Below are 54,030 nucleotides of genomic sequence, written 5' to 3'. Positions count from 1 at the left end.
GCGCGGTTGGCGGCGGTGTCCGTGGCGGCTCTTCGATCACCACCACGTCGTCCGGGTGGCCGTCGCGGTCGGCATCGGGGTGGTCGTCCTTGGGCTCGATGGGGCCGGTCTTCATGTAGTGGAAGAAGCTGCCGACCACCGCGCCGATCATGGCCACCATCGCGAGCGGCTTGGCCACGCCCTTCCACAGCGACACCAGCGGGCTGATGTGCGGGTCTTTCGGCAGGTCGGCGTACAGGCCGGGGCGGTCGGCGTGCTGCAGCACGTACATCACGTGCGTGCCGCCCACGCCGGCCGGGTCGTACACGCCGGCGTTGGCGAAGCCGCGCTCCTTCAGGTCGACGATGCGCTCCGAGGCGTATTCGTGCATGTCTTCCTTGGCGCCGAAATGCAGCGCGCCGGTGGGGCAGGCCTTCACGCAGGCGGGCTCCAGGCCCACGCCCACGCGGTCGGAGCACAGCGAGCACTTGTAGGCCTTGTTGTCGACCTTGCTGATGCGCGGCACGTCGAACGGGCAACCGGTGACGCAGTTGCCGCAGCCCACGCAATGCTCGCTGATGAAGTCGACGATGCCGTTGGCGTACTTGACGATGGCGCCCGGCGAGGGACACGACTTCAGGCAGCCGGGGTCGTCGCAGTGCATGCAGCCGTCCTTGCGGATCAGCCATTCGAGCTTGCCGGCCTCGGGCTCGACCTCGGAGAACTTCATCACCGTCCAGGAAGACGGGGTGAGGTCGACCGGGTTGTCGTAGGTGCCGTGGTTGGTGCCGACCTCGTCGCGCAGATCGTTCCACTGCATGCACGCGACCTGGCAGGCCTTGCAGCCGATGCAGGTCGACACGTCGATCAGCTTCGCCACCTGCTGCACCTGCGGGCGGCTGCGGATCTCGGGCGAAGGCGTGGTCGTGGCCGAGCGGGCGGCGATGTCCAGGGTTTGAAGGGAGGACATCAGTGGCTCCGGTCTTCTGTATTGCTCCTTCCCCTTCCGGGGGAAGGCTGGGATGGGGGCAGGCCTTCGGACAGGCGCCGCGCATGAGATGAGGCCGCTGTGCCCCCACCCCTGCGCTCCCCCGGAAGGGCAGGGAGAAAGTCGTCGAGTACGTGCTTCTTCATGTCACGCCTTCTCGATGTTCACGGTGAACGACTTGTACTCCGGCGTCTGCGTGTTCGCATCGCCGACGAAAGGCGTGAGCGTGTTCACCAGATACCCCGGCTTGGCCACGCCGACGAAGCCCCAGTGGTTCGGCAGCCCCACCGTGTGCACCGTGCGGCCATCGACCTGCAGCCCGACGATGCGCTTGGTCACCACGGCCACCGCCTTGATGAAGCCGCGCTTGCTCGACACCTTCACCATGTCGCCGTGGCCGATGCCCTTTTCCTTTGCCAGCTCTTCGCCGATCTCGACGAACTGCTGCGGCTGGATGATGGCCGAGGTGCGCACGTTCTTGGTCCAGTAGTGGAAGTGCTCGGTGAGCCGGTAGCTGGTTGCCACGTACGGGAAGTCCTTCGGCACGCCGAGCCGCTCGAGGTCGCCCTTGAAGATGCGTGCCGCGGGGTTGGCGCGCGCCTTCTCGTTGTTCGGGTGCATCAGGTTGTTGACCAGCGGCGACTCGAAGGGCTCGTAGTGCTCCGGCAGCGGCCCTTCGGCCATGCCCGTGGGCGCGAACAGCCGCGCCACGCCCTCGGCCGTCATGATGAACGGGCGCACCGCGTCGGCTTCCATCGGGTTGGCGTCGGGCCGGATGTCGGGAATGTCCGAGCCGGTCCACTGCTTGCCGTTCCACGCGATGAGGCTGCGTTTGGCGATCCACGGCTTGCCGGTGGTGGGATCGGTGGAGGCGCCGTTGTAGAGGATGCGCCGGTTCGCGGGCCAGGCCCACGCCCAGTTCTGCACCATGCCGATGCCGTACGGGTCGGCGTTGTCGCGCCTCGCCATCTGGTTGCCGGCCTGCGTCCAGGCGCCGCTGTAGATCCAGCAGCCGCTGGCGGTGGTGCCGTCGTCGCGCAAGAGGCCGAAGCCGGAGAGCTGTTCGCCCGCCTTGGCTGTCGGCGGCTTGCTCGGGTCCTTCGGATCGACCAGGTCGACCAGCGCGCGGCCGTTGTATTCCATCGCCAGTTCCTGCGCGGAAGGCGAGTGCGGAATCTTGTAGGGCCAGGTCAGCTTGACGATCGGGTCGGGGAAGGCGCCGCCGTCCTTGATGTAGGCCTGGCGCATGCGGTTGAAGATGCCCGCCACGATCTCGATGTCGCCCTTGGCCTCGCCCGGCGGCTCCGCGCCCTTCCAGTGCCACTGCAGCCAGCGGCTGGAGTTGGTGAGCGAGCCGTCTTCCTCCGCGAAGCAGGTGGAAGGCAGGCGGAACACCGTGGTCTGGATGTCGGTGGTCTTGACGTCGTTGAACTCGCCGAAGTTGCGCCAGAACTCGCTGGTCTCCGTCACCAGCGGATCGATGGTGACGAGGAACTTGAGCTTGGAGAGCCCGTCGACGATCTTCTTCTTGTCCGGGAACGAGCCCACCGGGTTGAAGCCCTGGCAGATGTAGCCGTTGAGCTTGCCCTGGTTCATGAGCTCGAAGGCCTGCAGCACGTCGTAGAGCTTGTCGATCTTGGGCAGGTAGTGGAAGCCCCACTCGTTGTCGGCCGTGGCCGCGTCGCCCCACCACGACTTCTGCATGCTGACGAAGAACTTCGGGTAGTTCTGCCAGTAGCTCATCTGGTTGGGCCGCAGCGGCTTCAGCGCGCGGGTCTTGTAGTAGTCCTCCAGCGTCTGCTCGCTGTCACGCGCGAGCGACATGTAGCCCGGCAGCGAGTTCGACAGCAGCCCCAGGTCGGTCAGGCCCTGGATGTTGCTGTGTCCGCGCAGCGCGTTCATGCCACCGCCCGCCACGCCGATGTTGCCCAGCAGCAGCTGCACGATGGCGCCGGTGCGGATCATCTGCGAGCCCTGGCTGTGCTGCGTCCAGCCCAGCGCATACATGATGGTCATGGTGCGCGTGGACGTGCTGGTGCTCGCGATGTACTCGCACACCTTCAGGAACTTGTCCTGCGGCGTGCCGGTGATGCGGCTCACCATCTCCGGCGTGTAGCGCGAATAGTGCCGCTTCATGACCTGCAGCACGCACTGCGGGTCCTGCATGGTCATGTCGACCCTGGCCATGCCCTGATCGTCGAGCGCGTAGTTCCACGACTTGGGGTCGTAGTTGCGCTTCTCGGCGTTGTAGCCGCTGAAGATGCCGTCCTCGAACTTGTAGTCGGGCCCGACGATGAACGGCGCGTTGGTGTAGTTGCGCACGTACTCCGTCTGGATCTTCTCGTTGCTCAGCAGGTAGTTGATGACCCCCGAGAGGAACGCGATGTCCGAGCCCGCGCGCACCGGGGCGTAGTAGTCGGCCATGGCGGCCGAGCGCGTGAAGCGCGGGTCGACCACGACCAGGCGCGCCTTGTTCTGCTTCTTGGCCTCGATGACCCATTTGAAGCCGCACGGATGCGCCTCCGCCGCGTTGCCGCCCATGATCAGCACGACATCCGCGTTCTGGATGTCCTGCCAGTGGTTGGTCATCGCGCCTCTGCCGAACGTCGGGGCCAGACTGGCCACCGTGGGTCCGTGTCAGACGCGTGCCTGGTTGTCGAACACCAGCATTCCGGTCGAGCGGAATGCCTTGTGCGTGATGTACCCGGTTTCGTTGGACGATGCCGAAGCGCAGAGCATGCCGCTGCTGGTCCAGCGGTTCACGGTCTTGCCGTCGGCGTTGGTGGTCTGGAAGTTGGCGTCGCGGTCGGCCTTCAGCAGCCTGGCGATGCGGTCGAGCGCGTCGTCCCAGCCGATGCGCTTCCACTCGGTGCTGCCGGCCTCGCGCACCTCGGGGTACTTCAGGCGGTTGGGGCTGTGCACGAAGTCGAGCAGGCCAGCGCCCTTGGGGCAGAGCGTGCCGCGGTTCACGGGGTGGTCGGCATCGCCCTCGATGTGGAGGATGTCGGACACCACGTTCTTCGCCTTGTCGCCCAGGCTGTACATGATGAGCCCGCATCCCACCGAGCAGTACGGGCAGGTGTTGCGGGTCTCGGTGGTGCGCGCGAGCTTGAAGTTGCGGGCCTCGGCCAGCGCGGCGGTCGGCGAGAAGCCGAGCGCCACGATGCTGGAGCCGACCAGCCCCGCGCTGCTCACGCGGAAGAATTGGCGGCGGTTCATGTCCATGACACGACCTCCTGCCTCGCTGAAGTGGGGTGTTTCATCGTGGGCTCTTCTTCTTTGCTTTGCGTGGGAAATCTGTTTCGGGCCGGCCGCGCTACTTGGGCGCGGAGCCGTCGCCGCCGCTCGGCGCGGGTGCCGCGCCGCCGGAAGTGCCGCCGCCGTTCGGGCCGCTCATGCCGCCGATGGCCGAGCCGCCTTCGGACGGTCCCTTGTGGGCGGCGGACTCTTCGACCTTGTCGCCGGAATCGGCGGGCTTGATGCCGCTCGGGCTCGCGCCGGAAGTACCCGAGGCACCGGCAGACGGCGCGGCGGGGGTGGCCGAAGGCTTGGGATCGCAGGCACTCAACAGCATGCCGAGGGCCAGGCACAGGCCCAGGGTTTGCAGGCGCTGACATTGCAGCATTGACACTCCTTCGGGGGAAAGGACGGCCAGATAGTGGAATGTTTTTATTTCACCCGCCGCGACCCGCAATAAATGCCTGATCGGCGCGGTGGGGTGTTTGTCACATCATGCGACAGCGCAAAGACGCGGGCAAGTAGGCCGAAACCGGCAATAACCCTTGAATCCGGCCGTGCGGGGGCCTCTGGGCTATCGTCGCGGCCATGAATGCCTCCCTCCGCCTGGGTTGGCGCACGCTCTGGCGCGACCTGCGCGCCGGCGAGCTGCGCCTGTTGATCGTCGCCGTGCTGCTGGCCGTGGCCGCGCTCACGGCCGTCGGCTTCTTCGCCGACCGCCTGCAGGGCGGGCTGCAGCGCGATGCGCGCCAGCTGCTGGGCGGCGACGCCGTGGTGGTCAGCGACAACCCGACGCCCGAGGCCTTCGTGGCGCAGGCCAGGTCGCTGGGCCTGGAGGGCACCGGCACCTACGGCTTCCCCACCATGGCCCGGGCCGAAGACGCACAGGGCGGCGCCAGCAAGCTGGTGGCGCTGAAGGCGGTGACGGCGGGCTACCCGCTGCGCGGCAGCCTGCAGACATCGGCCACGCTGGACGGCCCGGGCGCCGCCACCCGCGACATCCCGCCGCCGGGCGAAGTCTGGGTCGATGCCTCGCTGCTCGACTCGCTGGGCCTGAAGATCGGCGACACCCTGCTGCTGGGCGACGCCGGCCTTCGCGTGGGCCGCGTCATCACGCTGGAGCCCGACCGCGGCGCCGGCTTCATGAGCTTTTCTCCGCGCGTCATGCTCAACCAGGCCGACGTGGCGCGCACCGCGCTCGTGCAGCCGGCCAGCCGCGTGGGCTATCGCTATGCCGTGGCGGGCGACGACGCGGCCGTCAAGCGCTTCACCGACTGGGCCGACGCCACGCTGAAGAAGGGCGAACTGCGCGGCGTGCGGCTCGATTCCTTCGAGAGCGGCCGGCCCGAAATGCGCCAGACACTCGACCGCGCTGAGAAATTCCTGAGCCTGGTCGCGCTGCTCGCGGCGCTGCTGTCGGCCGTGGCCGTGGCGCTGGCCGCGCGCGGATTCGCCGCCAGCCACCTCGACGACTGCGCCATGCTGCGGGTGCTGGGCCAGAGCCAGCGCACCATCGCCGCGGCCTATACCTTCGAGTTCGCGGTGATCGGCGTGGTTGCCAGCGGACTGGGCGTGGCCATCGGCTTCGCGGTGCACTACGTGTTCGTGCTGCTGCTGTCGGGCCTGGTCGAGACCGCGCTGCCGGCCGCCACGCTGTGGCCCGTGGCCTTCGGCCTGGGCATGGGGCTCACGCTGCTGTTCGCCTTCGGCCTGCCGCCGGTGCTGCAGCTGGCCCGCGTGCCGCCGCTGCGCGTGATCCGGCGCGACGTGGGCGGGCTCAAGCCGGCCTCGCTGGCGGTGCTGGGCGTGGGCGTGGCCGGCTTCGCGGCGCTGCTCATGGCGGCCAGCAGCGATATCAAGCTGGGCCTGATCGCCGTCGGCGGCTTCGCGGGCGCGGTGGCGGTGTTCGCGCTGCTGAGCTGGCTCGCGGTGAAGGTGCTGCGCCGCAGCGTGAATGAAACCACCGCGCCGCGCTGGCTGGTGCTGGCCACGCGGCAGATTTCGGCGCGGCCGGCCTATGCGGTGGTGCAGGTCAGCGCGCTGGCCGTGGGCCTGCTGGCACTGGTGCTGCTGGTGCTGCTGCGCACCGACCTGGTGGCGAGCTGGCGCCAGGCCACGCCGCCGGACGCGCCCAACCGCTTCGTCATCAACGTCATGCCCGACCAGAGCGAGGCCTTCCAGAAGTCGCTGCGCGACGCGGGCGTGAGCAAGTTCGACTGGTACCCGATGATCCGCGGCCGCCTCGTGGCCATCAACGACAAGCCGGTCACGCCCGACGACTACGCCGAAGACCGCGCCAAGCGCCTCGTCGACCGCGAGTTCAACCTCAGCAACAGCGCGGAGGCGCCCGCGCACAACAGCATCACCGCCGGCAAGTGGACGCCCGGCGCGAAGAACGAGGTGAGCGTGGAAGAGGGCCTGGCCGAGACGCTCGGCCTGAAGCTGGGCGACACGCTGCGCTTCGACATCGGCGGCATGCAGAACGACGCGCGCATCACCTCGCTGCGCAAGGTCGACTGGGGCTCGCTGCATGCCAACTTCTTCGTGATGTACACGGTGGCCTCGCTGGCCGACGTGCCCACCACCTACATGGGCGCCTTCCGCGCGCCCGAGACGCGCGGCTTCGACAACGCGCTGGTGCGCAGCTACCCCAACGTGACCAACGTCGACATGAGCGCCACCATCAACCAGGTGCAGCGCGTGCTCGACCAGGTGATCCGCGCGGTCGAGTTCCTGTTTGGCTTCACGCTGGCGGCCGGGCTGGTGGTGCTGTTCGCGGCCGTGACGGCCACGCGCGAGGAGCGTGCGCGCGAGTTCGCGGTGATGCGCGCGGTGGGCGCGCGCGCCAGCCTGCTGCGCCAGGTGCAGCGCGCCGAGCTGGCGGGCGTCGGGCTGCTCGCGGGTTTTCTCGCGAGCATCGTGGCCTCGGTGATCGGCTGGGCGCTGGCGCGCTACGTGTTCGAGTTCAGCTGGACCGCCTCGCCGGTGGTTCCGCTCGCGGGCGCGCTGGCGGGCGCGGTGCTGGCGCTGGGCGCGGGATGGTGGGGCCTGCGCGACGTGCTGCGCCGCCCGGTGGTGGACACCCTGCGCCGCGCGGCCGAGTAGCAATCTTTTTCTTCGGCAGGGGGCCGGACGGGGCCGGGGAATGCAATACATTCCCCGGCCCCGTATTCAATTCCGAAGTGAACCCCCTTACATGCGCTTGGCGTCATTCCAGATCACCAACTTTCGCTCGATCAACGACAGCGGTTCCATCGACTCCACGCAGATCACGGCGATCCTCGGTCGAAATGACAGCGGCAAATCGAATCTGCTGCGTGCGCTCCACAGCCTGAACCCGGCCGACGGCCTGGTCGAACTCAGCCCCATCAAGGACTTTCCGCGGCATCGCCGCTTGGAGGAGTGCAGCGGCGACACACCCGTGGTCTCCACCCGCTGGGCGCTCGACGAGAGCGAGCAGGCCGCCCTGGCCGAAATCCTGCCGCGCGCCGCGGGCGTGCGCCACGTCACCGCCGGCCGCGGCTATGCCGCCGTGCGCTGGGCCGGGCTCGAAGGCCTGAACGCGCTGTCGCTCGATGTCGGCGACATCAAGGCCAAGGTCCGCAAGATCGTGCCGGCGGTCAAGGCCGCCGCCGAGAAGGTGTCCGAAGAACAGCGCGCCCTGCTCGAGCAGGAGTCCGACACCTTCGACGCCGCGATGATCATGAACCCCGACTACGTCAAGTGGTCGGAAGGCGCGGTGAAGGCCATGCAGGCGCTGCGCAAGGCACTGGCCGCGGCCGACGCCGAGCTCAGCGACAAGCAGGACCAGATGCTCGCCGAGCTGGAAGACATGGCACGCGCCATTGCCAACGACGAGCCCGCGCTGGCCCGCGCCCGCGCCTGGGTGCTGGAGAAGCTGCCGCGCTTCGTGTACGTGGACGAATACCCGGCGCTGCCGGGCCGCCAGAACATCGCCGAATACCTGGGCCGCGAGGGCTGGGGCCAGCTCACGCCGGAGCAGCAGAGCTTCGGCAAGCTGTGCAAGGTGGCGGGGCTCGATCCGCGCAAGCTGCAGGAACTGCTCGACAGGAACGACCAGGCCACGCGCAACCAGCTCGCCAACCGCGCCGGCTCGGTGGTGACGGCCGAGATCCGCCGGCTCTGGAAAGACCGCCCGCTGAAGGTGCGCTTCAACCTCGACGGCCAGTACCTCGACACGCTGGTGTCCGACCCGAACGGCGCCTACGAGGTCGAGGTGAACCTGGAGGAGCGCAGCCGCGGCTTCCAGTGGTTCTTCTCGTTCTACATCGCCTTCTTCGCCGACACCCAGGGCGGCCGCGCGCAAGACGCCATCCTGCTGCTGGACGAACCCGGCCTGCACCTGCACGCCCATTCGCAGGCCGACCTGCTGGCGCACTTCGAGAAAGACTTCGGCAACCAGATCATCTACACCACGCATTCACCGTTCATGGTGCCCGTGCACCGGCTCGACGCCGTGCGCACGGCCAGCCTGGACGAGACCAGCGGCACCACGGTGAGCAACGCCGCCGAGGGCGACGAGCGCACGCTGTTCCCGCTGAAGGCCGCGCTGGCGCTGAGCCGCATGGCGAGCGAACCGGTGAAGGTGGAGGCTGTGAAGCTGGTGGCTGCGAAGGCTGCGACCGGGGAGGTGACCAAGCCTGCCAAGGTGGCCAAGCCCGTGGATGCGGTGGTGGCTGTTGCGGCGGCACCTGCAGTTGCAGCCGAGGCCGCCGTGGAGCCGGCACCTGTCGGCGCTGTCGCCGAACCGGCGGACAGCGAACTGACTCAAGCCGCCTGAGACCCGCGCCGGCGAACCACCCGGCTCATGCGGCACCGACCATGCGCCGCATGAGCAGGCCTTTGAGGTCTCTGCGCGTGTCGCAGACGAGGTGGATGTAGGCGGTGTCCGCCCGTACTTCGTAGATGACCCGATTCATGCCCGAAATGAGCTGGCGGTACTGGGCCGTGTTCAGGTTCTCGAGCTCATCGGGAACCCGTCCTGAATGAGGGTGTGCTTCGATCATCGCCACGGTTTCCTTGATCTTTCCGTAGCTGCCGGCCCAGGCCGCGGGGCCGAAGTTCTTGATGATGTAGCGGCGCAGGTCCTTCAGGTCGGCTTCTGCAGACCGCAGGAACACGACATTCATTGACCGTCTTCTTTGTCCAGGTCGGCGAACACATCCGTGGCGGAGCGGAAGTGGCCCTGTTCGATTTCACGATTGCCGAGCGCAAGAACCTTGAGCAGCGCGAGCGTGGCTTCGTGTTCCTCGTAAGACTGGACGTCCATCACCACGAGCTTGGCTTCGCCGTTCTGCGTGATGACCAGCGGTTCACGGGTCTCTGCAAGCGTCTTCACGATGTCTGCGGCGTGGCTCTTGAGATAGCTGATGGGCTTGACCTGCGTGGAGAAATTCATGCGTTCACCCTGGGGGAATCGGTTGTCGGACTGATTATGGTCTGAATTCGGTCTGAAACATCCGCGCGCTCGCGAAGTCCACGAACGCCCGCACCTTCGGCGACAGCTGCCGGCTCGACGGCCACAGCGCCGAGAACTGGCCCTGCCGCGCGACGTGTCCGGCCAGCACGCAGCGCAGCTCGCCGCGCCCCAGCGAGTCGCGCGCGAGGAAGTCAGGCATGTAGGCCACGCCCAGCCCGGCGACGGCCGCGCCGAGCATGGCTTCCATGTTGTTGCACAGCAGGGCGGCGGGCAGTTGCTCGGGCAGGCCGGGCAGGTCCCATTCCTCGATCTTTCCGCCGGTGACGAACTTGTAGCGCAGGCATGCATGCTGCGCGAGCTCGGCCGGCACGCGCGGCTCGCCGTGACGCGCCAGGTACGCGGGTGAGGCGACCAGCACGAACTGGAACGGCCCCAGACGCCGCGCCACCAGCTGCGAATCGACCAGTTCGCCGCTGCGGATGGCGACGTCGACGTCCTCGGCGATCACGTCGACCAGCCGGTCGTTGAAGTCGAGGTCGAGTTCGATCTCGGGGTAGGTGGCCTTGAACTCCGGCAGGATCGGCAGCAGGAAGCGATAGCCGATGGTCGGCAGGCTCACGCGCAGCCGGCCGCGCGGCGCGGCGACGGCGTCCTGCATCATGGCCCGCGCGTCGTCCAGTTCGTCGAGGATGCGCCGGCAGCGCTCGTGGAACAGCACGCCTTCCTGGGTGAGCCGCGTGTGGCGCGTGGTGCGGTTGAAGAGCCGCACGCCGAGCTGCTGTTCGAGCCGCGCCACGTTCTTGCCCACCGCCGAGGCCGAAATGCCGAGCAGGCGGCCGGCCTTGGCAAAGCTGAGCTGGTCCGCCGCCCGCACGAAAGATTCGAGCCCGCTGAAACTGTCCATCGATTGGCAACCTGTGGTTGGGAGTGTTAGGACCAATGGTGCCATTTCCATTCCATTGGTTCCTTTCTATCTTCTCTTCATCGTCTTCTTTCGTGCGAAAGCACCTTTTTCCGATGTCTTCTTCGTCATCCTCCAGGAACTGGCTGCTGGCTGCCGTGTGCCTCGCGGCGCTGGGCATGCCGCTGAGCTTCACCGGCCCGGCGGTGGTGCTGCCCGCGATCCGCGACGCGCTCGGCGGCAGCCCGGTGCAGCTCAACTGGGTGACCAACGCCTTCATGCTGAGCTTCGGCGCGACGCTGATGGCGGCCGGTGCGCTGGCCGACGCGTATGGCCGCAAGCGCGTGTTCCTGCTGGGGCTTGCCGTCGTGGCGTCGAGCAGTTCGCTGCTCACGCTGGCGCCCGGCATCGTTTCGTTCGATCTGGCGCGTGCCCTGCAGGGGCTCGGCTCCGCCGCGGCCTTCGCGGCGGGCACGGCGGCGCTGGCCCAGGTGTTCGACGGCACCGCGCGCACGCGGGCCTTCAGCCTGATCGGCACTTCCTTCGGCGTGGGCCTGTCGTGCGGCTCGATTCTCTCGGGCTGGCTCGCGCAAGGCTTCGGCTGGCAGGCGGTGATGCTGAGCCCGGGCGCGGTGAGCCTGCTGGCGCTGTGCATCGCGTCGGTGAGCATGCGCGAGTCGCGCAACCCGAACGCGATGGGCCTGGACATGCCGGGCACGCTCAGCTTCACCGCCGCGCTGAGCCTGCTCACGCTGGGTGTGCTGCAGGCGCCCGACAGCGGCTGGGGCAGCCCCTGGGTCATCGGTGCGCTGGCCGGCGCGGCGCTGATGGGCGCGGCCTTCGTCGCCATCGAGCGGCGCGTGGCGCACCCGATGCTCGACCTGTCGCTGTTCCGCTTTCCGCGTTTCGTCGGCGTGCAACTGCTGGCCGCGGCGCCGGCCTATGGGTTCGTGGTGCTGCTGGTGCTGCTGCCGATCCGCTTCGTGGGGCTCGAGGGGCGCGGCGCGATCGAGGCGGGGGCCTTCATGTTCGCGCTTTCGGGGCCGATCCTTGTCGTGCCGACGCTGGCGGCATCGCTCTCGCACCGGTTCTCGGCGGGTGCAATCTCGGCCGTGGGGCTGCTGGTGTGCGCCGCGGGGCTTTTCTGGCTCAGCCGCAGCGTGCCGGGCACGCCGCTTGGCGTGATGGTGTGGCCGCTGCTGCTGATCGGCGGCGGCATCGGCCTGCCCTGGGGCCTGATGGACGGCCTTGCCGTGAGCGTGGTGCCGCGCGAAAGGGCGGGCATGGCCTCGGGCATCTTCAACACGGTGCGGGTGGCAGGCGAGGGCATTGCGCTGGCGCTGGTGGGCGCCGGGCTGACGGCATTGGTGGCGCTGCAGCTGGGATCGTCTTCGGGCGCGTCGCAGGCGGCGCAACGCGTGACGACGGGCGACCTGCCGCAGGCCCTGGCGTTGTTGCCCGGCGTGGACCGTGCCGCGCTGTTGCATGCGTACGGTGCAGCGTTCGGCACGCTGCTGTGCGTGCTGGCTGGGGTGACCGTGTTGACGGCGCTGGTGGTGCTTGTGTTCCTGCGCGGGCAGACGCATCCGGAGGCAAGCGCGGCGGCGCTGGAGTCGCCGGCCTGCTGAAGGGCCCTGTCTTGCTCCTTCCCCTTCCGGGGGAAGGTTGGGATGGGGGCACGCGGCGATGGTTTTTGCGCGGGGATTTTTCGAGCGCCGCCTGCCCCCACCCCGGCCCTCCCCCGGGAGGGGAGGGAGAAAGACCGCGACCAGGGTTCGGCCTGCGCAGCCACCCGATGCCAGCGTCTGGCGCGGCTGGGCGCGGCGTCACAAAACTTCAGGCGGTCTTCCTGTCCAATAGCGGCACCATGGAAAACCAACCGAACGAACTCGAACCGCGCGTGACCGAGCTCGAAATCAAGTCGAGCTACGCCGAAGACCTGCTGGACCAGCTGAACATGACGATCTACCGCCAACAGCAGCAGATCGACCGGCTGATCCTGCAGGTCACGCAGCTCAGGGAGCAGAGCCAGAACGCGTCACAGGACGGCGCGGCCCGCAACCCGCGCGACGAACTGCCGCCGCATTACTGAGCCAGGCAGATCAGCCGTGCGAATGCCAGAGCACGGCGAAGAAGTGGCAGGTGCTGCCGGCCAGCACGAACAGATGCCAGACGGAGTGGGCGTAGCGCACCTTGTTGTCGAACAGGAACACCACTGCACCGGCGGTGTAGAAAAGCCCACCGGCCACGAGCCAGCCCAGCCCGGCCGCCGACATGCGCTCGTACAGCGGCACGGCCGCCATCAGCGCCATCCAGCCCATCGCCACATAGAGCCCCGTCGACCACAGCGGATGCCGCAGCCGGTTGAACAGCTTGGCGCTCACGCCCAGCGCGGCCGCGGCGCAGATCGCGCCGAACAGGGTCCAGCCCAGCGGCCCGCGCAGCACGCCGAACAGGAAGGGCATGTAGCTCCCCGCGATGAACAGGTAGATGGCCGCATGGTCCAGCCGGTTGAACCAGGCCTTGGCCCGGCCCATCGGCAGCGCGTGGTACAGGGTGGAAATCAGGTACAGCACGATGGCCGTGCCCGCGAACAGGCAGGCGCCGACGACGCCGGCCGCCTGGCCCTTCTGCGCAGCGCTGTAGACCAGGATGGGCAGCGCCGCGATGGCCAGCGCCAGGCCCAGGCCGTGGCTGAGGGCGTTGAAGAGTTCTTCCATCGCGGTCTGGTCGCGGGCCGCCAGCACTGAAGCGCGAGGCGAGGAACGGGTCTGTGCAGGTGCAGTCATCAGGAGCGGAACCTCATGAAAAATGGATTTGCGGCATCAAGCTTGCCAGAAGCGTGCCACGCGTTGCTGGCTACTTGACCTGCTGCTTGCCCAGCTTGCGCGCCAGCGTGCGCCGGTGCATGCCGAGCCTGCGCGCGGTTTCTGAAATATTGAAGCCGGTCTCGGCCAGCGTCTCGTGGATGCGCTCCCATTCGAGCGTCTTGATCGAGGTGGAGCGGTTGGTCAGCTCGACCTCGGTGGTGCCGGCGGCGCGCCCGAAGGCGGCCTCGATGTCGTCGGTGTTCGACGGCTTGGCCAGGTAGTGGCAGGCGCCGAGCTTGATGGCCTCCACTGCGGTGGCAATGCTCGCAAAGCCCGTCAGCACCACGATCAGCATCTTGGCGTTGTGACGGTGCAGCATCTGCACGCAGGCCAGGCCCGAGGCCTCGCCGTTGAGCTTGAGGTCGACCACCGCATAGCCGGGCGACAGCGTTTCCAGCAGGGCGCCGGTCTCCTCGAGGTTGCTCGCGTGCGTCACCACGTAGCCGCGGCGCTCGAACGAACGGCCGAGCGTGCGCGCGAAGGCATCGTCGTCCTCGACGATCAGCAACTGGCGCTCAGCTTCGGTTTCGGTCATGGCCTTGTGTTTCAGTGGTGCCGTGGTGGTCGAGGGCCGCGGGTTCCTGCTCGTCGTCCTCTTCCTCGTCTTCCTCTTCTTCCAGCACGATGGCTGCCAGGGGCAGCGTGATCTTCACGATCGCGCCGCCCTCGGGCCGGTTACCCGCGGCGACCCGGCCGCCGACGGTGCGCGCCACGTTCACGACCAGGAACAGCCCCAGCCCGCCGCCCGGGCGGCCCTTGCTCGACTGGTAGGGTTTGCCGAACTCCTTCAGGATGGCCGGCAGGAAGCCGGGGCCCGCGTCCGTGACAGTGATCGTCAGCGCGTCGGCGTCGTGCGCCGCCTCCAGGCGCAGCCAGTGCGGCGACGCCTCCAGCGCATTGTCCAGCACGTTGCAGATCATCTGCTTGAGGGCCGAGTCGGAAACCATGGGCAGGTCCCGGCCAAAGTGGTTGTCGTACTCGAAGTCCTCGATGGGGCGCGTGGTGCGCCATTCTTCAATCAGGTCGTCCAGGAAGGTGCTGACGGTGGTTTCCTCGGACGACTCGCCGCGCGCCTCGCCGGCCGACAGCAGGATGCCGCTCACGATGCTCTTGCAGCGCTGGATCTGCAGCTCCATCTCGGCCACTTCGGTCAGCAGTTCGGGGTCGGAGCTGAAGTGCGGCAGCCGGCGCCAGTCGCCCAGGATCACCGCCAACGTGGCCAGCGGCGTGCCCAGTTCGTGCGCCGCGCCCGAGGCCAGCAGGCCCATGCGCACGATGTGTTCTTCCTCCGAGGCGCGCTGGCGCAGGTCGGCCAGCCGGGCGTCGCGGGCGCGCAGGTTGCGGCTGATGCGGGTGATGAAGATCACCAGCAGCGCGGCGTTCAGCGCAAAGCACACCAGCATGCCCTGGATGTAGGGGCTCCAGAGGCCCCGGTTGTGGTCCAGCGGCAGCGCCAGCGGACGCGAGAACAGCGCCAGCCCGGCAAAGCAGATGCTGGTGATGACCACGATGGTCCAGGTCGACCAGGGCTTCAGCAGCACCGCGCCCAGCGTCACCTGCAGCAGGAACAGGAACACGAAGGGGTTGGTGGCGCCGCCGCTCAGGTAGAGCTGGGCCGTGAGCGTGGCCACGTCGACCAGCAGCGCGAGGAACAGTTCGCCGTTGGTCACGCGCCGGTGGCTGCGCGCGCGCAGCAGGCTCACCATGTTGAAGAGCGCCAGGCAGGTCAGCACCTGCAGCATGTGGTCCAGCGGCAGCCGGATGGCGAAGCCGTAGTGCACCACGAGGATGGTGACGACCTGCCCGACCACGGCAAACCAGCGCAGCTGGATCAGCTGCTGCATGTTCTGGTGGCCGGTGGCGTTGTCGAGGCTCGCGACGCCGGCGCGGGGGGCATGAAGCTCCCCCGCGACCGCGACGGCCTCAGTCGCGGCGGGCATCTTGTGGGGTGGAGCGGGCGTCGGCATCGGCCGCATTTTCGCTGCGGCGCACGAACCAGGCTGCGATCAGCACCATCAGCGCCAGGCCATACCAGGTCAGTGCGTAGACCAGGTGGCTGTTGGGGAAGGCGATGACGGTCAGGCCCGCGGCGGGCCAGGCGGGTGTTTGGGAGGCCGGCGTACCGGCCGGGGCGGGCGCGGCTTCGGCGTCGATGAAGTAGGGCGCCACGTCGGCCAGGCCGCGCGCGGCGGCAATGGCCTGCACGTCGCGCGAGAACCAGCGGTCGGCTGCCGGGTCGTTCGTGCGCAGGAAGCCCCCCTTGGGCTCGGTGAGGCGCAGCAGGCCGGCGACGGTGGTCTCGCCCTGGGGCTCGGCCGCGGTGCGGGCCGCGCGCTCGCGCGCCTCGGGAGGCACGAAGCCCCGGTTGACCAGCACCACGGTGCCGTCGGCCGCGCGCAGCGGGGTCAGCACCCAGAAGCCTGCGCCGAGCCGGGTGCTCGCCTGCACCAGGGTTTCCTTGTCGTGGAGGAAAGTGCCGGCGATGCGGATGTGCCGGTATTCGTCGTTGGCCGCGTTGACGGTGGGCCATTCGTTTCGCCCGGGGGCCGTGGTGGCCGGGGCATGCACGCGCTGGTCGACGCGGGCGATGAGATCGAGCTTCCAGGCCCTGCGCTCGACCTGCCAGGTGCCGAGCGCGAGAAAGCCGAAGAAGGCGATGGCGGCAAGGACCGCCAGCGCCACCCGTGCGGCGGTGGAGCGCTGGCGGACTGCCGGCGCCATCAGGGCATGTTCTTCATGTCGTGCATCGAGTGCGGCATCATGTTGGTGTTCATGTGGTACATGACCCACAGCGAACCGGCCAGCGTGATGACCACGACGACGAGCGTGAAGATCAGCGCCAGCATGTTCCAGCCGCCTTCGGACTTGGCGTCCATGTGCAGGAAATAGACCATGTGCACCACGATCTGCACCACGGCGAAGGCCAGGATGACGAGGGCGGTGGTGTTCGGCTTGTCGAACACCTTGGCCATCACCAGCCAGAACGGAATGGCGGTGAGGATCACGGCCAGCACGAAGCCGGTCATGTAGCCCTTGAAGGTGCTGTGGCTCACCGGACCATCGTCGTGGTGGTCATGGCTGTCGTGGCCATGTGCGCCATGGCCGGCGGTTTCGATATGCGCGCTCATTGCAGCGATCCCATCAGGTACACGAAGGTGAAGACGCCGATCCAGACCACGTCCAGAAAGTGCCAGAACATCGACAGGCACATCAGGCGGCGGCGGTTGGCGGCGGTGAAGCCGTGCTTGGGCAGCTGGAACATCAGCACGATGAGCCAGACGATGCCGAAGGTCACGTGCAGGCCGTGGGTGCCCACCAGCGCGAAGAACGACGACAGGAACGCGCTGCGCTGCGGGCCGGCGCCTTCGTGGATCAGGTGCGCGAACTCATACAGCTCGAGGCCGATGAAGCCCGCGCCCAGCAGGCCGGTGATGGCCAGCCACACCAGCACGCCGCCCATGCGGCGCTGCTGCATCTGCAGCATGGCGAAGCCGTAGGTGATGGACGACAGCAGCAGCAGCGAGGTGTTGATCGCCACCAGCGGCAGGTCGAACAGGTCGGCGCCCGAGGGGCCGGCCGCGTAGCTGCGGCCCAGCACGCCGTACACCGCGAACAGGCAGGCGAAGATCAGGCAGTCGCTCATCAGGTAGAGCCAGAACCCCAGCAGGGTCCCGTTCTCCGGATGATGGTCTTCGTTGCGGACGTTGAACAGCTCGAAGGTGGGCACGCTCGCGGCGTTGCCCACGGTGTTCGCGTGGCTGGGGGAGAGGGCGGAACTGTTAGACATTGGCTGCCAGCAGGCGCGTGCGCGCTTCTTCGGTGCGGACGACTTCTTCCGTGGGGATGTGGTAGTCGCGCTTGTAGTTGAAGGTATGGATGATCGTGGCGGCGAGCATCGCGACGAAGCCGATGCCGGCCACGAGCCACATCTGCCAGATCAGCGCGAAGCCGCACGCCGCTGCCAGCGCAGCGATGATGAAGCCGGCGGCCGTGTTCTTGGGCATGTGGATCGGGCTGAAGCCTTCCAGCGGACGCTCGTAGCCGCGCGCCTTCATGTCGGACCAGGCGTCGTTGTCGTGCACGCGCGGCGTGAACGCGAAGTTGTAGGCCGGCGGGGGCGACGAGGTCGACCATTCCAGCGTGCGGCCGTTCCACGGGTCGCCCGTGGTGTCGCGCAGCGATTCGCGGCGGATGAAGCTCACCACCAGCTGGATGATGAACGAGGCGATGCCCAGCGCGATCAGCACGGCGCCGAAGGCGGCGATCTGGAACCAGATCTGCAGCGACATGTCCTGGAAGTGGCTCATGCGGCGGGTCACGCCCATCAGGCCCAGGATGTACAGCGGCATGAAGGCGAACCAGAAGCCGACGATCCAGAACCAGAACGAGCACTTGCCCCAGAACGGGTCGAGCTTGTAGCCGAAGGCCTTCGGGAACCAGTAGGTGATGCCCGCCAGCATGCCGAACAGCACGCCGCCGATGATCACGTTGTGGAAGTGGGCGATCAGGAACAGGCTGTTGTGCAGCACGAAGTCGGCCGGGGGAACGGCCAGCAGCACGCCGGTCATGCCGCCGATCACGAAGGTGATCATGAAGCCGATGGTCCACATCATGGGCAGCTCGAAACGGATGCGGCCGCGGTACATGGTGAAGAGCCAGTTGAAGATCTTCGCCCCCGTCGGGATCGAGATGATCATCGTCGTGATGCCGAAGAACGAGTTCACGCTGGCGCCGGAGCCCATGGTGAAGAAGTGGTGCAGCCAGACGAGGTAGGACAGGATGGTGATCACGACCGTGGCGTACACCATGGAGGCGTAGCCGAACAGGCGCTTGCCGGAGAAGGTGGAGACCACTTCCGAGAAGATGCCGAAGGCCGGCAGGATCAGGATGTACACCTCGGGGTGGCCCCAGATCCAGATCAGGTTCACGTACATCATGGCGTTGCCGCCCATGTCGTTCGTGAAGAAGTTGGTGCCGACGTAGCGGTCGAGCGACAGCAGGGCCAGCACGGCGGTCAGCACCGGGAAGGCGGCGACGATCAGCACGTTGGTGCACAGGGCGGTCCAGGTGAAGACGGGCATCTTCATCATGGTCATGCCGGGCGCGCGCATCTTCACGATGGTCGCCAGCAGGTTCACGCCGGACAGCAATGTGCCCACCCCCGCTATCTGCAACGACCATATGTAGTAGTCGACCCCCACGTCGGGGCTGTAGAGAATGCCCGACAGCGGCGGATAGGCCAGCCAGCCGGTCTTGGCGAACTCGCCGACGAACAGCGACGCCATCACGAGGCCGGCGCCGAAGGTGGTCATCCAGAAGCTGAAGTTGTTCAGGAACGGGAAGGCCACGTCGCGCGCGCCGATCTGCAGCGGCACCACGAAGTTCATGAGGCCGGTGACCAGCGGCATCGCCACGAAGAAGATCATGATCACGCCGTGGGCGGTGAAGACCTGGTCGTAGTGGTGCGGCGGCAGGAAGCCGGCGTTGTCGCCGAAGGACATGGCCTGCTGGGCCCGCATCATCAGGGCGTCGGCGAAGCCGCGCAGCAGCATCACCAGGCCCAGGATGATGTACATGATGCCGATCTTCTTGTGGTCGATGCTGGTGATCCAGTCGCGCCACAGCATGCCCCACAGCTTGAAGTAGGTGATCGCGCCGAGGACGGCGATGCCGCCCAGCACCACGCCCGCGAAGGTCGCGAGCAGGATGGGCTCGTGGTAGGGAATCGCCTCCCAGGTGAGGCGGCCGAAGACGAGCTTCGTCAGGTCTAGGTTCTGCAACATCTTATTCTTCGGTGGTGCACATCGCGGTGACGTACTTGCGCTTGGGCGTGTCGAGGGAATCGGTCAGCCAGGCTTGCTTGGTGGCAACGTTGAAGGCGCCGGGCTTGCCCATGCCGCCGTCGGCGTCGATGGCCATCATTTCCTTCATGCACATCTTGTTGCGGTCGACGCACAGGTTCAGGATGGCGTCGTACAGCGCGGGGTCCACGGCGGCGTAGTGGCGCACGGGCTCGCGCTCGCTGGGAGCCTCGAGCTTCTTGTAGAGCTCGCGCGTGAGTTCGCCGTCCTTGCCGGCCTTGACCTTCTGGACCCACTGGTCGAAGTCGCCGTCGCTCAGGCCGTGGAACTTGAAGCGCATGCCCGAGAAGCCCGCGCCGCTGTAGTTGGCGGAGAAGCCGTCGAACTCGCCCGGCTTGTTGATCACCGCGTGCAGCTTGGTCTCCATGCCGGGCATGGCGTAGATCTGGCCGGCCAGCGCGGGGATGAAGAAGGAGTTCATGACCGAGGAGGCCGTGATCTTGAAGCTGATCGGGCGGTCGACCGGCGCGGCCAGTTCGTTCACCGTGGCGATGCCCTGCTCGGGGTAGATGAACAGCCACTTCCAGTCGAGCGCCACCACTTCGACCACCAGCGGCTTGGTGTCCGCGGGGATCGGGCGCTGGGCGTCGAGGCGGCGCAGCGGCTGGTAGGGGTCGAGCACGTGGGTGCTGATCCAGGTGATCGCGCCCAGCGCGATGATGATGAGCAGCGGCGCCGCCCAGATCGCCAGCTCGAGCTGGGTGGAGTGGTCCCAGTCGGGGCTGTAGGTGGCCTCCTTGTTCGACTGGCGGTATCGCCAGGCGAAGAAGATGGTCAGGGCGATCACCGGGATGATGATGATCAGCATCAGCACGGTGGAGACGACGATGAGCCGTCCCTGCTGGTGGGCGATGTCGCCGGATGGGTTCATCAGCACCGTGTTGCAGCCCGCCAGGAGGACGGCGGGAAGCAGCAGGAGCGATCGGCGAAAGTTCTTGAGGATGTGCATGCCGGGGGAAAAGAGGTGCGGGGGCGACGCAAAAAGACCCCACAATCTACGCCCGAAGACGGGTTTCGCCTATTGGACGTTTTGTCCTATGGCGGTAAATGTGTTTCGGTGAGACGCTATAGGTTGTCCATGATCCCATGTGTCACTTCCTGAGGTGACACCCGAATTACAGAAGCAATGACGACGTCCAGCATCAGTCCGCAAGGCGCCCATCCGCTGCCGAACTCGCCCGAAGCCGGCGCCCGGCAGGGTGACGACCACTCGCACATCGCCCCCGGCGAGATCGCGGTTGGCGTGATCATCGGCCGCGCATCCGAATATTTCGACTTTTTCGTCTACGGCATCGCCTCGGTGCTGGTGTTTCCTGCGGTCTTCTTCCCGTTCGAGCAACATCTTGAAGGCGTTCTCTACTCTTTCCTGATTTTCTCGTTCGCCTTCATTGCGCGTCCGTTCGGAACGGTCATCTCTATGGCCATCCAGCGACGGTTCGGGCGGGAAGCCAAGCTGACCCTGGCGCTTTTCGTGCTCGGCACGTCCACCGCCGGCATCGCCTTCCTGCCGGGCTACGCCAGCCTGGGCTTCACGGCCATCGTGCTGCTGTCGGTGTTCCGGTTCGGCCAGGGCCTGGCGCTGGGCGGCTCGTGGGACGGCCTGCCGTCGCTGCTCGCGCTGAACGCGCCGGCCAACCGCCGCGGCTGGTACGCCATGCTGGGCCAGCTGGGCGCTCCCATCGGCTTCTTCATCGCCAGCGCGCTGTTCGCGTACCTGTATTCGAGCCTGCCGTCGGAAGACTTCCTCGACTGGGGCTGGCGCTACAGCTTCTACGTGGCCTTCGCGATCAACGTGGTGGCGCTGTTCGCCCGCCTGCGCCTGGTGGCGACCGACGAATACTCCCGCCTGCTCGAAGAGCGCGAACTGGAACCCACCAGCGTGACCGAACTGGTCGGCTCGCAAGGCTCGAACGTGCTGATCGGCGCCTTCGCCGCGCTGGCCAGCTATGCGCTGTTCCACCTGATCACCGTGTTCCCGCTGTCCTGGATCACGCTGTATTCCGACCAGTCCGTCACCGAATTCCTGGTCGTGCAGATGATCGGCGCTGTGCTCGGCGCCGCCGGCATCGTGGCCTCGGGCCTGCTGGCCGACCGCATCGGCCGCCGCTTCACGCTGGGCGGCCTGGCTGCAGTGATCGCCGCGTTCAGCGGCTTCGCGCCCACGCTGCTCGACGGCGGGCGCATCGGCCAGGACATCTTCATCCTGGTGGGCTTCGTGATCCTGGGCTTGTCGTACGGCCAGGCAGCCGGCGCCGTGACCTCGAACTTCGCGCCCAAGTACCGCTACGTGGGTGCCGCCCTGACGGCCGACGTGGCATGGCTGGTCGGCGCTGCGTTCGCGCCGCTGGTCGCGCTGGGCCTGTCGGCACACTTCGGCCTGGCCTATGTGAGCGTGTACCTGCTGTCGGGTGCCGTCGCCACGCTGGCCGCGCTGGGGCTCAACCGGGCGCTGGCGCGCGACTGACCAGGCTGCCGAACCGCAGCGCGCGCAGCGGTTGTTTGTTTCAAAGGGGCCGTTTCGGCCCCTTTTTCATTAGGATGCCCCGATGTTCGCCGCCGCAATTTTCGACATGGACGGGCTGCTGATCGATTCGGAGCGCCCGATCATGGCCGCCTGGATCGAGGCCGCCCGCACGCTCGACATCGAGCTTTCGCACAGCCAGTACCTGCAGGTGGTGGGGCTGGCCATGACCGAGTCGCAGCACATCCTGGCGTCGCTGCTGGGCGGGCCGGACGCCTACGACCACGCCGCGGCCCATGTGCGCCGGCGCCTGCAGCTTGAGCGCTCCGACGGCACGCCGTTGTTTCCCGTCAAGCCCGGCGCGGCCGAGTTCCTGGCTGCGCTGCGTGGGCGCGGCACGCGCTGCGCCGTGGCTTCGTCGTCGACCAGCGGGCAGATCCAGGCCTGCCTCGGCAGCCTGGGCCTGCTGCACCATTTCTCGGCCTTCGCGGGCGGCGACGAGGTGGCGCGCGCCAAGCCCGATCCGGCGCTCTACCTGCTGGCAGCCGAGCGGCTGGGCGTCGATCCGGCGGAGTGCATCGCCTTCGAGGACAGCGAGAACGGCGCTAAGGCGGCGCTGGCGGCGGGGCTGCGGGTCGTGGTGGTGCCCGACCTCAAGCATCCGCCCGAGGCCATCACTGGCCGGGCGTTCCATGTGCTCGAGTCGCTGCACGACGCGGTGCCGCACCTGCCGCGCTGGTTTCCGTCGCCGGCCGGGACGCAGGGAAAGCAACCCGCATGATCAAGATCGGCACGCTCTGCCATGTGGTCGACAGCTGCCTGGCGTCGCCCTTCACCGAGCGTGCGGTGGGCCGGATCGTGGAAGTGGTTTCGCCGCCCTACGAAGCGCCGAGCGAGCGCTACCTGCCCGGCACGTACTACGACGTGCTGTTCGAGGGCTGGACCTTCTATTGCCGCAGCGACAAGCTCGTGCCCATTTCGGACCCCGACGCCGACATCGAGCGCTGGGAAGACGCCTTTCTCGACGAGCCGTCGCCGGCTGTTCAGAGCACTTCGTCGCGCAGCTGCGGGAACACCTTCGACACCTTCGCCAGCAGGTAGTCGCCGTAGCGCCCGCTGAAGGCGTGCACGTTGGCGCGGTCCCAGCGCTCGGCGCTGTCGTCGCGTGCCTCGGCGCCCGACAGGCCCTCGATGCGCTGCACGCGCGCCTCGAAGTTCGGGTCGAAGAACAGCGGAAACGACAGCCGGTCGTGCCCCGAGGTGTTGCGCTTCACGCGGTGCGGCGTCGACTTGTAGAGCCCGCCGGTCATGCGGTCGAGCATGTCGCCGATGTTGCAGACGAACGACCCCGCGACCGGCGGCGCGTCGATCCAGCCGCCGGGCGTATGCACCGCGAGGCCGCCGATGTGGTCCTGGTGCAGGATCGTGAGCAGCCCGTAGTCGGTGTGCTCGCCCACGCCCCATTGCACGTCCAGGCCCTCCGGCACCGGCTGCGACGGATAGTTGAACAGGCGGAGCAGGATCAGCGGATCGCCCGTGTAGCGCTCGGCGAAGTAGCCGGCCGGCAGGCCCAGGCTCAGCGCGATGCCTTCCATGAGCCGGTGGCCGAGTTGCGTGACGGCCGCCATGTAGTCGAGGATGGTTTCGCGAAAGCCCGGCACGTCGGGGAACAGGTTGGGCCCATGCACCGGCGTCTTCGCCTGCACCAGCGGGTGCGTGGCGGGCAGCTCCGTGCCCAGGTAGAGGCCTTCCTTCCAGTCGGGCCGGCCGGAGGTTAGCTCGCCGCCGAGCGGAAAGTAGCCGCGCCATGCGCGACCGCCCAGGGCCATGCGCCACTGCATCTTGGTTTCCTCGGGCAGGTCGAAGAAGCGGTGGCTCAGATCTTCGAGCCGCCGCACCAGCGCGGGGTCGACGCCGTGGCCGGTCACGTAGAAGAAGCCGTGCGCGCGGCAGGCGGCGCCGATCTGCGAGGCGACGGCCTCGCGCCCGAGGGAGCCGGCAACGAGCGCCGAAACGTCGATGAGGGGGAGCGATGCGTCGGTCATGCGTCTCTCGAGAAAGGGGATCGGATGTCGGACAGGAACTGCTGCGCGCGCGGATGCTGCGGGCGGTTAAAGAAGTCGTCGGGCGTGGCGCGTTCCAGCACCTTGCCTTCGTCCATGAACAGCACGCGGTCGGCCACCTCGCGCGCGAAGCCCATCTCGTGCGTCACGCAGACCATCGTCATGCCGTCGCGCGTGAGGTCGCGCATCACCAGCAGCACCTCGCCGACCATCTCGGGGTCGAGCGCGCTGGTGGGTTCGTCGAACAGCATCAGCGGCGGCTGCATGGCCAGCGCGCGCGCAATGGCCACGCGCTGCTGCTGGCCGCCGGACAGCTCGCTCGGCCATGCGTCGGCCTTGTTCGACAGGCCCACGCGGTGCAGCAGCGCCATCGCGCGCTCGTCGGCTTCCTTGCGCGTGAGGCCGCGCAGCTGCATGGGCGCCATCGTGCAGTTCTGCAGCACCGTGAGATGCGGGAACAGGTTGAACTGCTGAAAGACGAAGCCGATGCGCGAGCGGAAGGCGTTCACGTCCAGGCCCGGCGCATGGATGTCCTGCCCGTCGACCACGATGCGGCCCGACTGGATCGGCTCCAGCCGGTTGACGGTGCGGATCAGCGTCGACTTGCCCGAGCCCGACGGCCCGCACACCACGACGACTTCGCCCTTGCGGATGGTCTCGGTCACGTCGACCAGCGCGTGGTAGCTGCCGTACCACTTGTTGACTTTTTCGAGTTCGATCATGCGGACACCTTGGCGGTGGCTGTGGAGATGCCGCGGCGCGCGAGCCGGCGTTCGAGCCAGTAGGCGAAGCGCGACAGGCCGAAGCAGAGAATGAAATACGTACCGCCCAATATCAGGTAGATCTGCGCGGGCTTGGTGAACACCTGCGTGTTGATCTGCGTCGCGATGAACGACACCTCGGCCAGCCCGATGATGTAGCCCAGCGAGGTTTCCTTGATGGTCGAGACGAACTGGTTCACCAGCGAAGGCAGCATGCTGCGCAGCGCCTGCGGCAGCACCACGAGCCGCATCGCGCGGCCGTAGCCCAGGCCGAGCGCGCGGGCGGTTTCCATCTGCCCGCGCGGCAGGCCCTGGATGCCGGCGCGCACGATCTCGGCGAGATAGGCGGCATCGAACACCACCAGCGCGATCAGCATGGTGGTGAACTGGTCGGTCTTCACGCCGGTGACGCTGGGCAGGAAGAAGTAGGCCCAGAAGATCACCATCAGGAGCGGCAGCCCGCGCACCACGAACACGAAGCCCGTGACCGGCCAGCGCAGCCAGCGCCACGGGCTCACGCGCGCCAGGCCCAGCACGATGCCCAGCGGCAGCGCGAGCGCCAGCCCGCAGGAGGCCAGCAGCAGCGTGAGCACCAGCCCGCCGAGCGGGCCGTTCGGGTACTGCCCGATGAGGAAGTAGACCCAGTAGTCGTTGATGATCTGAAGCATCAGCGCTCAGCTCCCGCTTCACATGGCTCGCGATGCGCGGAACCGGCACGGCCGAGGCCGAAAACACCGCGGAACCGGCTTTGCCGGGCCGCCGGTGTTGCCCCCGGCGAGGGGGGAGGAGAAGCGACACGAAGTGCGCGCAGCCTGGGGGAGTGCTTCATATCGTCCGCACCGGATAGCGGTGGTGGTACCAAGTTGCCAGCCCTGTGATGGCCAGTGAGACGGTGAGGTACGCCGCGCTCGCGAACGCGAACGACTCGAAGCTGCGGAAGGTCGCGCTCTCGACCTGCCCGGCCTGGTACATCAGCTCGGCCACGCCGATCACGGTGGCGATGGAAGTGTTCTTCCAAAGGCTCAGCGTCTGCGAGATGAGCGGCGGAACAGTCACGCGCAGCGCCTGCGGCAGCACCACGCGGCGCATGGTGGCCAGGTAGCTGAAGCCCATCGCGCGCCCGGCTTCGAACTGCACCAGCGGAATCGCGCGGATGCCGCTGCGGATGTCCTCGGCCATGAAGGCCGCCGTGTACAGCGCCAGCGCGATCACCGCGCTGAAGGCCTCGATGTGCCCCGCATAGAGCCATTGCTTGATGCCCTCGGGCAGCAGCTCGGGCGCGCCGAAGTACCAGAACAGCATGTGCGCGAGCAGCGGGATGTTGCGGATCGACTCCACGTACGCAAAGCCGAGCCAGCGCAGCGGCGCGAAGGGCGACAGCCGCAGCAGCGCCACCACCAGCGCGATGGGCAGGGCCAGCACCAGCGCGGCCGCGAGCAGCTGCAGCGACAGCAGCAGGCCCGCGACCAGCATGTCGTGGTACTTGCCGGTGAGCAGCAAGGAATAGTCGAACAGGGGCATGAGGGGCGACAGTATCACCGTCGCGAGGGGGCGGGGCCACGCGCCCCCATCCCGGCCTTCCCCCGGCGGGGGAAGGAGAAAGACAGGCTCAGTCGATCTTGTCGCTGTCGAGCTTGAAGTCGCGCGTCTGGAAGCCCGACGCCGTGTTCGGGCCATACCACTTGATGAAGATCTTCTCGGCCTCGCCCGATTTCTCGAGCTCGCGCAGCGTGTCGTCCACCACCGCCTTCAGGCCGGCCTCGCCCTTCTTGATGCCGATGGCCAGTGCCTCGGTGCTCAGGTTCTGCTTGAGCACCACGTATTGCGCCTTCTGCGGGCCCAGCTTGGCGTAGCTGCGCAGCAGCGCGGCCTCGTCGTCCACATAGCCCACGCCCTTGCCCTGCTGCAGCGCCTGGAAGGCCTGCTGGCTGGTGTCGAAGGTGACCACCTCGACGTTGGGCACGGCCTTGCGGATGTTCGGCTCCTGCGTGCCGCCGCGGATGGTCAGCACCTTCTTGCCGGCGAGCTGCGGCACGTCGGTGATGCCGCTGTCCTTCTTCACGATGGCCTTCTGGCCGGTGACGAAGGTGGTGAGCGAGAAGTCGATCTGCGCCTCGCGCTCCTTGTTGTGCGTGAGGCCTGCGGCCACCAGGTCGACGTGCCCCTGCTGCAGTTCCGGAATGCGCGCGGCCACCGCGATCTGCTTGAGCACCGGCTTCACGCCGATCTTCTTTGCGATGGCGTTCACCAGATCGACCTCGTAGCCGACGATCTGGCGCGTCTTCGGATCGATGAAGGTCGCCGGCTCGTCGGTGCCGAGCACGCCGACGACCAGTTCGCCCTTCTTCTTGATGTCGGCCAGCTGGTCAGCGTGTGCGACGGTGCCGAGCAGCAGGGAGGAGGCGGCAACTGCCGCGGCAATCAGGTTCAAGCGCATGTTCTTCTCCTTCAGGGAAAGCAGGGCGAGACCATATCAATAAAACCTCGGATCATTAAATGGTCAATTCATATATCGACATGTGCGCGGGGCTATGAGTGGCACGCCGGCCTGTGCATGCCTGTGGGGCTGCTGAAGGTGCGGCTTTCGCGCTGGGTTAAATTCACGTCGCCGACCGGCCGGTCGCGAACAAAAGCGTGCTCTCCCCAGGCATGCCCCGGCCGCTCTTTCCAGATATCCCATCCAGCGAGTTCTCCATGATCATCAAACCGCGTGTGCGCGGCTTCATCTGCGTGACGACCCATCCGACGGGTTGCGAAGCCAACGTCCGGCAACAGATCGACTACGTCAAGGCCCGGCCTCCCATCTCGGGCGGCCCGAAGAAGGTGCTGGTCATCGGCGCGTCCACCGGTTATGGCCTGGCCGCGCGCATCACCGCCGCCTTCGGCTGCGGCGCCGACACGCTCGGCGTGTTCTTCGAGCGCGCGGGCAGCGAGAACCGCCCCGGCTCGCCCGGCTGGTACAACACCGCCGCGTTCCATCGCGCCGCCGAGGCCGAGGGCCGCTATGCGAAGAGCATCAACGGCGACGGCTTCTCCGACGAGGTGAAGCAGCTGACCATCGACGCCATCCGTGCCGATCTGGGGCAGGTCGACCTCGTGGTCTACAGCCTGGCCGCGCCGCGCCGCACGCATCCGAAGACTGGCCAGGTCTTCAACTCGGTGCTCAAGCCCATCGGCAAGCCGGTGACCCTGCGCGGGCTCGACACCGACAGCGGCACCGTGAAGGAATCGGTGCTCGAGCCCGCGACACAGGAAGAGATCGACAACACCGTGGCCGTGATGGGCGGTGAAGACTGGCAGATGTGGATCGACGCCCTGCAGCAGGCCGGCGTGCTGGCCGACGGCGCCAGGACCACCGCCTTCACCTACCTGGGCGAGCAGATCACGCACGACATCTACTGGAACGGCTCCATCGGCGCGGCCAAGAAAGACCTCGACCAGAAGGTGCTGGGCATTCGCGAGACGCTGGCCGCGAAGGGCGGCGACGCGCGGGTATCGGTGCTGAAGGCGGTCGTCACGCAGGCCAGCTCGGCGATTCCGATGATGCCGCTGTACCTGTCGCTGCTGTTCAAGGTGATGAAGGCGCAGGGCACGCACGAGGGCTGCATCGAGCAGGTGCACGGCCTCTACGCCGACAGCCTCTGCGGCGGCGCACCGCACATCGACGACGAAGGCCGCCTGCGCGCCGACTACAAGGAACTGGCGCCGCAGGTGCAGGCCCGCGTGCTCGAACTCTGGCCGCAGGTGACCGACGAGAACCTGAACGCCATCAGCGACTTCGCGGGCTACAAGGCCGAGTTCCTGCGGCTCTTCGGCTTCGGGGTGGAAGGCGTGGACTACGAGGCCGACGTGAACCCCGACGTGGGCATTCCGAACCTCGTGCAGGCCTGAGCACCTGCGGCACGGATACTTGCGCCCATGCAGATTCAAGAAAAGCCGCCCGCCGGCACGCCGTTCGACTGGATCGGCGGCGAGCCGAAGGTGGAGGCGCTGGTCGAGCGCTTCTACGACCTGATGGACCTCGAGCCCGCCTACGCGCAGCTGCGCGCGGTGCACGGCACCAGCCTCGACAACGCACGCCAGCGCCTGTTCTGGTTCCTGTGCGGATGGCTCGGCGGCCCGCAGCACTACACCGACCGCTTCGGCCACCCGATGCTGCGCGCGCGCCACCTGCCGCAGAGCATCGGCGGCCACACCATCGGCATCAAGGAACGCGACCAGTGGCTGGCCTGCATGGACCAGGCCATGGGTGAAACGGGCGTGCCGGAAGACCTGCGCGCGAGGTTGCGTGACTCCTTCTTCAAGACCGCCGACTGGATGCGCAACCGCGGCGAATGACGCGGCCACAGCGCGACCGAATACATAACGACTCCGAAAGACGCTTTCCAATGAACTCCATCGTCATCATCGGCGGCGGCCACGCCGCGGCCCAGCTCTGTGCCGGCCTGGCTGAAGCGGGGCAGGGCGCGCGTGTGCACCTGGTCTGCGAAGAGGCCTGCGAGCCCTATCACCGTCCGCCGCTGTCCAAGGCCTTCCTCAAGAGCGCTGAGGAAACGACGCAGCCGCACAAGGCTGCCGACTGGTACCGCGAGGCGGGCATCACGCTGCACCTGGGCGACGCGGCCGTGGCCATCGACCGCGAGGCGCACACCGTCACGCTGCGTTCGGGCGCCGTGCTGCCTTGGGAGCGGCTGGTGCTGGCCACCGGCACGCGTGCGCGCCAGATGCCCGACCTGAAGCCTGGCCTGGAGAACGTCGCCAGCCTGCGCGCCGCGGACGAGGCGCATCGCCTGCGCACCCGGCTCGCATCGGCCGAGACTGTCACGGTGCTGGGCGGCGGCTTCATCGGGCTCGAAGTGGCGGCAACGGCCAAGGCGCTGGGCAAGTCGGTGCAGGTGATCGAAAGCGCGCCGCGCCTGCTGGGCCGCGCGGTGTCGCCCGAGCTGTCGGCACACGTGCTGGCCACGCATCGCGCGGCAGGCATCGACATCGTACTCGGTGCGCAGACGGGCGCGTTCGAGGTCGAAGGCGACCGGCTGGTGTCGGTGCAGGTCAACGGCGTGAAGCAGCCGGTCGACCTGCTGCTGCTGGGCATCGGCGCCGTGCCCGAGACCGCGCTCGCGCAGGCGGCCGGCATCGAGTGCGCCGACGGCATCGTGGTCGACGCACAGATGCAGACCAGCGCCGCCGGCGTGCTGGCCGTGGGTGACTGCACGCGCTTCCCTGATCGCCGCGCGGGCCGCGCATTGCGGCTCGAGTCGGTGCAGAACGCGAACGACCAGGCGCGCACGGCAGTCGCCACGCTGACAGGCGCGGCACGCGACCACGACGCGGTGGCGTGGTTCTGGTCCGACCAGGGCAGCATGCGGCTGCAGATGGTGGGCCTGATGCCGGCAGAAGGCACGGCGGGACTGACCAGCGTGCGCCGTCCCGGCCCGGGCGCGAACCCCAATGCGTTCTCGCTCTTCCACTATGTCGATGGGCATCTGGTGTGCGTCGAATCGGTCAACGCACCGGTCGACCACATGATGAGCCGCAAGCTGCTCGAAGCGGGCCGCAGCCCCGATCCGGCGGTGATTGCCGATGCTTCGATTCCCCTGAAAAACCACCTGTCGTAATTGCGCCGCAAGTCAGGCCGGGTTCACCAGCCTGTCATTGCGCTTTCAGAGACTGCTTCCTTCTCCAATACTGCAGAGGGAGTTCTCGATGAAAAACGCAGCGGCCGCGTCGCTATTGCGCCTTGCCCCCATGTCCACCTGTGCCGCCGTGATCGCCGCCGTGCTGACCGCCTGTGGCGGCGGCAGCGGTGGTGGCGGCACCGTGTTTCCCCCGGTCGCGTCCACACCCACGACCGACACCACGCCGGCACCCGTTGCCAAGGGCACGCGCGCCACGGTCGCCTTGCTGGAGACCACCGACCTGCACGCCAATGTGCGCAGCTACGACTACTTCAAGCTCGCCGAAGACAAGTCGTACGGCTACGAACGCACCGCCACGCTGATCAACGCGGCGCGCAAGGAATTCCCGAACACGATGCTGTTCGACAACGGCGACACCATCCAGGGCACGGCGCTGGCCGACTACGAAGCCCTGGTGAGCCGCGTTCCGTGCACACAGCCGCTGTCGATCTACAAGGCCATGAACGCCACCGGCTACGACGCCGGCACGCTGGGCAACCACGAGTTCAACTACGGCCTCGATTTCCTCAACCAGGTGATCGGCGGCGGCCTCGACGTCGAAGGCGTGGACGGCAGCAAGAAGTGCGCAGGCCCGACCTTCCCCATGGTGCTGGCCAACGTGCAGAGCGTGAAGAGCGGCAAGCCGCTGCTCGCGCCGTACACCATCGTGACCAGGCAGTTCACCGCCACGGCGCCCGACGGCAAGACCGTGACCGTGCCGGTGAAGGTCGGCGTGATCGGCTTCACCACGCCCGGCATCCTGAACTGGGACAAGCGCTTCCTCGAAGGCAAGGTGCGCACCGAAGGCGCCGTCGAAGCCGCCACCAAATACATTCCTGAGCTGCGCGCCAAGGGCGCCGACATCGTGGTCGCGCTGCAGCACGGCGGCCTCGATGCGTCGCCATACTCGCCGACGATGGAAAGCCCCGGCCTCTACCTGTCGAAGGTGGCGGGCATCGACGCTCTGATGATGGGCCACCAGCATGGCACGTTCCCCGATCGCAGCGCGAAGCCGGGCTACACGCAGGCCGGCGTGGACAACGCCGCAGGCACCGTCAACGGCGTGCCGGCCGTGATGGCCAGCTCGTGGGGCAAGGCGCTGGGCCTGATCAGGCTCGACCTGGTGTACGACGGCAAGGCATGGGGCGTCGACAAGACCAGGACCTTCGTCGAGGCGCGTTCCACGCAGACCGGCAAGGACGGCGCGGGCAAGGCGATCTACGCCGATGCCGACCCGAGCGTCGCGCCGCTGGTCGAAACGCAGCACCAAGCCACCATCGCCTATGTGAAGACGCCCATCGGCACCACCGACTTCCAGATGAGCACCTACTTCGCGGACGTGGGCGACCCCGGCGCGATCCAGATCGTGAACCAGGCGCAGGCCGACTACGTGAAGAACTACATCGCGGCCAACCTGCCGCAGTACGCCAGCCTGCCGGTGCTGTCGGTGAGCGCGCCCTTCAAGTCTGGCTATGAAGGCGCCCGCGACTACACGGACGTGGCCGCCGGCAACGTGGCGATCAACAACGCGGCCGACCTGTACCTCTACCCCAACACGGTGTACGCAGTGAAGGTGACGGGCGCCGAGATCAAGGGCTGGCTCGAAGCCGCCGCCAAGCGCTTCAACCGGATCGATCCGGCACTGGCGACGGATCAGCAGCTGATCAGCACCTTCCCCGGCTACAACTTCGACATGTTCACCACGCCGGATGTGCAGTACGAGATCGACGTGACCCAGGCGGTGGGCAGCCGCATCAACAACCTGATGTACATGGGCGCGCCGATGGACCCGGCGAAGGACTTCGTCATCGCGACGAACAACTACCGTGCGACCAGCGGCGCGAGCTTCATTCCCGCGCTGGACGGCCGCGCGACGATCTACCCCTCGCCCGACGCGAACCGCGACGTGCTGATCGCCTACATCAAGGCCAAGAAGACCATCACGCGCGCAGCCAACGGTTCAGCGCGCAGCTGGACCTTCACCAAGGTCGCGACGGCGGGCAACGTGGTCTTCTCTTCGGCGCCGAATCAACTGGGCGCGGCCACGGCCGCGGGACTGGCCAACATCTCGCTGCTGGCCGCGGACGACGGCGGCGGCAAGGGTCAATCGCGCTACAAGCTCGACCTGAACAACTGACCGAAACCGGGCCGGCGTCCGCGTGGCTCAGCGCCGCGCGGGCGCCAGCAGTACCACCAGCGCCCCGGCGCCGCCCTCCGCGGGCTTCGCCTGCACGAAGGCGATCACTTCGTTCTTCTGGATCAGCCAGCGCTGCGTCTTGGTCTTGAGCACGGGCTGCCTGCCCGGCGAGCCCAGGCCCTTGCCGTGCACCACGCGCACGCAGCGCAGACCCTGCTTGTGGGCATTGCGGATGAAGCCGCCGAGCGCTTCGCGCGCCTCGTCGCTGCGCAGGCCGTGCAGGTCGACCTGGGCCTGGATGGACCAGTCGCCCTTGCGCAGCCGCGCCGTCACGTCGGTGCCGATGCCGGGACGGCGAAAGCTCATGGCGTCGTCCACGTCGAGCAGCGTGGTCACGTCGAACTCGTCGGACAGCGATTCGCGCAGCACGCGCTGCTCGTCGAGCTGGTGCTGCACCGGGATGGGGGCCGGCGGTTCCGGCGCGAGCGGCACTGCCGCCTTGCGGCGCAGCGGTTCGGTGGCGCCGATGGCGCGGGCGAACAGGTCTTTCTCGGCGGCGCGCTTGCGTTCGGCGGCGGCCTTCGCGGCCGCCTCGGCTGCTTCGCGCTCGCGGGTTTCGGCGAGTACGCGCTGCACCTGCTTGAGGTCGGCGAGGTTCTTGAGCGCGGTTGAACGCTGGGGCATCAGAGCAGTCCTTTCTCGGCCATCGAGAAGCTCTGGCCGGGGCTCACGATGACGTGGTCGAGCACGCGCACGTCGACCAGCGCGAGCGCGGCGCGCAGCGTCTGCGTGAGCGATTCGTCGGCGCGCGAAGGCTCGATGGCGCCGCTGGGGTGGTTGTGGGCCAGCACCACGGCCGCGGCCTGGTGGTGGATGGCGCGCGTGACCACTTCGCGCGGGTAGACGCTGGTCTGCGTGAGCGTGCCGCGGAACATTTCTTCCAGCATGATGAGGCGGTGCTGCACGTCGAGGAAGACGACCACGAACACCTCGTGCGGGCGCGAGCCGATGTGCAGCTGCAGGTATTGCTTGACCGCCTCGGGCGAGTCGAACACCGTGCGCTCCTTGAGCTTCTCGCCCATGGCGCGCCGCGCCAGCTCGAGCACCGCGATCAGCTCGGAGCGCTTGGCGGTGCCGCCCATGCCCTTGACGGCCTTGAGGTCGTCGGGGCCGGTGTGCAGCAGGCCCGAGAGGCCGCCGAAGCGCTCGAGCAGTTGCTGGGCCAGCTGCAGCACGTTCTTGCCCGCGACGCCGGTGCGCAGCAGCAGGGCCAGCAACTCGGCATCCGCCAGCGCGGCGGCGCCTCGCGAGATGAGCTTTTCGCGTGGACGGGCGTCGAGAGGGAGATCCTTGAATGCCATGAAACCCTGGGTGAAACCTTGGCGGAGCCGGGTGGAAGCCCCGGTCCTTAAAATGAGGTCCAGTTTATCGGGACACCCACCTTGTCTTTGCCCACCTCCGCCGCTCCCATGTCCCAAGTCGTGACTTTCGGCTCCTTCCTGACCTTGCACTACCGGCTGGCCGGTCCGGCAGGCGACATCATCAACACTTTCGCCGACAAGCCGGCGACCCTGTCGCTGGGCACCGGCGAGCTTTCGCCCGCCATGGAGCAGCGCCTGATGGGCCTGGAAGAGGGCACCCACGCCACCTTCGAGCTTCCCGCCGGCGAGGCCTTCGGCGAGCGCAATCCGGACATGCAGCAATGGGTGGCGCGCAAGCTGCTCGCCCAGATGGGCGACCCCGACGAGCAGTACGCCGTGGGCGACGTGGTGCAGTTCCCCACGCCCGACGGCACCGGCAGCTACGCCGGCGCGGTGATCGAATCGAACGAGACCGGCGTGCGCTTCGACTTCAACCATCCGCTGGCCGGCCAGCCCGTGACCTTCGAAGTGAAGCTCATCGGCGTGCTATGAACACAGGCATCTCCGAAGTCATCCTGGCCGAGCCGCGCGGTTTCTGCGCGGGCGTGGACCGTGCCATCGAGATCGTCGAGCGCGCCATCGCCAAGTTCGGCGCGCCGATCTACGTGCGCCACGAGATCGTGCACAACACCTACGTGGTGAACGAGCTCAAGGCCAAGGGCGCGATCTTCATCGAGGAACTGTCCGACGTGCCCCCCGGCGCCACGCTGGTCTTCAGCGCGCACGGCGTGAGCAAGGCCGTGGAGCAGGAGGCGCGCGACCGCGGCTTCGAGATCTTCGACGCCACCTGCCCGCTGGTGACCAAGGTGCACGTCGAGGTGGCCAAGCTCGCGAAAGAGGGCTACGAGTTCATCATGATCGGCCACAAGGGGCACCCCGAGGTCGAGGGCACGATGGGCCAGCTGTCCAGCGGCATCCACCTGGTGGAAGACGTGGAAGACGTGGCCAGGGTCTCGCCGGGGCAGACCGACAAGCTCGCGGTCGTCACCCAGACCACGCTGAGCGTGGACGACGCCGCCGAGATCGCGGCCGCGGTGCGCGCGCGCTTCCCGGCCGTGCGCGAGCCCAAGCAGCAGGACATCTGCTACGCCACCCAGAACCGCCAGGACGCGGTCAAGATCATGAGCCCGCAGGTCGACCTGGTGATCGTGGTCGGCAGCCCCACCAGTTCCAACAGCAACCGGCTGCGCGAACTGGCGCAGCGCCTGGGCACCGAGAGCTACATGGTCGACTCCGCCGAAGAGCTCAAGCCCGAGTGGTTCGAGGGCAAGACGCGCATCGGCCTCACCGCCGGCGCCTCGGCCCCCGAGGTGCTGGTGCGCGAGGTGATCGACCGCGTGCGCGCTTTCGGCGCGGTGTCCGTGCGCAAGATGGACGGCATCGAGGAAACCATCAAGTTTCCGCTTCCCAAGGGCCTCAAGCTCGACGACGTCCCCCCTCCCGGACACATCTCTTGAACGACAAGAACACGAACCGCTGGCGCTCCGAAATCGAGAGCGCCGCCGCCAGGCTGGACGCGCGCGCCGGTCATTTCCTGCGCCAGACGCCGCTGTGGAAGCTGCCGGCGGCCGCCTTCGGCGTCACGGCGCCGGGCGCCGAGGTCTGGCTCAAGCTCGAGCACATGCAGGTCAGCGGCAGCTTCAAGGCGCGCGGCATGATGAACCGGCTGCTGGCCAACGACATTCCCGAAAGCGGCGTGGTCGTGGCCTCGGGCGGCAATGCCGGCATCGCCACCGCCGCCGCGGCGCAGGCGCTGGGCGTGCCTTGCCAGGTTTTCCTGCCGGGTGTCTCACCGGAAGCCAAGCGTGCGCGCCTGCGCGCGCTGGGCGCCGAAGTGGTGGTCGTCGGCCAGCTCTATCCCGATGCGCTGGCGGCCTGCCTCACGCGCCAGAAGGAGTCCGGCGCCTTGCTCACGCACGCCTACGACCAGCCCGAGGTGGTGGCCGGCGCAGGTACGCTGGGCCGTGAAATCGAAGCGCAGGGCGGCCTGCCCGACGCGGTGCTCGTGAGCGTCGGCGGCGGCGGCCTGATCGGCGGCCTCGCCGGCTGGTTCGAGAAGCGCGCCCGCGTGGTGGCGCTGGAGCCCGAGAAGGCGCCGACCCTGTTGCGCGCCCGCGAAGCCGGCGAGCCGGTCGACGTCGAAGTGGGCGGCATCGCGGCCGACTCGCTCGGCGCGCGCCGCATCGGCGCCATCGCCTGGGAAATCACGCAGCAGCAGGTCGCGCAGGCGCTGCTGCTGTCCGACGAATCCATCCGCGCCGCGCAGCAGTGGCTGTGGAAGGAGCTCAAGCTCGCCGTGGAGCCGGCCGCCGCGCTGCCGCTGGCCGCGCTGCAACGGGGCGCCTATGTGCCGCGCGAAGGCGAGAAGGTGTGCCTGATCGTCTGCGGTGCCAACGTCGACCCCGCCACCGTCGCCTGACAAGCCGCCCTCTAAAATCGACCGATGCTCGACATCACCCTGCTCCGCAAAGACCTGGCCTCCGCCGTGGCCGGCCTTGAAAAACGCAAGAAAAACCAGCCTTACCTCGACGTGTCGGCGTTCACCGCGCTCGAGGCCGAGCGCAAGACGCTGCAAACCCGCACCGAGGAAATCCAGGCGCGCCGCAATTCGCTGAACAAGCAGATCGGCCCGCTCAAGGCCAAGGGCGAGTCGGTGGATGCGCTGATGGCCGAAGTCAACGCGCTCAAGGCCGAGCAGGAATCGCAGTCCAAACGCCTGGAAGAAATCCAGCCCGAACTGCAGGCCCTGCTGCTCGCCGTGCCCAACCTGCCGCACGCCAGCGTGCCGCTGGGCGAAGACGAGAGCGGCAACGTCGAAATGCGCCGCTGGGCCCCGCAGGGCGGCGCCGGCGCCAACGCCAAGCCGCTGGGCTTTGCCGCCAGGGACCATGTCGACCTGGGCGCGCCTCTGGGCCTCGATTTCGAGATGGGCGCCAAGCTCGCGGGCTCGCGCTTCACCGTGATGAAGGGCCCGATCGCCCGCCTGCACCGCGCGCTCGCGCAGTTCATGCTCGACATGCAGACCGAGAAGCACGGCTACACCGAGTGCTACGTGCCCTACATCGTCAATGCCGCCACGCTCAGCGGCACCGGCCAGTTGCCCAAGTTCGAGGGCGACCTGTTCGCCGCGAAGAAGGGCGGCCAGGACGGCGAGCCGGCGCCCGACCATTCGGCGCTGTACCTCATTCCCACCAGCGAAGTGCCGCTGACCAACTTCGTGCGCGACGAGGTGGTGGCCGAGTCGCAACTGCCGATCAAGGTCACGGCCCACACGCCGTGCTTCCGCTCCGAAGCCGGCAGCGCCGGCCGCGACACGCGCGGCATGATCCGCCAGCACCAGTTCGACAAGGTCGAGATGGTGCAGATCGTGCACCCGGAAAAGAGCTACGACGCGCTCGAAGAGATGACGGGGCACGCCGAAGCCGTGCTGCAGGCCTTGGAGCTGCCGTACCGTGTGGTGCTGTTGTGCACGGGTGACATGGGCTTCGGCTCCACCAAGACCTACGACCTCGAGGTTTGGCTGCCGGCGCAGGACACCTACCGCGAGATCAGCTCGGTCTCCAACTGCGAAGCCTTCCAGGCGCGGCGCCTGCAGGCTCGCTTCAAGAACGCGCAGGGCAAGAACGAACTCGTGCACACGCTCAACGGCTCCGGCCTGGCCGTGGGCCGCGCGCTGGTGGCCGTGCTGGAGAACCACCAGAACGAAGACGGCTCGATCAACGTGCCGGCCGCGTTGCGGCCGTACATCGGCGGCGCCGAAGTTTTGCGCGCCTGAGGCGCAGGGCTTCAAATAGCGGAAATTTCTCCGCTATAATCAGAGGCTCGACAGCACCGGAGAGGTGGCAGAGTGGTCGAATGTACCTGACTCGAAATCAGGCGTACTAGCGATAGTACCGAGGGTTCGAATCCCTCCCTCTCCTCCAAGAATGGCCCCGCAAGGGGCTATTTTTTTGACCATCCCCCACCGAAAGCGCCGCAGAATCAAGGCCTTAGCCGATTCTGTGCCCCAGCATTTCGGAAGATTCCCCGCCTTCAAACACTGTCCCATACCGACAGTCGGTTGGCATCCGAGTAGGCATCGGGCGACTCCTCTCCCAAAATGCCCCCAACTGCCGCTCACAGACACCGCCTGCAAAAACGCGAATTGCTCTGAAGGCCGCGCCTGCCAACGCTTCGCCGACAGTGGCGGTCTCCACCTGGAAGTCACCGCCACGGGCAGCAAGCTCTGGCGCTGGAAGTACCGCTTCAACGGCAAGGAAAAGAGACTCGCGATCGTCAGCTACCCAGAGGTGACCCTGGCAGGCGCGACATGCATCGAGATGATGCACGCCATGTGGTGAAGGACGGCACAGATCCGGCCCAGACCAAGGTGGATGCTAAGCTCATCGCGCGCATCAGCGTCGGTAACACCTTCGAGGCAGTGGTCGGGCTTGGCATGGGCACTGGAAGACCGGCAAACCGGAGCAGCGGGGGCCCACGCTCAACGCCGTCTCCGCGAACCGCCAAGCAGGCCTTTGAAAATTGCGCCCAAGATGCCCCAAAAGCTGATCGTCGTGCGGTTGTAGATGCGGTTCCGAGCGGCTCGCTTGGGGTTCGTCAGCCAACCCCAACCGCGAGGCGCTTTGAAGCCGAGGCTATGGCGCACCACGCGCTTGAGGGAGGTTCGCGCTGCGATGGACTTGCGAATCGACGGCTTGCGGATACCGAACTTCATTTCTGTTCCCAACCGACGACTGTGCCGTTCTCGAGCGTCACGCGCAGCAGATATCGGTTCTTCCCTGCGGGATGGTATTTCCAGATCTCACGGTGCTTTGTCTTCATCACGCGTGATTCGACGTCGGCTGGGCTGCCCAGCGAGTCGCTGAGTTGCTCGTCTGTTTGGCCCTGCCAGAAGCTGCATGACATGATCCGGTCAACGATATCGGGGTTGCCGTATTTCGTAAGCAGAGCCGCTCGTCGGCGCTTCCGTGCTTCACTTTTCATCCAGGCATTTACACCTGCGATGAGGACAACGAGAACGACCAGCCCAATCAAGATATCCATGCTCAATGCCTGTTCTGATTCTTCAGCTTGCTATGGTCCGGCAGGTATCGGCAACTCCGATGGCATCCCCTCTGCCTATGCATTTTCTTGTCCGGACACGCGGGGCAATCTAGGGTTGCTGCCCATCGGCAGCATCCAGAGCCGTGCCGCTCACCGGCCTGAATCTCCGCCCCACCTGCAGTCTGTCTGGGTAGCTGTTGGTTTGCCTCCCACAAACACGGTATCCAAAGGCCTCGCTTATGCGCTTGCAACATGAGAGCATCGCGTCAAGCCGTTCACTGATTTGCGGGGAAGCCGGGCGCCCGACCCAGCTCGGCACGAGGAGACCCAAACCATGAAGACAACACTGCTCGCATTCCTGCTGGTTGCTGCCGCCGGTAGTTCCAACGCAGCTTCCCTGGCCATGCCGGGCAGCTTGGGATTCAACCCTGCTGGCGCTTTGTCTGCGCCGATTTTCGAGGCGGCCAATCGATCGGGCAGCCGGCGCGTCGGCGGGCGCAGCAGCAGCGGCAAGGGCAGTCACTACGTGGGCGGCCGTCGCCGGTGAGCGCACTTGCCTAATTCGGCTGGCTTACACGCGAGCGGGAGAACTGGCGCGCATCGCTGACGAACGCGGCGCCGCCGGGACCATCCGCCGGCGGTACGCCGATGCCATCGAGCCCTTAGCGCTGAGCGCGCGCCGGCCGGCCAAGTGGTGCCGATCAAGGCCGCCTAGCTCTTTTTCGACGTGAGGGCGCCTGTCTCACCTGTCTCGGGAGCGGGCTCTCCCAACAGCCCCCGAAATTCCATTTCTAGCAGGCGGCGAGCCGCGGGGATTTTTTCCGTGAGCACTGTGTAGCTCTTTGTCCAAGCGTCCATCTTGGCTTGCGCCGTGTGCTCATTGATGAAGTCATCGTCAAACCGGATGTAGACATTGAAGTGAATGACCTGCGAGCGCACTTCTCGGATGAGCGCGTCGAACGAGTTGCACACGTCCTCGGGCAGATAAATGCGATGCCGATCGAAGTAGCGGAATGTCCTCGCGATGCTGTTTTGAGCAGCAACGGCCTTCTCCTTTTTTGAAGGCTCGCCTGCGAACTCCATTGGGCTCAGGAAACTGTCGGCGGCCCAAAGCGTGCGAACGAGCAGAGAGTAGAGGCGGGAGATGACCGCCGCGCGATGCTCGTGCAGTTTCTGAAACTTGACGCTATGCTCGTTCGATAGTCGCTGCAGATCGGACTTCGTTATCTCGATGCTCTTGCTGAGCTCAGTTTTCACCAGTTCGAGATCCCGCTGGTGTTCGGCCTTCAATACCTCGATGTTCTTCGCCAGCAGGTGATCAAGCTGGCTTCGCCCGAGATAGCCAGCGATACGCATCAACGCAAGCGCGAACGCCCCGCTGCCAAGGACCGAAAGCGCCCATTGCCAAAAGTGTTCCATGCTCTACCTCCGGGCCGCAGGATAAGCGAGGCGGCGACGCCGGGCCTGTGTTGGAGTGGTGCTCGGAACACCGTGAATTGGCCCCCGACCCGCACGAGTGCTGGATTGTGGGTGGTGGTCGAGGACCGCCGCAACCGGCGACTCGCTCCAAGGGTGCCTCCACATCGGGTACCCGGCGGGCTCGACGCCGTCCTGACGCCGCGCCTTCGCCACCCGATGGCCTGCTGCGCGAGCGTCTGACCCTGCGCGGCCTGATGAGCGCGCAGGACCTCGAAGCGGTCGACGACGGCGAAGAGGTCCGCCACTGCGGCATCGTCACTCTGCGCCAGCTGCCGGAGACCGCCAAGAGCACGATCTTCGTCTCGCTCGAAGACGAGACCGGCGTGGTGCAGGTGATCGTGTGGAAGAGCCTGCGCGAAGTGCAGCGGCTGGAGAGCTGCTCGGCGCGCGGCTCATGACGGTGCACGGCACCTGGCAGCGCGAAGGCATCGTGAAGAACCTGATCGCTTCGCGGATCGAGGACCTCACGCCGCTGCTGGGCCGGTTGGCCGGGTCGGCGGCCAGCCGGGACTTTCGCTAGCGTCTTCACCGTCGCAGGACGTAGGTATTCGTCAAGGGGCGATCATCGGGGCGTTAGCCTTTTGAAAGCATCCGGCTATAGCTGGATGCAGCTTTCCTCTTTGTTCAGGACCAGGCGGCGACGACGTCGGCAGCTTCAAAAGGCGACGAGGCACGTAGCAGCTCGAGGCCGTTTGATTTCGCGAGCCGGTCTAAACGATCGAGCATCTTGTTCGCTTCGTCTTCGGCGATGGAAGACAACGGCAAGTTGTACAGGACATCTTCGTTGACGAGTAGCACAGGTGTTACCTCATTGCCCTGCATGTTTTTTCGGATGAGATCAATCTCATACAGTTTGCTTTGAGATTCCCGCAAGGCGTGTGCCGCCTGTTTAACGGTGGCAGGCAGGCTGGTGATCTGAAGCATCCAGCGCCGAAATGCGTAGTCAACGGTGAGTTCAGGAAGCTCAATACTAGGGCGAACGGTTTTTTCGAACCGAGCCTTGATCGCAGGATCATCGCCAGCGACTTCACGTTTGAGGGTCTTCAGGAACTGAGCCGTACGTATCGTGTGGCGTGGCGTATCGCGAGGTTCGCTCTCGTCGAAAAAGTCATCTACTTTGCCGAAGGCGCTGACGCTTCTAACTGCAGCGTCGATTAGTTGTTCACGCGTGTACCCGCGTGCGACCGCGATGGGGCCCCGCATAAACCCATGAAACTGCGCCTGAAGATCTTCGAGGGGCACACCAGAAACTTGGCGCTGCGTCAAATACTGCGAGACTTCTTCCAATACCCCGAATGCCGCAGTGCCCCGCTGTTTGCCTAACATTGCGCGCAAGCGTTCAATGGGAAGAATGCAGTGCGTACCTGGCGAGAGCGCCACTCTGCTCTTCTCGTGGTTCTCAAGCGCAATAAGAGCCACTATGCGCTCTGCAGTTCCTGGCACGGGCTCCCAAAATATCGGGCCATAGCGAACTACGCAGGGGGGCGCCGCGAAGTCTTGCCTCGGGGTGTCTGATCGTTGCTGTAGGAGCTCCACAATGATGCTTTCTCCGGCTTCATCAACCGACGTTCCAAATGAAGCGCCAAGGCCGGAAGCCGCAAGTCTATGCTTCTCAGGTAAACGTGGGTCATCATGAGAATCGTATCTACATGACCCCAGCCCGTGTGCCAATGCTGAGCTTGGTCAGCCAGCCACTGCAGGCGTCCTCGAGCCCTTGTCCACACCTCAGGAAGGTTCTCCATTTGATGATCGTTCGGTCGGCGTCGAGCAACTTCCACAGCAAGCGCGTTTTTGGACGCAGCATGCTCGATCACCGCTTGCCTGGCAACTTGTTCTGCGAACCTGCGCATGACCTTGGCGACGGCGGGAAGGGTGTGTTCATGGTCAATAAGCCACCAACGATGTCCATCAAACACCACGTTTTGGCAGTGTCGGTCCTCGTTTGCTACAAGCTCATCCCAAACGCCGCCCGCAGGGCCTTGAGCTGTGTCGCAGATGCGCTGCCAAATCCATTCCTCGGCGGCGTCCGATTTGGACGGGCGAGCAAAGGTGTCATCGGGCCACTGCAACTCACTGCCGAAGCAAATCACCAAATCAGTGTTGGCGCCTTTGACCCTAAGCGGAAGGCCGGGCAAATCCCCTTTCTCCGCGAGAACGATTACGCCCGCTGGTACTTGCAACTTGAAGGCTCTCGCCGCCAGAGAGCAGGCTAGTTCAGCCGCTATTACTTCCTTCTTGTCGGTCCACTTGACGATGACCGGCAGAGCTGGCTCAGTCGAGCCTGGTACCTGCGCCATCCCCCGCCAGACCTTGTTCAGGTGCTCTCCCTCCAAAAGGGTGCTGGTACTGAGCAATCGGTATATGGGAGGGGCTCTCCAGCGTTGAAGGTCTGCCGCGGTTGACGTAGTCATCGGAAAGCCTTCGTACTGGTGGCTGCATGGACTAATGCAAAATGTTACTGTAAGGCGAGATATTGATCACTGCCTTCGTATCATCGAAAACCCCATAACCTTCTTCTTTGGGGCCACACCCAATGAATGTGGCGAGTTCGTCGACATGGTTGCATAAGCTGCATCACTATGCGGCGCTTGATCACGAACACCGCGCGATCATCTGCCACGCCGCGCGATCATCTGCCACGCCGGGCGGTCGACTCTTCCTGAGTGCGAGCAAAGCCTCGATGCCGCCCTTGGCTTCAAGTGTGTGCTGAGCACAACAGCACAAGGCCCGAAGATGCAACGGTTTCGAGATGCATGCTGGAGGAGATCGCACGACCGGATAGTTAAGAACAGGTTTGGGGGCATCGTTGGGGGCATTGGAGTCGAAGCAGGTTAGCAAAAGCTAGCAACCATGCACCCTCCAGCCTGACATGCTGCCGCCTCCCTCCGAATGGCCCCGCAAGGGGCTATTTTTTTGCCTGTTCCATCCCGGGGAAAAGCCGCTTTCAGATTCAGGTCGGCTTAAGTTTCCCCGCCGATACTGCGGAGGACGGTCTTCTGGCGTTGGTAGAGGTCGCTCCGGCACCCGCCTTCACGGCGGTTCCTCGAGGCTGGAGGTCGTCATTTCTTTTGTCTGGCCGAGGGCGCATGCCGCTCGTTCGGCCGGCTGTCAAAAAGCCCTTGCGGCACATGGCCCGGCATTGAGCGCCTGCCCTCGGAGAACTATTTCTTCGAACCGACATGACCCTGAACGCGTGCGCTCACGGGTGAAATATTTTCTCGAAGAATGGCTGAGCCGCGCTCAAGACGGCGCTCATCGGGTGTAGGAAAAGCGCCGTTTCCCGGCCCGAACGTCGAAGTTTTCCACGCTGCCCATTTCGCGGGCACCGTGTTGCAGGCCACGCCAGGCAACGATTCCGCGCGCAATCCCCTTGGTTTTCCCCAAAGTTGTCCCCAGTCGGCGGGGAAAACCCAATGACGCCTTTTCAGGCCCCGCGCTTACGCCCGGGCGCGCTCTGTTTCCTCGAGCCAGGTGGGCTCGTTGGAGGTGTCCGGAAAGCCGCTATCGGCCATGGCCGGCAACCCTGCCGATCCCGGCACGTGCCGCAGCTCATACCCCCGTCCATAGACCGAGTGCAGGACGAACTCGCTTTCCTTGTGCAGCGACAGCTTGCGGCGGATGTTCGCCACGCAGCAGTCGAGCACGCGGCTCTTGCGTTCGATCCGCGAATCGACCCACAGCGAGGCCAGCAGCCATTCACGCTCCAGCAGCCGCCCCGCGTTGCGGAACAGCAGCAGCGCCAGTTCGAACTCGCGCGGCTTCAGCCGGATCTCGCTGCCGTGGTGCACCACCACCTTGCGGCTGCCGAGGAAGTGGTAGCTGCCGAACAGCGCGCTCACCGAAAGTGGGTGCAGCAGGGTTTCATTGCGGCGCAGCGCCTCGCGCACGCGCAGTTCCACCTCGAAATCGTCGACCGGCAGCACCGCGAAGTCGATGCCGGCGCCGGGGGAGTCGTTGCCGGTCACCGCCAGCACCTCGTTCAGCAGGTCGCGCTGCAGTGCATTGACCACCAGGAAGATGGGAATGCGCAGCGCCTTGCACATGGCGGTGAGCACCGGCCAGGCGCCTTCGTCCTTGAGCACGACCAGCAGCAGGTCGAATGGCGCGCCGTTGGTCACGGCGCTCAGGAAATCGGCGCTGGAGTCGAATGGCGCCGATGTGCAGCCGATCTGCTGCAGGCGCTGGCCCCAGGCCTTCGCCTGGGCCTTGTCGCAGCCCACCATGGCCACGTGGCGCGAGCCTTGAGCGTTGTTCATGTCCATAGTTCGATGCGGTTTGGAGGGCAGGGCGGCGGCGGGGCCGCTCAACCCACTGCCAGGCGGCTTCCGCCGCCGGATTGCGTCTTGCGGATGCCGTCCGGGCCGTAGAAGAGCTGTGCGCTGGCCTGCAGGAAATGCAGCGCCTGCTGGGTGAAATCGAGATGCGCGTACACCATCGAGCCGTTGCGCAGGTTGTGGCTGCGCGCCTGCACCGCCAGCACCAGCAGCTCGGCCCAGGCCTGTTGCAGCTCGGGGCCGCCGCCCGCCGCAGCGGCGTCCGCGCCCGCGCGGCCCGGCTCGTAGCCCATGGCCGCCTGCATGGCTTCGCGCTCGCGGTCGAGCTCGGCCATGCGGTCGAGCAGGCGGGTCTTCTCGCTGGCGATGGCCGCGAGATCGGTGAAAACGCCGGCCGACATGGCCTTGGCCTCCCGGTCCAGCACGGCCAGGAATTCCCCGATGCAGGCCGCTTCCGTGCGCAGCCTGGCCAGCAGAGCCTGGGCGTCGTTCATTGGCCGTCCTTCTTGCCGTCGAGCAGGTCGCGCACGCTGGCCAGCAGGCCGTCGGCGATGCGCTCCGGGCGCACCTGGTAGCGGCCCGCGCGGATGTCCTCGCGGATCGCCGCCACGCGGGCCGCGTCGAAATCGCTGCCATCCGTGGCCGCGGGCAGCGCATGGACGTGCGCGGAGGCCTGCCGCGCAGCTTCCTTGGCTTCCTTGGTGCGCTCGGGCGCGTCGGCGCCGGTCATCGGGGCCGCGCCCGTGGCGGGCGAGCGATGGAGGGGCGTGGCCGAAGGGGCGGGTTGATCGATTTTCAAGGTGATTCCTCAGGGGCTGACCGGTATATCGGCAGCCCTGGCAAGAACTTTAGGAATTGCGTGCACGAAGGTTGAAACGGGCGCCAGCGGCTACTGCGCGAGCTGGATCTGCCCCTCCTCGTCCGCCACGCCGCTGACCAGCCGGCCCTCCCGGGTCTTGGCCTGCACCACCGCGCCGACCCTCGCCCCGCTCAGGGCCTTGCCCTCGGTGCTGACCACGAATCCTTCGCCCTGGGCCACCAGCTTCACCGCCTGGCCCTGCTGGATGACCGTCACCCCGCGCACCGATTCCTTGCGCAGCGGCGCGCCCGGGCCGATGCGGTTGGCCGCCACCACCCCGACCAGTTCGGCCGCGCTGGTGATGACGGAGCGCGGCAGCCGCGTGAGGTCGCCGGTGCGCTCGGTGACGTCGCCCGCGCCCAGCGGGCGGCCGGTCTCGATGGCGCGCGCGGCCACGAAATAGCTGCCTTCCACCGATACGTGCGCCTGCACGAAGCGCGTCCACGGCCGCTCCGTCTGGCAGCGCACGCCGACCGACACCCGGCCCCATGGCGTGGCGCCCGGCGGCAGGAATGCCTCGGGCGCCTCGCAGGGCGGGAGCGCCTCGGTGCCGCGGCCTTCCAGGCTGATCGTGACCTTGCCCGGCAGGCCGGCGGTCTGCACCTGCAGGTATTTCTGGATGGCCGTGCCGGCGGCATCGGCCACGGGTGCCGAGGAAGCCCACGCTGGAGCCACGCACGCGGCCATCGCCAGCAGTGTTGGCAGCACGGTGCGCAGCAGGCGGGTCCGGAGCTGTAGGAGGTTCATCGGCAGCGTGAGGAAAGGGAAAAAAACAGGTGGCGCCGGAGTCGACGCAGACACGCCGACGCCGGGCAATTCTAGAAATCCGGTGCCGGATCGAAGGTGCGAGCAGCAGGCGAAAACCCCCTTTGTTCGGACGATTGCAAACGCGATGCATGCATAGACTCGCTTTCCATCTGTCGCTGCGCCTCGTGCATCGGCGACGCCACAACGGATGGAAAAAAGATGATCGACAAGCTGGATGCGGCGCTTCGCTTCAATCGCGAAGCCCTCAACCTCCGGGCCGAGCGCCAGGAGGTGCTCGCGGCCAATATCGCGCATGCCGACACGCCCAACTACAAGGCGCGCGACTTCGACTTCGGCAGCCGCCTGAGCGAAGCCGTCGAGCGCGGCCGCGCGTCGCAGTCGATGTCGCTGGCCACCACCTCGGCGCGCCATCTCGCGGGCCAGGCGCAGGCCATGCCCGACAAGGACCTGCTCTACCGCACGCCCAACCAGTCGAGCCTGGACGGCAACACCGTCGAGATGGACGTCGAGCGCATCGCCTTCGCCGACAACGCGCTGCGCTACGAGTCCAACCTCACCGTCATCAACGCCAAGATCAAGTCGCTGCTCTCCGCGGCGCAGCAGTAAGCCATGCCGTTCCCAAGCAGTTCCATGAACATCTTCAACGTGGCGGGCTCGGCCATGACCGCGCAATCGCAGCGCATGAACGTGACCGCGAGCAACCTGGCCAACGCCGAGAGCGTGGCCGGCCCCGACGGCATGCCCTACCGCGCCAGGCAGGTGGTGTTCGAGGTCGCGCCATCGGGCCACCAGGACATCGGCGGCGTGAAGGTGTCGGGCGTGATCGAAGACCCTTCGCCGCCCAGGATGGTGTTCGACCCCAAGAGCCCGCATGCCAACGGCGAAGGCTACGTCGCGATGCCCAACGTCAACGTGGTCGAAGAGATGACCAACATGATCTCGGCCTCGCGCAGCTACCAGGCCAACGTCGAAGTGCTCAACACGGCCAAGACGCTGATGGTCAAGACGCTGACCATCGGCCAGTAAACCCCCTCATACCCACCACGCCATGGCCATCTCCGACACATCTTCCATCTCCGGTCAGAACGCATCGACCGCGACCGGCAACATCGTCTCCAGCCAGGACAACGAGCAGCGCTTCCTCAAGCTGCTGGTCACGCAGCTCAACAACCAGGACCCGCTCAACCCGATGCAGAACGCCGAGCTCACCTCGCAGCTCGCGCAGATGAGCACCGTGACCGGCATCGAGAAGCTCAACACCACGCTCTCGGGCCTGGTGAACCAGACCGGCGCCAACCAGCTGCTGCAGGCGACCTCCCTCATCGGCTACAACGTGCTGTCGCCGGGCGACGTGCTCACCACCAAGAAGCCCGAAGAGGGCAAGGACCCCGCCACGCAGGCCTTCGGCGTGCAGCTGCCGGGCACCGCCGCGGACGTCACGATCAAGATCCTCGACGACAAGGGCAACGTGGTTCGCACCCTCGACGCCGGCCCCATGAAGGAAGGCGTCAACGCCGTCACCTGGGACGGCAAGGACGAGGCCGGCAACGCGGTCGCCGAAGGCGCCTACCGCTTCACCGTCGATGCCAAGAACGGCACCTCCGCCGTGACCTCCACCGCGCTGACCTTCTCGCAGGTGGCCGCCGTCAAGCAGGGCGCCGGCGGCGTCACGCTCGAACTGGGCTCGGGCGCCAGCATCGGCCTGTCCGACGTGCGCCTGTTCCTGTGAGGCGCGTGCCTCCTCTCTCATCCATCGCAGCACTGAACGCATTGAAGTAAGGAACCATCATGAGCTTTTCCCAGGGCATCAGCGGACTCGGCGTGGCCGCGGCCAACCTCGACGTCATCGGCAACAACATCGCCAACTCGGGCACCGTGGGCTACAAATCCGCAGCCGCCACCTTCCAGGACGTGTATGCCGGCTCGCGCGTCGGCCTCGGTGCCTCGGTGTCGGGCGTGGTGCAGAACTTCACGCAGGGCGTGACGCAGTCGAGCAGCCGTCCGCTGGACGTGGCCATCCTGAACGGCGACGGCTTCTTCCGCCTGAGCAGCGCCACCGGCGAGGTCGCGTATTCGCGCAACGGCCAGTTCACGCGCGACAAGGACGGCTACATCGTCAATGCATCCGGCCTGCGCCTGACGGGCTACGGCGTGAACGCCAGCGGCGGCATCAACGGCGGCACGCCGTCGGCCATCCAGATCCCGACCGCGTCGATGACGCCCAGCGCCACCGGCAACGTCAATGCCGAGTTCAACCTCGACGCGCGCCTCGGCGTACCCGCCAAGACGCCGTTCAACCCGGCCGACTCCGGCACGTTCAACTACTCGAACGCCCTCGGCCCGGTGTACGACTCGCTCGGCAATCCGCATGACCTGTCCGTTTACTTCGTGAAGAGCGCCACGCCGGCCAACACCTGGAACGTGTACGGCACCGCCGACGGCGCGCCGCTGAACGCGGGCGCCGCGCTCACCACGCTCACGTTCGACAGCAAGGGCGTGATGACCGCGCCGGCCGGCGGCAAGCTGAGCACCGGCGCCATCACCTTCACCAACGGCGCGGCCCCGCTGACCGCGTCGATCGACCTGTCGGGCACCACCCAGTTCGGCGCCGCCAACGGCATGAGCAAGCTGAGCCAGGACGGCTACCGTTCGGGCGAACTGACCTCGTTCTCCATCAACCCCGACGGCACCATCACCGGCAAGTTCTCCAACGAGCAGACCAAGCTGCTGGGCCAGGTCGTGCTGTCGTCCTTCGCCAACCCGAACGGCCTGGAGCCCAAGGGCAACAACGTGTGGGGCGAGACGCTGGCTTCGGGCAACGCGCTCACCGGCACGCCCGGCGAGGGCACCAAGCTCGGCTCGCTGAAGTCGGGCGCGCTGGAGTCGTCCAACGTCGACCTGACCTCCGAACTCGTCAACCTCATCGTCGCGCAGCGCAACTACCAGGCCAACGCGCAGACCGTGAAGACGCAGGACCAGGTCATGCAGACGCTGATGAACATCCGCTGACGCGGCACCCCGACCACCACCACCGAACGACCGGCACCAGGAGCACCCAGTGGATCGAATGTTGTATGTCGCGATGAGCGGCGCCAAGCAGGCCATGGATCAGCAGGCCACCGTGGCCAACAACATGGCGAACGTCTCTACGCCGGGCTTCCGCGCGCAGATCGCCAACTTCCGCGCGGTGCCCGTGGTCGGCCAGGAGGCGCCCACGCGGGCCTTCGTGGCCGCGACCACGCCCGGTGCGGACTTCACGCACGGCCCGCTCACCGAAACCGGCCGCGCGCTCGACGTGGCCGTCAGCGGCCAGGGCTGGCTGGTGGTGCAGACGCCCGACGGCGGCGAGGCCTACACCCGCGTGGGCAACCTGCAGATCGGCGCCGACGGGCAGATCACCACCATGGGCGGACGCGCAGTGATGGGCGACAACGGCGCCATGACCGTGCCGCCCGGCTCGGCCGTGGCCATCGCGCCCAACGGCCTGGTCGGCGCGCGCGACCCCGCCTCGGGCACGCTCACCGGCATTGCCGAGGTGGGCCGCCTGAAGCTGGTCAACCCGCCCACCACCGACCTCGTGCGCGGCGACGACGGGCTCTTCCGCATGCGCGAAGGCCTGCCGCCGGCCCAGGCCGACGAGGCCGTCACGGTCGTCACCGGCGCGGTCGAGGGCAGCAACGTGAACCCGGTCGAGGCCATGGTCGCCATGCTCGCCAATGCACGCAGCTTCGAGATGCAGATGAAGTCGCTGCAGACCGCCGACACCAACGCGCAGGCGGCCAACAAGCTGCTGGCCTACGGCTGATCGGCCGCAGGCACCGCATCCCGGCCATCACGCGCCCCGCACGCAACACACGCAGGATTTTCAAGAAATGATTCGTTCCCTCTACATCGCCAAGACCGGCCTCGATGCGCAGCAGACGCAGCTCGACGTCGTGTCGAACAACCTGGCCAACGTCGGCACCACCGGCTTCAAGCGCAGCCGCGCCGTGTTCGAAGACCTGGTCTACCAGAACCTGCGCCAGAGCGGCGCCCAGTCGTCCGACCAGACCCGCCTGCCTTCGGGCCTGCAGGTCGGCACCGGCGTGCACGTGGTCGCCACCGAGCGCATCCACTCGCAGGGCAACCTCACCAAGACCGACAAGCCGACCGACGTGGCCATCAGCGGCGGCGGCTTCTTCCAGGTGCTGATGCCCGACGGCACCACCTCGTACACGCGCGACGGCTCGTTCCAGAAAGACCGCGACGGCCAGCTCGTGACCGCCAGCGGCTTCCCGGTGCAGCCCGCCATCACCATCCCGGCCAACGCAACCAGCATCACGGTGGGCCGCGACGGCATCGTGTCGGTGGTACAGGCAGGGAGCACGAACACCGTGCAGATCGGCCAGCTGCAGCTCGCGACCTTCGTCAACCCGACGGGCCTGGAAAGCCGTGGCGAGAACCTGTATGCCGAGACCGACGCCTCGGGCGCGCCCAACCAGGTGAACCCCGGCGTCGACGGCGCGGGCACGCTGAGCCAGGGCTACGTGGAGGCTTCGAACGTGAACGTGGTGGAAGAGCTGGTCAACATGATCGCCACCCAGCGTTCGTACGAAATCAACAGCAAGGCGGTCCAGACTTCGGACCAGATGCTGCAGCGCCTGGCCCAGCTGTGACGCAGGGTGCGCGTCTTCTTCGTCGGGGCGGCGCCGCCAGGGTGCTGCCGGCGATGCTCGTCGCCGCGCTGGCCGCGGGCTGCGCGCAATTGCCGCGCGAGCCGCTGGTGCACCAGCCGATGACGGCGCGCGCCGAGAGCTATGCGCAGCTGCAGCCGCGGCGCTCGCCCGGCGCGATCTTCCAGGACGGTCCGGGCGCCAACGCGCTGTTCGAGGACCGGCGCCCGCGCAACATCGGCGACATCCTGACCATCGTGATCAACGAGAAGGTCAATGCCACCAAGAACTCGGGCGCGAACGCCAGCCGCGCGGGCAGCACCACGAGCGTGTTCGCGGCGATTCCGAAACTCATCGGCGGCCTGCTCGACGGGCAGGACACCAAGCTCAGCGGTACCAACTCGCTCACCGCCAAGGGCGGCGCCAACGCCAACAACACCTTCAGCGGCGTGATCACGGTCACGGTGGTGGACGTGATGGGCAACGGCAACCTGCTGGTGAGCGGCGAGAAGCAGATGGGCATCAACCAGGGCACGGAGTTCATCCGCTTCTCCGGCGTGGTGAATCCGCGCACCGTGTCGGGAAACAACACCGTGCCTTCGACGCTGGTGGCCGACGCGCGCATCGAGTACTCGGCCAAGGGCTACATCGACGAGGCCCAGACCATGGGTTGGATGCAGCGCATCTTCCTCAACGTCATGCCATTTTGACTATGAAAAACCCCCAGGCTTCGCGCACTTCGTGTCGCTTCTCCTTCCCCCTTGCAGGGGGCGATGCCTGCGGCCCGGCAAAGCCGGTTCCGCGGCATCTCACGAACTTTCTGGCTCGCTTGCGCATCGCCTCGGCGGTGGTGGTGGCGCTGGGTGTCTTCGGGTTTGCGCCCGCGCATGCGGAGCGGCTCAAGGAGCTGGCGAGCATCCAGGGGGTGCGGGACAACCCGTTGATCGGCTATGGGCTCATGGTGGGCCTGGACGGTACGGGCGACCAGACGATGCAGACGCCGTTCACCACGCAGAGCCTGAACAACATGCTGCAGCAGCTGGGCATCACGATTCCGCAGGGCGTGAACATGCAGCTGAAGAACGTGGCGGCGGTCATGGTGACGGCCACGCTGCCTTCGTTCGCGCGGCCGGGGCAGAACATCGACGTGACGGTGTCGTCCATGGGCAATGCGAAAAGCCTGCGCGGCGGCACGCTGCTGATGACGCCGCTGAAGGGCGTCGACGGCGCGACCTATGCGGTGGCGCAAGGCAACATGGTGGTCGGCGGCGCGGGTGCGTCGGCCAATGGCAGCAAGGTGCAGGTCAACCAGCTGAGCTCGGGCCGCATTCCGGGCGGCGCGCTGGTCGAGCGCACGGTCGAGGCGCCGGTGGGGGGCGAGGGCACCTTCACGCTCGAACTCAACCGCTCCGATTTCGGCACCACGCAGCGCGCGGTCGATGCCATCAACCGGCAGTTCGGCCCGGGCTCGGCCGAGGCGATCGACGCGCGCGTGATCCGCGTGCGGGCGCCCGAGCCGCAGCAGCGCGTGGGTTTCCTCGCGAAGCTCGAAGACCTGGAAGTGACGCCGACGCAGGCCGGCGCGCGCGTGGTGGTCAATGCGCGCACCGGCTCGGTCGTCATGAACCAGGCGGTGCGGGTGAAGGACTGCGCCATCGCGCACGGCAACCTGTCGGTGGTCATCAACACCGAGCCCGTCATCAGCCAGCCGGGTGCGCTCTCGGGCGGCACCACGGTGGCGGCGCAGACCTCGCAGATTTCAGTGAACCAGGGCGGCGGCGCCATGCAGATGGTGCGCGGCGGTGCCTCGCTGTCGGACGTGGTCAAGGGGCTCAATGCCCTGGGCGCGAATCCGCAGGACCTGGTGTCGATCCTGCAGGCCATGAAATCGGCCGGCGCGCTGAGCGCCGAGCTGGAAATCATCTGAGGCCGCACGCATGACCGTCTCGAACATGAGCGCCGGCGCGGGCGCATGGAACACCTCCGACGTGGCCAGCCGCGCCGGCGCGCTCGACCAGCGCTTTGCGCTGGACGTGCAGGGCGTCGATGCGCTGCGCCGCACCGTGCGCGCGTCGCCGGAAGAAGGCCTGCAGCAGGTCTCGCGCCAGTTCGAGGCCATGTTCATGAACATGGTGCTCAAGAGCATGCGCGAAGCCACCCCTTCCAGCGGCATGCTCGACAGCCAGAGCCAGAAGGTCTACCAGTCGATGTTCGACCAGCAGCTCGCGCAGAACCTCTCGGGGCGCGGCGTGGGGCTGGCCGAGGCCATGCTCGAGCAACTGCGCCGCACCTTGCCGTCGGGCCCGCCCGATGCGGAGGCGGACGCCGAGATCGGCATCCGGCCGATGCTGCTCGAGCCGCGCGCCAGCGGCCTGCCGTTGTCTCCGCGCGCGGGCATTCCCATCGGCTCCGCACCTACCGGGCGTGTCTCCACGGCGGCCGACCTGGGCGTGTACCAGTACAGCGGCGAGCGCCGTGCGCCGGCAGCGAATGCTTCGCTGCAGGGCCAGGTCGACGAGTTCGTGGGCCGCATGGGCGCTTCCGCGCAGGTGGCCAGCACGGCCAGCGGCGTGCCCGCGCCGCTGATCCTGGCGCAGGCCGCGCTGGAGTCGGGCTGGGGCAAGCGCGAGATCCGCGCGGACGACGGCACGCAGAGCTTCAACCTGTTCGGCATCAAGGCCGACCGCAGCTGGAAGGGCCCGACGGTCGAGACCACCACCACCGAATACGTCGACGGCGAGCCGCAGAAGGTGCGCGCCAAGTTCCGCGCCTACGCCTCGTACGACGAAGCCTTCACCGACTACGCGCGCTTCATCACGCGCAACCCGCGCTACGCGAACGTGCTGGCCACCGACGACCCGCACGAAGCCGCGCACGGCCTGCAGCGCGCGGGCTACGCCACCGATCCGAAGTACGGCGAGAAGCTGGTTCGCATCATGCAGAAATTCGGCTGAGCCCCACGCGGCGCAGCCTTGCCCGGTAACGGCCGCCGCAGGCGCGGCAAGCCTTTCCCCAAGACTGGAATACACAGGAATTCCCATGGCAGAGATCGCAAGCATCCAGCAACGGCAACAACAGCAGCCCGGCGCTTCCACAGGCGCGGGCCGCCTGGAGGTGGTGACGTTCAAGCTGGGCGAGGAGGAATACGGGATCGACAT

At 66.8% G+C, this 54,030-nt stretch carries 58 protein-coding genes and 1 tRNA gene (1 of these 59 only partly in view); 29 read left to right on the top strand and 30 right to left on the bottom strand.

What is annotated here, in order from left to right; translation table 11 throughout:
• The 3 genes from fdxH to QRN67_RS17155 all read right to left on the bottom strand — a co-directional run.
• Positions 1-949, bottom strand: the 5' portion of a protein-coding gene (gene fdxH / locus QRN67_RS17165; protein ID WP_285412801.1) for a formate dehydrogenase subunit beta. Its footprint begins 11 nt before the window's first position; the window shows 949 of its 960 coding nt (coding positions 1-949); the start codon lies at positions 947-949; the stop codon falls past the left edge of the window.
• A 165-nt stretch (positions 950-1,114) separates the two neighbouring features.
• On the bottom strand, positions 1,115-4,192 hold the full coding sequence (gene fdnG, locus QRN67_RS17160) for a formate dehydrogenase-N subunit alpha (protein ID WP_285412800.1): 3,078 nt from the start codon (positions 4,190-4,192) through the stop codon (positions 1,115-1,117).
• Between the two features lie 91 nt (positions 4,193-4,283).
• Positions 4,284-4,592 carry a hypothetical protein gene (locus QRN67_RS17155; RefSeq protein WP_285412799.1) on the bottom strand — a complete coding sequence of 103 codons (309 nt, stop codon included), beginning with the start codon at positions 4,590-4,592 and terminating at the stop codon, positions 4,284-4,286.
• 200 nt (positions 4,593-4,792) lie between these two features.
• Here QRN67_RS17155 and QRN67_RS17150 point away from each other — a divergent pair, with 200 nt between their 5' ends.
• Both QRN67_RS17150 and QRN67_RS17145 read left to right on the top strand, forming a co-directional pair.
• Positions 4,793-7,309 carry an ABC transporter permease gene (locus QRN67_RS17150; RefSeq protein ID WP_285412798.1) on the top strand — a complete coding sequence of 839 codons (2,517 nt, stop codon included), beginning with the start codon at positions 4,793-4,795 and terminating at the stop codon, positions 7,307-7,309.
• 91 nt (positions 7,310-7,400) lie between these two features.
• Positions 7,401-9,005 carry an AAA family ATPase gene (locus tag QRN67_RS17145; protein WP_285412797.1) on the top strand — a complete coding sequence of 535 codons (1,605 nt, stop codon included), beginning with the start codon at positions 7,401-7,403 and terminating at the stop codon, positions 9,003-9,005.
• A gap of 25 nt (positions 9,006-9,030) precedes the next feature.
• Here QRN67_RS17145 and QRN67_RS17140 read toward each other — a convergent pair whose 3' ends face one another.
• From QRN67_RS17140 to QRN67_RS17130, 3 genes are read right to left on the bottom strand one after another with little or no spacing between them, the layout of a single operon-like run.
• Complete coding sequence (locus tag QRN67_RS17140; protein ID WP_081265939.1) at positions 9,031-9,354, bottom strand: type II toxin-antitoxin system RelE/ParE family toxin; 324 nt, start codon at positions 9,352-9,354, stop codon at positions 9,031-9,033.
• Positions 9,351-9,623: a type II toxin-antitoxin system Phd/YefM family antitoxin gene (locus QRN67_RS17135; RefSeq protein WP_081265938.1), complete on the bottom strand. Its 273-nt coding sequence runs from the start codon at positions 9,621-9,623 to the stop codon at positions 9,351-9,353. The genes QRN67_RS17140 and QRN67_RS17135 overlap by 4 nt, the downstream gene beginning before the upstream one ends.
• Before the next feature lie 34 nt (positions 9,624-9,657).
• Positions 9,658-10,548 (bottom strand): LysR family transcriptional regulator, encoded by an 891-nt coding sequence (locus QRN67_RS17130; RefSeq protein WP_285412796.1) that lies wholly within the window; start codon positions 10,546-10,548, stop codon positions 9,658-9,660.
• Positions 10,549-10,661: 113 nt separating this feature from the next.
• Between QRN67_RS17130 and QRN67_RS17125 the strand changes: the two genes are divergently transcribed.
• Both QRN67_RS17125 and QRN67_RS17120 read left to right on the top strand, forming a co-directional pair.
• Positions 10,662-12,173 carry an MFS transporter gene (locus tag QRN67_RS17125; protein WP_285412795.1) on the top strand — a complete coding sequence of 504 codons (1,512 nt, stop codon included), beginning with the start codon at positions 10,662-10,664 and terminating at the stop codon, positions 12,171-12,173.
• Between the two features lie 239 nt (positions 12,174-12,412).
• Positions 12,413-12,637 carry a SlyX family protein gene (locus tag QRN67_RS17120; RefSeq protein WP_081265935.1) on the top strand — a complete coding sequence of 75 codons (225 nt, stop codon included), beginning with the start codon at positions 12,413-12,415 and terminating at the stop codon, positions 12,635-12,637.
• 10 nt (positions 12,638-12,647) lie between these two features.
• Here the strand turns inward: QRN67_RS17120 and trhA are convergent, their stop codons facing one another.
• The 8 genes from trhA to cyoA all read right to left on the bottom strand — a co-directional run bounded on the left by trhA (position 12,648) and on the right by cyoA (position 20,225).
• Positions 12,648-13,334, bottom strand: coding sequence for a PAQR family membrane homeostasis protein TrhA (gene trhA / locus QRN67_RS17115; protein ID WP_106937095.1), 687 nt, complete (start codon positions 13,332-13,334; stop codon positions 12,648-12,650).
• A 70-nt stretch (positions 13,335-13,404) separates the two neighbouring features.
• Positions 13,405-13,950 carry a response regulator transcription factor gene (locus QRN67_RS17110; protein WP_081265933.1) on the bottom strand — a complete coding sequence of 182 codons (546 nt, stop codon included), beginning with the start codon at positions 13,948-13,950 and terminating at the stop codon, positions 13,405-13,407.
• Positions 13,931-15,355 carry an ATP-binding protein gene (locus QRN67_RS17105; protein WP_234382374.1) on the bottom strand — a complete coding sequence of 475 codons (1,425 nt, stop codon included), beginning with the start codon at positions 15,353-15,355 and terminating at the stop codon, positions 13,931-13,933. The genes QRN67_RS17110 and QRN67_RS17105 overlap by 20 nt, the downstream gene beginning before the upstream one ends.
• Positions 15,339-16,136, bottom strand: coding sequence for an SURF1 family protein (locus QRN67_RS17100; RefSeq protein ID WP_285412794.1), 798 nt, complete (start codon positions 16,134-16,136; stop codon positions 15,339-15,341). Before QRN67_RS17100 ends, QRN67_RS17105 begins: the two co-directional genes overlap by 17 nt.
• Complete coding sequence (gene cyoD / locus QRN67_RS17095; protein WP_081265931.1) at positions 16,136-16,543, bottom strand: cytochrome o ubiquinol oxidase subunit IV; 408 nt, start codon at positions 16,541-16,543, stop codon at positions 16,136-16,138. Before cyoD ends, QRN67_RS17100 begins: the two co-directional genes overlap by 1 nt.
• Entirely contained in the window at positions 16,540-17,202 is a 663-nt protein-coding gene (gene cyoC / locus QRN67_RS17090; RefSeq protein ID WP_081265930.1) for a cytochrome o ubiquinol oxidase subunit III, read from the bottom strand. Before cyoC ends, cyoD begins: the two co-directional genes overlap by 4 nt.
• Positions 17,195-19,198, bottom strand: a complete 2,004-nt coding sequence (gene cyoB, locus QRN67_RS17085) for a cytochrome o ubiquinol oxidase subunit I (RefSeq protein ID WP_081265929.1) — start codon at positions 19,196-19,198, stop codon at positions 17,195-17,197. Before cyoB ends, cyoC begins: the two co-directional genes overlap by 8 nt.
• Before the next feature lies 1 nt (position 19,199).
• Positions 19,200-20,225 carry a ubiquinol oxidase subunit II gene (gene cyoA, locus QRN67_RS17080; protein ID WP_081265928.1) on the bottom strand — a complete coding sequence of 342 codons (1,026 nt, stop codon included), beginning with the start codon at positions 20,223-20,225 and terminating at the stop codon, positions 19,200-19,202.
• A 177-nt stretch (positions 20,226-20,402) separates the two neighbouring features.
• Between cyoA and QRN67_RS17075 the strand changes: the two genes are divergently transcribed.
• The 3 genes from QRN67_RS17075 (at position 20,403) to QRN67_RS17065 (ending at position 22,838) form a co-directional block, all read left to right on the top strand.
• The gene (locus tag QRN67_RS17075; protein WP_081265927.1) at positions 20,403-21,740 is read left to right on the top strand and encodes an MFS transporter; all 1,338 of its coding nucleotides are present in this window, start codon (positions 20,403-20,405) and stop codon (positions 21,738-21,740) included.
• Positions 21,741-21,822: 82 nt separating this feature from the next.
• Complete coding sequence (locus QRN67_RS17070) at positions 21,823-22,518, top strand: HAD family hydrolase (RefSeq protein WP_285412793.1); 696 nt, start codon at positions 21,823-21,825, stop codon at positions 22,516-22,518.
• A complete protein-coding gene (locus QRN67_RS17065; RefSeq protein ID WP_285412792.1) occupies positions 22,515-22,838 on the top strand; it encodes a hypothetical protein in 324 nt (107 codons plus the stop codon). Before QRN67_RS17070 ends, QRN67_RS17065 begins: the two co-directional genes overlap by 4 nt.
• On the opposite strand, the gene QRN67_RS17060 is transcribed toward QRN67_RS17065, so the two are convergent.
• The 5 genes from QRN67_RS17060 to QRN67_RS17040 all read right to left on the bottom strand — a co-directional run bounded on the left by QRN67_RS17060 (position 22,781) and on the right by QRN67_RS17040 (position 26,998).
• Positions 22,781-23,782 (bottom strand): isopenicillin N synthase family dioxygenase, encoded by a 1,002-nt coding sequence (locus QRN67_RS17060; RefSeq protein ID WP_285412791.1) that lies wholly within the window; start codon positions 23,780-23,782, stop codon positions 22,781-22,783. The genes QRN67_RS17065 and QRN67_RS17060 overlap by 58 nt on opposite strands.
• Positions 23,779-24,522 carry an amino acid ABC transporter ATP-binding protein gene (locus tag QRN67_RS17055; protein ID WP_285412790.1) on the bottom strand — a complete coding sequence of 248 codons (744 nt, stop codon included), beginning with the start codon at positions 24,520-24,522 and terminating at the stop codon, positions 23,779-23,781. The genes QRN67_RS17060 and QRN67_RS17055 overlap by 4 nt, the downstream gene beginning before the upstream one ends.
• Positions 24,519-25,229, bottom strand: coding sequence for an amino acid ABC transporter permease (locus QRN67_RS17050; RefSeq protein ID WP_285412789.1), 711 nt, complete (start codon positions 25,227-25,229; stop codon positions 24,519-24,521). Before QRN67_RS17050 ends, QRN67_RS17055 begins: the two co-directional genes overlap by 4 nt.
• 157 nt (positions 25,230-25,386) lie before the next feature.
• A complete protein-coding gene (locus QRN67_RS17045; RefSeq protein ID WP_081265921.1) occupies positions 25,387-26,082 on the bottom strand; it encodes an amino acid ABC transporter permease in 696 nt (231 codons plus the stop codon).
• Between the two features lie 88 nt (positions 26,083-26,170).
• Entirely contained in the window at positions 26,171-26,998 is an 828-nt protein-coding gene (locus QRN67_RS17040) for an ABC transporter substrate-binding protein (RefSeq protein ID WP_285412788.1), read from the bottom strand.
• 257 nt (positions 26,999-27,255) lie between these two features.
• Here QRN67_RS17040 and fabV point away from each other — a divergent pair, with 257 nt between their 5' ends.
• The 4 genes from fabV (at position 27,256) to QRN67_RS17020 (ending at position 32,376) form a co-directional block, all read left to right on the top strand.
• On the top strand, positions 27,256-28,452 hold the full coding sequence (gene fabV, locus QRN67_RS17035; protein ID WP_285412787.1) for an enoyl-ACP reductase FabV: 1,197 nt from the start codon (positions 27,256-27,258) through the stop codon (positions 28,450-28,452).
• Between the two features lie 27 nt (positions 28,453-28,479).
• Positions 28,480-28,899 carry a group II truncated hemoglobin gene (locus QRN67_RS17030; RefSeq protein WP_007839268.1) on the top strand — a complete coding sequence of 140 codons (420 nt, stop codon included), beginning with the start codon at positions 28,480-28,482 and terminating at the stop codon, positions 28,897-28,899.
• A gap of 50 nt (positions 28,900-28,949) precedes the next feature.
• Positions 28,950-30,179: an NAD(P)/FAD-dependent oxidoreductase gene (locus QRN67_RS17025; RefSeq protein WP_285412786.1), complete on the top strand. Its 1,230-nt coding sequence runs from the start codon at positions 28,950-28,952 to the stop codon at positions 30,177-30,179.
• A 130-nt stretch (positions 30,180-30,309) separates the two neighbouring features.
• Complete coding sequence (locus QRN67_RS17020; RefSeq protein WP_503010905.1) at positions 30,310-32,376, top strand: bifunctional 2',3'-cyclic-nucleotide 2'-phosphodiesterase/3'-nucleotidase; 2,067 nt, start codon at positions 30,310-30,312, stop codon at positions 32,374-32,376.
• Positions 32,377-32,403: 27 nt separating this feature from the next.
• Here the strand turns inward: QRN67_RS17020 and QRN67_RS17015 are convergent, their stop codons facing one another.
• Entirely contained in the window at positions 32,404-33,060 is a 657-nt protein-coding gene (locus QRN67_RS17015; RefSeq protein ID WP_081265916.1) for a Smr/MutS family protein, read from the bottom strand.
• Positions 33,060-33,737 carry a RadC family protein gene (gene radC / locus QRN67_RS17010; protein WP_106937107.1) on the bottom strand — a complete coding sequence of 226 codons (678 nt, stop codon included), beginning with the start codon at positions 33,735-33,737 and terminating at the stop codon, positions 33,060-33,062. The genes QRN67_RS17015 and radC overlap by 1 nt, the downstream gene beginning before the upstream one ends.
• Before the next feature lie 108 nt (positions 33,738-33,845).
• Here radC and QRN67_RS17005 point away from each other — a divergent pair, with 108 nt between their 5' ends.
• The 6 genes from QRN67_RS17005 to QRN67_RS33220 all read left to right on the top strand — a co-directional run bounded on the left by QRN67_RS17005 (position 33,846) and on the right by QRN67_RS33220 (position 38,137).
• On the top strand, positions 33,846-34,289 hold the full coding sequence (locus QRN67_RS17005) for an FKBP-type peptidyl-prolyl cis-trans isomerase (RefSeq protein ID WP_081265914.1): 444 nt from the start codon (positions 33,846-33,848) through the stop codon (positions 34,287-34,289).
• On the top strand, positions 34,286-35,254 hold the full coding sequence (ispH, locus tag QRN67_RS17000) for a 4-hydroxy-3-methylbut-2-enyl diphosphate reductase (protein ID WP_285412784.1): 969 nt from the start codon (positions 34,286-34,288) through the stop codon (positions 35,252-35,254). Before QRN67_RS17005 ends, ispH begins: the two co-directional genes overlap by 4 nt.
• Entirely contained in the window at positions 35,251-36,216 is a 966-nt protein-coding gene (locus QRN67_RS16995; RefSeq protein WP_285412783.1) for a threonine/serine dehydratase, read from the top strand. Before ispH ends, QRN67_RS16995 begins: the two co-directional genes overlap by 4 nt.
• A gap of 24 nt (positions 36,217-36,240) precedes the next feature.
• The gene (gene serS / locus QRN67_RS16990) at positions 36,241-37,572 is read left to right on the top strand and encodes a serine--tRNA ligase (RefSeq protein WP_285412782.1); all 1,332 of its coding nucleotides are present in this window, start codon (positions 36,241-36,243) and stop codon (positions 37,570-37,572) included.
• Between the two features lie 58 nt (positions 37,573-37,630).
• Positions 37,631-37,720: transfer RNA gene (locus QRN67_RS16985), tRNA-Ser, on the top strand.
• Between the two features lie 3 nt (positions 37,721-37,723).
• Complete coding sequence (locus tag QRN67_RS33220; protein ID WP_350226896.1) at positions 37,724-38,137, top strand: integrase arm-type DNA-binding domain-containing protein; 414 nt, start codon at positions 37,724-37,726, stop codon at positions 38,135-38,137.
• A 140-nt stretch (positions 38,138-38,277) separates the two neighbouring features.
• Here the strand turns inward: QRN67_RS33220 and QRN67_RS16980 are convergent, their stop codons facing one another.
• Both QRN67_RS16980 and QRN67_RS16975 read right to left on the bottom strand, forming a co-directional pair.
• Positions 38,278-38,511 (bottom strand): hypothetical protein, encoded by a 234-nt coding sequence (locus QRN67_RS16980; protein WP_285412781.1) that lies wholly within the window; start codon positions 38,509-38,511, stop codon positions 38,278-38,280.
• The gene (locus tag QRN67_RS16975; protein ID WP_285412780.1) at positions 38,508-38,840 is read right to left on the bottom strand and encodes a DUF2845 domain-containing protein; all 333 of its coding nucleotides are present in this window, start codon (positions 38,838-38,840) and stop codon (positions 38,508-38,510) included. Before QRN67_RS16975 ends, QRN67_RS16980 begins: the two co-directional genes overlap by 4 nt.
• A 334-nt stretch (positions 38,841-39,174) precedes the next feature.
• Between QRN67_RS16975 and QRN67_RS16970 the strand changes: the two genes are divergently transcribed.
• Positions 39,175-39,387, top strand: a complete 213-nt coding sequence (locus QRN67_RS16970) for a hypothetical protein (protein ID WP_285412779.1) — start codon at positions 39,175-39,177, stop codon at positions 39,385-39,387.
• Between the two features lie 164 nt (positions 39,388-39,551).
• On the opposite strand, the gene QRN67_RS16965 is transcribed toward QRN67_RS16970, so the two are convergent.
• On the bottom strand, positions 39,552-40,259 hold the full coding sequence (locus tag QRN67_RS16965) for a zinc ribbon domain-containing protein (RefSeq protein ID WP_285412777.1): 708 nt from the start codon (positions 40,257-40,259) through the stop codon (positions 39,552-39,554).
• A 254-nt stretch (positions 40,260-40,513) separates the two neighbouring features.
• Here QRN67_RS16965 and QRN67_RS33320 point away from each other — a divergent pair, with 254 nt between their 5' ends.
• Both QRN67_RS33320 and QRN67_RS33315 read left to right on the top strand, forming a co-directional pair.
• Entirely contained in the window at positions 40,514-40,717 is a 204-nt protein-coding gene (locus tag QRN67_RS33320; RefSeq protein WP_503010903.1) for a hypothetical protein, read from the top strand.
• Complete coding sequence (locus tag QRN67_RS33315) at positions 40,714-40,839, top strand: hypothetical protein (protein ID WP_503010902.1); 126 nt, start codon at positions 40,714-40,716, stop codon at positions 40,837-40,839. The genes QRN67_RS33320 and QRN67_RS33315 overlap by 4 nt, the downstream gene beginning before the upstream one ends.
• Before the next feature lie 104 nt (positions 40,840-40,943).
• Here QRN67_RS33315 and QRN67_RS16955 read toward each other — a convergent pair whose 3' ends face one another.
• The 6 genes from QRN67_RS16955 to flgA all read right to left on the bottom strand — a co-directional run bounded on the left by QRN67_RS16955 (position 40,944) and on the right by flgA (position 46,199).
• Complete coding sequence (locus tag QRN67_RS16955) at positions 40,944-41,699, bottom strand: hypothetical protein (protein ID WP_285412776.1); 756 nt, start codon at positions 41,697-41,699, stop codon at positions 40,944-40,946.
• A 92-nt stretch (positions 41,700-41,791) separates the two neighbouring features.
• Positions 41,792-42,673 carry a hypothetical protein gene (locus tag QRN67_RS16950; RefSeq protein WP_285412775.1) on the bottom strand — a complete coding sequence of 294 codons (882 nt, stop codon included), beginning with the start codon at positions 42,671-42,673 and terminating at the stop codon, positions 41,792-41,794.
• Between the two features lie 1,083 nt (positions 42,674-43,756).
• A complete protein-coding gene (locus QRN67_RS16945; RefSeq protein WP_159053718.1) occupies positions 43,757-44,575 on the bottom strand; it encodes a winged helix-turn-helix domain-containing protein in 819 nt (272 codons plus the stop codon).
• A gap of 47 nt (positions 44,576-44,622) precedes the next feature.
• Complete coding sequence (locus QRN67_RS16940) at positions 44,623-45,087, bottom strand: flagella synthesis protein FlgN (RefSeq protein WP_081265907.1); 465 nt, start codon at positions 45,085-45,087, stop codon at positions 44,623-44,625.
• Complete coding sequence (gene flgM / locus QRN67_RS16935; RefSeq protein ID WP_081265906.1) at positions 45,084-45,392, bottom strand: flagellar biosynthesis anti-sigma factor FlgM; 309 nt, start codon at positions 45,390-45,392, stop codon at positions 45,084-45,086. The genes QRN67_RS16940 and flgM overlap by 4 nt, the downstream gene beginning before the upstream one ends.
• A gap of 90 nt (positions 45,393-45,482) precedes the next feature.
• The gene (gene flgA, locus QRN67_RS16930) at positions 45,483-46,199 is read right to left on the bottom strand and encodes a flagellar basal body P-ring formation chaperone FlgA (RefSeq protein WP_285412774.1); all 717 of its coding nucleotides are present in this window, start codon (positions 46,197-46,199) and stop codon (positions 45,483-45,485) included.
• A 219-nt stretch (positions 46,200-46,418) separates the two neighbouring features.
• Here flgA and flgB point away from each other — a divergent pair, with 219 nt between their 5' ends.
• From flgB to flgJ, 9 genes are all read left to right on the top strand, one after another.
• Positions 46,419-46,826, top strand: coding sequence for a flagellar basal body rod protein FlgB (flgB, locus tag QRN67_RS16925; RefSeq protein ID WP_081266019.1), 408 nt, complete (start codon positions 46,419-46,421; stop codon positions 46,824-46,826).
• A 3-nt stretch (positions 46,827-46,829) separates the two neighbouring features.
• Complete coding sequence (gene flgC / locus QRN67_RS16920) at positions 46,830-47,246, top strand: flagellar basal body rod protein FlgC (RefSeq protein WP_081265904.1); 417 nt, start codon at positions 46,830-46,832, stop codon at positions 47,244-47,246.
• Between the two features lie 22 nt (positions 47,247-47,268).
• Positions 47,269-47,949 carry a flagellar hook assembly protein FlgD gene (locus tag QRN67_RS16915; protein ID WP_285412773.1) on the top strand — a complete coding sequence of 227 codons (681 nt, stop codon included), beginning with the start codon at positions 47,269-47,271 and terminating at the stop codon, positions 47,947-47,949.
• 59 nt (positions 47,950-48,008) lie between these two features.
• A complete protein-coding gene (flgE, locus tag QRN67_RS16910; protein ID WP_081265902.1) occupies positions 48,009-49,229 on the top strand; it encodes a flagellar hook protein FlgE in 1,221 nt (406 codons plus the stop codon).
• 49 nt (positions 49,230-49,278) lie between these two features.
• Positions 49,279-50,025: a flagellar basal body rod protein FlgF gene (locus QRN67_RS16905; RefSeq protein ID WP_081265901.1), complete on the top strand. Its 747-nt coding sequence runs from the start codon at positions 49,279-49,281 to the stop codon at positions 50,023-50,025.
• Positions 50,026-50,092: 67 nt separating this feature from the next.
• Positions 50,093-50,875 (top strand): flagellar basal-body rod protein FlgG, encoded by a 783-nt coding sequence (flgG, locus tag QRN67_RS16900; RefSeq protein WP_081265900.1) that lies wholly within the window; start codon positions 50,093-50,095, stop codon positions 50,873-50,875.
• 53 nt (positions 50,876-50,928) lie between these two features.
• Entirely contained in the window at positions 50,929-51,582 is a 654-nt protein-coding gene (locus QRN67_RS16895; RefSeq protein ID WP_253819719.1) for a flagellar basal body L-ring protein FlgH, read from the top strand.
• A gap of 119 nt (positions 51,583-51,701) precedes the next feature.
• Positions 51,702-52,799, top strand: coding sequence for a flagellar basal body P-ring protein FlgI (locus QRN67_RS16890; RefSeq protein ID WP_285412772.1), 1,098 nt, complete (start codon positions 51,702-51,704; stop codon positions 52,797-52,799).
• A gap of 10 nt (positions 52,800-52,809) precedes the next feature.
• Entirely contained in the window at positions 52,810-53,826 is a 1,017-nt protein-coding gene (gene flgJ / locus QRN67_RS16885; RefSeq protein WP_285412771.1) for a flagellar assembly peptidoglycan hydrolase FlgJ, read from the top strand.
• The last annotated feature ends 204 nt before the right edge of the window (positions 53,827-54,030 follow it).

It is taken from the genome of Variovorax sp. efr-133-TYG-130 (assembly GCF_030208835.1).
Taxonomy (GTDB): domain Bacteria; phylum Pseudomonadota; class Gammaproteobacteria; order Burkholderiales; family Burkholderiaceae_C; genus Variovorax.
This window is presented reverse-complemented; position numbering and strand designations above follow the sequence as displayed.

What these genes read in the sequence shown, in the direction of transcription:
- QRN67_RS16915 (WP_285412773.1), top strand. Translation starts at nt 47,269, where the DNA reads ATGGCCATCTCCGACACATCTTCCATCTCCGGTCAGAACGCATCGACC.
- flgE (WP_081265902.1), top strand. Translation starts at nt 48,009, where the DNA reads ATGAGCTTTTCCCAGGGCATCAGCGGACTCGGCGTGGCCGCGGCCAAC.
- fabV (WP_285412787.1), top strand. Translation starts at nt 27,256, where the DNA reads ATGATCATCAAACCGCGTGTGCGCGGCTTCATCTGCGTGACGACCCAT.
- cyoA (WP_081265928.1), bottom strand. Translation starts at nt 20,225, where the DNA reads ATGCACATCCTCAAGAACTTTCGCCGATCGCTCCTGCTGCTTCCCGCC.
- QRN67_RS17155 (WP_285412799.1), bottom strand. Translation starts at nt 4,592, where the DNA reads ATGCTGCAATGTCAGCGCCTGCAAACCCTGGGCCTGTGCCTGGCCCTC.
- QRN67_RS17055 (WP_285412790.1), bottom strand. Translation starts at nt 24,522, where the DNA reads ATGATCGAACTCGAAAAAGTCAACAAGTGGTACGGCAGCTACCACGCG.
- QRN67_RS17075 (WP_081265927.1), top strand. Translation starts at nt 20,403, where the DNA reads ATGACGACGTCCAGCATCAGTCCGCAAGGCGCCCATCCGCTGCCGAAC.
- QRN67_RS17145 (WP_285412797.1), top strand. Translation starts at nt 7,401, where the DNA reads ATGCGCTTGGCGTCATTCCAGATCACCAACTTTCGCTCGATCAACGAC.
- flgB (WP_081266019.1), top strand. Translation starts at nt 46,419, where the DNA reads ATGATCGACAAGCTGGATGCGGCGCTTCGCTTCAATCGCGAAGCCCTC.
- QRN67_RS17040 (WP_285412788.1), bottom strand. Translation starts at nt 26,998, where the DNA reads ATGCGCTTGAACCTGATTGCCGCGGCAGTTGCCGCCTCCTCCCTGCTG.
- QRN67_RS17020 (WP_503010905.1), top strand. Translation starts at nt 30,310, where the DNA reads ATGTCCACCTGTGCCGCCGTGATCGCCGCCGTGCTGACCGCCTGTGGC.
- QRN67_RS17150 (WP_285412798.1), top strand. Translation starts at nt 4,793, where the DNA reads ATGAATGCCTCCCTCCGCCTGGGTTGGCGCACGCTCTGGCGCGACCTG.
- ispH (WP_285412784.1), top strand. Translation starts at nt 34,286, where the DNA reads ATGAACACAGGCATCTCCGAAGTCATCCTGGCCGAGCCGCGCGGTTTC.
- QRN67_RS16975 (WP_285412780.1), bottom strand. Translation starts at nt 38,840, where the DNA reads ATGGATATCTTGATTGGGCTGGTCGTTCTCGTTGTCCTCATCGCAGGT.
- trhA (WP_106937095.1), bottom strand. Translation starts at nt 13,334, where the DNA reads ATGACTGCACCTGCACAGACCCGTTCCTCGCCTCGCGCTTCAGTGCTG.
- QRN67_RS17130 (WP_285412796.1), bottom strand. Translation starts at nt 10,548, where the DNA reads ATGGACAGTTTCAGCGGGCTCGAATCTTTCGTGCGGGCGGCGGACCAG.
- cyoB (WP_081265929.1), bottom strand. Translation starts at nt 19,198, where the DNA reads ATGTTGCAGAACCTAGACCTGACGAAGCTCGTCTTCGGCCGCCTCACC.
- cyoD (WP_081265931.1), bottom strand. Translation starts at nt 16,543, where the DNA reads ATGAGCGCGCATATCGAAACCGCCGGCCATGGCGCACATGGCCACGAC.
- QRN67_RS17125 (WP_285412795.1), top strand. Translation starts at nt 10,662, where the DNA reads ATGTCTTCTTCGTCATCCTCCAGGAACTGGCTGCTGGCTGCCGTGTGC.
- QRN67_RS16940 (WP_081265907.1), bottom strand. Translation starts at nt 45,087, where the DNA reads ATGAACGACGCCCAGGCTCTGCTGGCCAGGCTGCGCACGGAAGCGGCC.
- QRN67_RS17135 (WP_081265938.1), bottom strand. Translation starts at nt 9,623, where the DNA reads ATGAATTTCTCCACGCAGGTCAAGCCCATCAGCTATCTCAAGAGCCAC.
- flgA (WP_285412774.1), bottom strand. Translation starts at nt 46,199, where the DNA reads ATGAACCTCCTACAGCTCCGGACCCGCCTGCTGCGCACCGTGCTGCCA.
- QRN67_RS17140 (WP_081265939.1), bottom strand. Translation starts at nt 9,354, where the DNA reads ATGAATGTCGTGTTCCTGCGGTCTGCAGAAGCCGACCTGAAGGACCTG.
- QRN67_RS33320 (WP_503010903.1), top strand. Translation starts at nt 40,514, where the DNA reads ATGAGCGCGCAGGACCTCGAAGCGGTCGACGACGGCGAAGAGGTCCGC.
- QRN67_RS17120 (WP_081265935.1), top strand. Translation starts at nt 12,413, where the DNA reads ATGGAAAACCAACCGAACGAACTCGAACCGCGCGTGACCGAGCTCGAA.
- QRN67_RS17005 (WP_081265914.1), top strand. Translation starts at nt 33,846, where the DNA reads ATGTCCCAAGTCGTGACTTTCGGCTCCTTCCTGACCTTGCACTACCGG.
- QRN67_RS17015 (WP_081265916.1), bottom strand. Translation starts at nt 33,060, where the DNA reads ATGCCCCAGCGTTCAACCGCGCTCAAGAACCTCGCCGACCTCAAGCAG.
- radC (WP_106937107.1), bottom strand. Translation starts at nt 33,737, where the DNA reads ATGGCATTCAAGGATCTCCCTCTCGACGCCCGTCCACGCGAAAAGCTC.
- QRN67_RS16895 (WP_253819719.1), top strand. Translation starts at nt 50,929, where the DNA reads ATGCTCGTCGCCGCGCTGGCCGCGGGCTGCGCGCAATTGCCGCGCGAG.
- QRN67_RS16970 (WP_285412779.1), top strand. Translation starts at nt 39,175, where the DNA reads ATGAAGACAACACTGCTCGCATTCCTGCTGGTTGCTGCCGCCGGTAGT.
- QRN67_RS17050 (WP_285412789.1), bottom strand. Translation starts at nt 25,229, where the DNA reads ATGCTTCAGATCATCAACGACTACTGGGTCTACTTCCTCATCGGGCAG.
- flgC (WP_081265904.1), top strand. Translation starts at nt 46,830, where the DNA reads ATGCCGTTCCCAAGCAGTTCCATGAACATCTTCAACGTGGCGGGCTCG.
- QRN67_RS17070 (WP_285412793.1), top strand. Translation starts at nt 21,823, where the DNA reads ATGTTCGCCGCCGCAATTTTCGACATGGACGGGCTGCTGATCGATTCG.
- flgG (WP_081265900.1), top strand. Translation starts at nt 50,093, where the DNA reads ATGATTCGTTCCCTCTACATCGCCAAGACCGGCCTCGATGCGCAGCAG.
- QRN67_RS16965 (WP_285412777.1), bottom strand. Translation starts at nt 40,259, where the DNA reads ATGGAACACTTTTGGCAATGGGCGCTTTCGGTCCTTGGCAGCGGGGCG.
- QRN67_RS17045 (WP_081265921.1), bottom strand. Translation starts at nt 26,082, where the DNA reads ATGCCCCTGTTCGACTATTCCTTGCTGCTCACCGGCAAGTACCACGAC.
- QRN67_RS17025 (WP_285412786.1), top strand. Translation starts at nt 28,950, where the DNA reads ATGAACTCCATCGTCATCATCGGCGGCGGCCACGCCGCGGCCCAGCTC.
- QRN67_RS17110 (WP_081265933.1), bottom strand. Translation starts at nt 13,950, where the DNA reads ATGACCGAAACCGAAGCTGAGCGCCAGTTGCTGATCGTCGAGGACGAC.
- cyoC (WP_081265930.1), bottom strand. Translation starts at nt 17,202, where the DNA reads ATGTCTAACAGTTCCGCCCTCTCCCCCAGCCACGCGAACACCGTGGGC.
- QRN67_RS33315 (WP_503010902.1), top strand. Translation starts at nt 40,714, where the DNA reads ATGACGGTGCACGGCACCTGGCAGCGCGAAGGCATCGTGAAGAACCTG.
- QRN67_RS16945 (WP_159053718.1), bottom strand. Translation starts at nt 44,575, where the DNA reads ATGAACAACGCTCAAGGCTCGCGCCACGTGGCCATGGTGGGCTGCGAC.
- serS (WP_285412782.1), top strand. Translation starts at nt 36,241, where the DNA reads ATGCTCGACATCACCCTGCTCCGCAAAGACCTGGCCTCCGCCGTGGCC.
- QRN67_RS17060 (WP_285412791.1), bottom strand. Translation starts at nt 23,782, where the DNA reads ATGACCGACGCATCGCTCCCCCTCATCGACGTTTCGGCGCTCGTTGCC.
- QRN67_RS17065 (WP_285412792.1), top strand. Translation starts at nt 22,515, where the DNA reads ATGATCAAGATCGGCACGCTCTGCCATGTGGTCGACAGCTGCCTGGCG.
- QRN67_RS17105 (WP_234382374.1), bottom strand. Translation starts at nt 15,355, where the DNA reads ATGCCCGCCGCGACTGAGGCCGTCGCGGTCGCGGGGGAGCTTCATGCC.
- QRN67_RS16980 (WP_285412781.1), bottom strand. Translation starts at nt 38,511, where the DNA reads ATGAAGTTCGGTATCCGCAAGCCGTCGATTCGCAAGTCCATCGCAGCG.
- QRN67_RS33220 (WP_350226896.1), top strand. Translation starts at nt 37,724, where the DNA reads ATGGCCCCGCAAGGGGCTATTTTTTTGACCATCCCCCACCGAAAGCGC.
- QRN67_RS17030 (WP_007839268.1), top strand. Translation starts at nt 28,480, where the DNA reads ATGCAGATTCAAGAAAAGCCGCCCGCCGGCACGCCGTTCGACTGGATC.
- QRN67_RS17100 (WP_285412794.1), bottom strand. Translation starts at nt 16,136, where the DNA reads ATGGCGCCGGCAGTCCGCCAGCGCTCCACCGCCGCACGGGTGGCGCTG.
- flgJ (WP_285412771.1), top strand. Translation starts at nt 52,810, where the DNA reads ATGACCGTCTCGAACATGAGCGCCGGCGCGGGCGCATGGAACACCTCC.